Below are 57671 nucleotides of genomic sequence, written 5' to 3'. Positions count from 1 at the left end.
CTTCTTGTCGCCGCGGTCGATCGCGGCAAAGGCATCGTCGACCCGCCCGCGACCCCGACCGCGCGGCGGCTCCCGCCCCGGCAGCAGCGAGGCAGCGGCATTGGTGCCCGGGGCGCTGTCTGCGGCCGGAGGCCGCTCGTCCTGATCGCGCGGATCGGCCGAGAAGTTGAAGCGCATGCGCGTGCCACCCGGTGTCAGGAATGCCCCACCGCTGTCGCTGAAACCGTCGGCAATGGCATCATCGATGGCGCCCGAGATCGCCTGTCCCGAATTCTGCGCCACCATCTTGCTGACGGTCTGCTGCAGCGAGCGCAGCCGCACGCTGTCGACCGGCACGTTGACGGTCTGGGCAAGACCCGGCGAGGTGCTTGCGGTGAACAGCGCGCTGCCGCCATAGGTCGCGGTAATGGTGTGGCTGCCGACCGCGAGCGTGGACGTGGCGAGAGTCGCCACGCCGCCGGCCAGCGTTGCCGTGCCGATCGGCGAGCCATTGTCGTTGAAGGTCACCGTGCCGGCCGGCGTGCCGCCGCCGCCTTGCGGCGCCACGGTCGCGGTGAAGGTCACCGCCTGGCCGAACTGACTCGGGTTCTGTGACGAGGTCAGCGTCACCGTGGTGGCGAGCTGTCCGACAGAAAGGCTGAATGTGGCGGTGGCGGTCGCGCTGACGCTGTCGGTCACCGTCACCGTATAGGTCGCCGCGGCCGTCGTGGCGGTCGGTGTGCCGCTGATCTGGCCGTTCGACGTATTGAAGCTGAGGCCAGTCGGCAGGGCGGGAGCCACCGCGTAGGTCAGCGCGCCGGTGCCGCCGGAGCCGGTGACCGGCGCGAACGGCGTCACCGCCTGGTTGATCGGGAGCGCGGTGGAGGGCACGGCCGTCGTCGCCACGACCGGACCATTGACGGTCAGGCTGAAGGTAGAGCTCGCGGTCGCGCTATTGGTGTCGGTCACGGTGACCGTGAAGGTCGTCGCCGCGGTCGGCGCGGTCGGCGTGCCGGTGACCTGGCCGCTCGACGTATTGAAGCTGAGACCGGTCGGCAAAGTGGGAGACACCGCATAGGTCAGTGTCCCCGTGCCGCCCGAGCCGGTGACCGGCGTGAACGGCGTGACCGGTTGATTGTACGGCAGAGTGGTGGACGGCACGGCCGTGGTCGCTGCAACCGCGCCGCTGACCGTCAGGCTGAAGGTGTTGGTGGCGGTCCCGTTGGCGGCATCGGTCACGGTGACCGTGTAGGTGGCGGCGCCGCTCGCAGTCGTCGGCGTGCCGCTGATGCTGCCATTCGCGGCGTTGATCGTCAGACCCGTCGGCAGCGAAGGCGATACGCTGTAGGTGTACGGCGTCGTGCCGCCACCGCCGGTGACCGGCGTGAAGGCGGTGACGGCCTGATTGGCCGTCACGACCTTCGACGCGATGGACTGCGTGGCCGTCACCGCACCGTTCACGGTCAGGCTGAAGGTGTTGCTCGCGGTCGCGCTGTTGGCGTCGGTGATCGTCACCGTGTAGGTGGTCGCGCCGCTTGTCACCGTCGGCGTGCCCGTGATCGCGCCGGAGCTCGTATTGAGCGTGAGGCCGGTCGGCAGCGACGGTGAGACGCTGTAGGTGTAGGACGGCGTGCCGCCCGCTGCGGTGACGGGAGTAAACGATGTGACGGCCGCATTCTGTGTGACCGCCTTGGAGGCGATCGCCTGCGTGGCGCTCAGCGGGCCGTTGACCGTAAGCTGAAAGGTGTTGCTTGCCGTGCCGTTGTTGGCATCCGTCACCGTCACCGTATAGGTCGTCGTGCTGCTGACGGCGGTCGGCGTGCCGCTGACCTGGCCGGTGCTGGTGTTGAAGCTGAGGCCAGCAGGCAGGGTCGGCGCGATCGCAAAGGAGCGCGGCGTTGTGCCGCCACCGCCTGCGATCGGGGTGAACGGGGTGATGGCCGTGTTCACGGTGACGGTGGCCGCGCTCACCGACTGGGTCGCCGTGACCGCGGTGTTCACCGTGAGGCTGAAGGTATTGCTGGCAGTGGCCGTGTTGAAATCGGTCACCGTGACAGTGTAGGTGGTCGCGCCGATGCTCGCTGTCGGCGTTCCCGTGATTGCGCCGGTGCCGGTGTTGAGCGTCAGGCCGGCTGGCAGCGAAGGCGCGATGCTGTAACTCAGCAACGGCGTCCCGCCGCTGCCGGTGACCGGGGTAAACGACGTCGCGGCCGCGTTCTGCGTCAGGACCTTCGATGCGACCGACTGTGTCGCGGTCACGGCCGAATTGACGGTCAGGCTGAACGTGTTCGAGGCGGTCGCGCTGTTCGCATCGGTCACGGTGACGGTGTACGTCGCGGCGCCGCTCGCAGCCGTCGGCGTGCCGGTGATCGCGCCGGTCGAAGTATTGAGAGTGAGGCCCGAGGGCAGGGACGGCGAGACGCTGTAGGTATAGGACGGCGTGCCGCCGCCACCGGTGACCGGCGTGAAGTTGGTCGATGGCTGATTCTGCGTCAGCGTCTTCGAAGCGACGATCTGGGTGGCCGTGACCGCGCCGTTGACCGTCAGGCTGAAGGTGTTGCTGGCGGTGGCGCTGTTGGCGTCGGTCACCGTGACCGTGTAAGTGGTCGCGCCGCTGGTCACGGTGGGCGTGCCGGTGATGGCGCCGGTTCCCGTGTTGAAGCTGAGGCCTGCGGGCAGCGTCGGCGAAATGCCATAGCTGAGCGGCGCGGTGCCGCCGGATCCGGTGACCGGCGTGAACGAGGTCGTCGCGGTGTTGACGGTCAACCCCTTCGACGCAATGGCCTGCGTCGCGGTCGGGCCGGGCAGGTTGACGGTGATGACCCATGGCGTGGTGGCCGGCGCCGGGGTGGACGAGCATGACACATTTGCGTCGCTACAGTTGGACGCATAGTAGAGCGTGATCGTATCCTGACCACTGCCCGTCAGACTGTTCAGCGTAATGGCGATCTGCGCGTTGCCGGTATTTGCGTTCTGGGTCCCGTTCGAGCTGCTCGGAACCAGCGTGTAGCCGGCCTTGGAGGTCGTCGGACTATAGTTGCTGAAGGCGATCGTGCTGCTGCCGCCGATCGGGAAGAGGGTCGACGCATCCGTGCCGGCCACGCCGTACAGACCGTAGATGACCGCATCGTTTCCCGTGTTGGATCCGGGGACGTTCAGACAGAGGGTATAGGTTTGGGCCGTCGACGTGAAAGTGATCGTGGCACCGCCGGTCGAGCTGGTGGTTTGATCGCAGGCCGCCTGCGCCGATGAGATCGACGCGCCCATGGCCGCGAGAACGACAAAGGTCGTCACCGCCAACGTTCTCGCGTTGCTAACGGCCGACGACCAGCGAATCAGAAACTGCTGGAACGACGTCTTCCACGCGCCAATCATGATCGAGAAAAGCTGCACCTTGCCCCTGCGCTTCCCCGAGATCGCGGCCGACATCGGACCACGACCCCAAATGTCTTGCGACTGCAATAAAGATTACCGAATACTTACCGTTGATTAAGCTTTGTCTCTCCTGGGCCGCAAGCTGACGATGCGTGGAACCGCTCCGTCGCGCGTCCTTTCTCCAGGTCAGTTGCATGGCCGCAACACCGCGACCATTTCGCGCGTTGGGCAAAGCCTTGAAAGATGTCGCTACATCCTGTGCGGGTTCACGCTTGACTGTTCCCGTAGGATGCATGACACTTTCGAATTGCGCATGACGAATATCGAGCGGCTTGGTTGTTCGCGTTCGTCGCGACGTGTTTTGTTGTCTCTGCGAAGTTATCCGCGCTGAAATTGCAAAAAATCATTTGGAGGAATGCATGCCGCTTACGCCTGTGCTCGGGCAAATCATGCCATTTGCTGGAAGCCAGCCGCCGAGAGGGTGGGCGTTCTGTAACGGTGCTCTGTTGGCGATCCAGACGAACCAGGCATTGTTTTCCCTGCTCGGCACCTATTACGGCGGCAATGGTGTCACGACATTCGCACTTCCGGATCTCCGCGGGCGGGCTATCCTCGGCTCAACCGGCAGCAGTGGTCAGTTTCCCGTTGGTATGATCAGCGGCGAGACCGCGGTCACGCTCACGACGGCGCAGATGCCGACCCATAATCATTCAATCCAGGCGTCCAGCAATGACGGCGCGGGCCGTGGTGCGTCGGCGACCAACAACGTGTTCGCGACCAACAAGATCCCGCCGGACAATCCCACGCTGATCTTCACGACCGCCGGGACGAATCAGGTGCCGCTGTCGCTCAGCACCAACATCGTCGACACCGGCGGCGGGCAGCCCCACAACAACATGCAGCCTTATCTCGTGATCAATTATCTGATCGCGATGAACGGGGTTTACCCCTCGCGCAACTGAGATTGCTGCTCGACGCTCTCGTTTTCTCACTATCGTTGGACTCCTCCGCATTGCGCCCGCTTCGCGGAGCCCACCGCACCTGAAAGGATGTCGGGATGTCAGACCCGTTTCTCGGCGAGATCAGGCTGTTTGGCTTTCCGCGCGTGCCGGATGGCTGGCTGGCCTGCGACGGCAGTTCGTTGTCCATCGCCAATTACGATGCGCTTTACGCAGTGATCGGGACCACCTTTGGCGGCGACGGTGTCCAGACCTTCAATCTGCCGGATCTGCGCGGCCGCGTTCCGATCGGGCAGGGCACGCCGCCCGGCGGCGCGTCCTATGTGCTGGGGGAGCTGGCTGGTGAGGACGAGCACACCTTGATCACGACCGAGATGCCCACGCACAGCCACGCTTTGCTGGCGTCGACCACGGTCGCGGACACGGCAACGCCGGGGACCAATACCCTGCTGGGGACCGCGACAACGGGCAATCTCTACGCGCCCAGTGCTGACGCCGGGACTTACGAAGTGATGGCGGCCTGCGTCGGGCCGGCGGGGCAGAGCGTAGCTCACAACAACATCATGCCGACCGTCGTCGGCAATTACTGCATCTGCATCAACGGCGTCTTTCCTTCGCCGGGCTGACGCCTTCGCGTTCGATCGGCTCCATTGCGCATTCTTCAGGAGAGACCTCGTGTCAGATCCCTTCGTTGGCGAAATCCAGGCTTTTCCGTTCACCTTCGCAGCCGACGGCTTCAACAACGCCTGGCTGCCGTGCTTCGGTCAATTGCTTCCGATCCAGCGATATTCGCCGTTGTTCGCGCTGATCGGCACCTATTACGGCGGCAACGGCACCACCAATTTCGCCCTGCCGAATCTGAGCGGCGCAATCACGAACGGGCAGGGCGACGGACCAGGTCTGCAGCCGCGCGTCATCGGTGAGACGATCGGGACCAGCACCGCCTTTCTGACCACGGCCGAGATGCCCGCGCATGCCCACACGCTGCAGCTCGGCAGCAAAACGGCCGCGAATGCCACGCCGGGGCCGGGCACGGGCGTGGGCATTGTGGCGATCGATCCCAGCTTCAACGGCTTCCTGCCGCCGCCGGGCAATACGACGCTGGCGGTGAACGAGGTCACGCCCAACGGGCAGAGCATTCCGCACGACAACATGCAGCCGACCCAGGCCCTGATCTGGTGCATTTGCTACGCAGGCGTTTTCCCGTCGTTCAACAACTCCTGAGCCGAGCAGGCTTGGGAGTGACGATCGACGCCGAGATCGTCTCGCGGGACGTTCGTTTGCGGCTGCGGCTCGCCGACACGGCCGACGAACCATTTCTGTGCGACCTGTTTGGCTCCGTCAAAGGCGCGCAACTCGCCGCGAGCGGCTTTCCGTCGGCGGTGCTCGACCTCGTCGTGGCGCAGCAGTATCGCGCGCAAGTCGCGGGCTATGCGGCGCAGTGCCCGGCGGCGCAGTCGCTGATCATCCTGCGCGACGGTTCGCCGGTCGGACGATTGCTGCTCGATCGCGCTATCACGCGATGGCACGTCATCGATCTCGCGCTGCTGCCAGGCGCGCGCAACGGGGGCGTCGGGCGCGAGATCATGCAGGCGGTCGCCGCCGCGGCACGGGAGCAGGGCGCCGAGGTCCTCTCGCTCGCGGTCGCGACGAGCAATGAGGACGCGATGCGGTTCTATGCCCGGCTCGGCTTCTGCGACATCGCGGATGCGGCCACGGCCTCGCATCGCTGGATGGAGCTTGTGCTCGCGCCCTAGCCCGTCGGCGCGACCTCGCGCAGAAACGCGATCAGCGCCGCATTCACGTCATCAGCGCATTCCTGCTGGATCCAGTGACCGGCGCCGTCGATGATCAGCTTGCGCCGGAGGTCGGGCAGCACGCGCTCCATGTCCTTCACACGCTTGGCGCCGATGATCCCCTTGATCACGGCATCGCCGCTGCCGGCAATGAACAGCGACGGCTGCCGGATCTGCGCATCCTGCCACGGCGCGGTAAGCTCCCAGTTGCGATCGATGTTGCGGTACCAGTTGAGGCCGCCGCGGAAGCCGGAGGCGCGGTAGGCCGCGACGAACTCGGCGAGGTCGGCCTCGCTCAGCCATGCCGGCAGCGGCAGGTCGGCATTCACCGCGCCGAGGAAGCCGTTGTCTGGCGTGACGAACAGCGACTGCGGATCGGAGAAGCCGCGGGCGAGCATCGTGCGCATCGTCAGCGCGACATCCCGCTCGAGCTCGGCTTCGGCGACGCCCGGCGTCTGAAAGTATTGCCAGTAGAAGTTCGCGATGCCGCCGGCGCGGAGGGTCTCGAGCGGCCTGCCGCGGCCGCGCAACGGCGGCGGCACGCTCAGGCCGGCCACGGCGGTGAACAGGTCGGGGCGAAACATCGCGGCGTGCCATGCCACCGGCGCGCCCCAGTCGTGGCCGATGATGACGGCATTGCCCGCGCCGAGCGCCGTGACCAGCGCCACCATGTCGCCGACGTTGTCGAAGATCGAGTAGGCGGCGATGTCGGCAGGCGCCTGCGAGCGGCCGAAGCCGCGCATGTCCGGCGCGACGACGCGATAGCCTGCCGCGGCGAGGGCCGGGATCTGGTGCCGCCACGAATAGGACAGCTCGGGCCAGCCGTGACACAGCAGCACGAGTGGCCCCTCGCCCTGTTCGCGCACGAATAGCTCAATTCCATTGGCCTTGACGATCCGCGTCGCTGACACCGCTTCCACCCTCGACTTCTTGATTTTGTCTGGCAGCCGCCATCGTATCGCACCGGGCGCTGAGCGGTGCAAATCGCGGGAAAGTCGCCGCATCCGCGGGATTGCCGAGTTGTTTGGGCACCGCCCAGATGCTAGTTTCCGAGCGCGCTCCAGAGCTTAGCCGATGAATCTCATGCTTTTTCCGTTCCGCTCCCCCGGCTTGACGTCCGGGCGGGTGACACGTGCGCTGATCGTCGCGGCGGCTGTCGTCGCCGTCGGCTGGAGCGGTGTGCTGTATGCCGCCAACCAGAGCGTCCAGGGCGCGAAGAAGGACGATGGCGGCTTCGACGGTGATGCGCCGACCGCGATCCTCGTCGAGGCCAACAGCGGCAGCGTGCTGTTCGAAAAGAACGCCGACGAGCTGCGCGCCCCCTCCAGCATGATGAAGCTGATGACCGCCGAGGTGGTCTTCAACGCCGTCAAGGACGGCACGATCAAGCTCAACGACGAATACCGGATCAGCGAGAACGCCTGGCGCAAGGGCGGGGCGCCGTCGGGCACCTCGACAATGTTCGCCGCGCTCAACAGCAAGGTTTCGGTCAGCGACCTCCTGCACGGCGCGATCATCCAGAGCGGCAACGATGCCTGCATCGCGCTCGCCGAGGGCATGGCCGGCAACGAGAAGATCTTTGCCGCTGACTACATGACCAAGCGGGCCCGCGAGATCGGCCTCACCAAATCGACCTTTGCAAACTCCAACGGGCTGCCCGACCCCGGCAACAAGATGACGGTGCGGGAGCTGTCGATGCTCGCCCGCCACATCATCCTGGACTTCCCCGAGTTCTATAAGCTGTTCGGCGAGAAGGAATTCACCTGGAACAAGATCCGCCAGCAGAACCGCAATCCGCTGCTGAACGCGATGGAAGGCGCCGACGGGCTGAAGACCGGCTACACCAAGGAGGGCGGCTACGGCATGGTCGGCTCGGCCGTGCAGAATGGCACGCGGCTGATCGTCGTGGTCAATGGCCTCGAGGATCCCGAGGATCGCGCCACCGAGGCCAAGAAGATGCTGGAATGGGGGTTCCGCAATTTCGAGACCCGCACCCTGTTCGCCGCCGACCAGACGCTCGGCTATGCCAAGGTGTTCGGCGGCGAGAGCCGCTCGGTGAAGCTGTCGAGCCCGGTGCCGGTCAAGGTGATGGTGCAGAAGAACGGCGGCGAGAAGCTGCTCGCGCGGATCATCTATAGCGGCCCGGTGAAGGCGCCGGTCGAGTCAGGGCAGAAGGTCGGGGTTGTCAGGGTGTGGCGCGGCCCCAATATCGCCATGGAGGCCCCCGTCTATGCTGCGGAGGCGGTGGGCAGGGGGTCCACGATGCGGCGCGCGATCGATGGGGCAAGCGAGCTCGTGATCGGAATGTTCCGCGCCGGGGCCGAGAAGCTCTAGAAACATGGCGGATGCAGCTTTGAAACGTGGTCCTGGCCGCGGCCGGTTCGTCACCTTCGAGGGCGGCGAGGGCGCCGGAAAATCCACGCAGATCAAGATGTTGGCGGACCGTCTGGAGAAAGAGGGTGTGCGCGTGGTGCTGACCCGCGAGCCCGGCGGCTCGCCGGGCGCCGAGATCATGCGCCACCTCGTGCTGTCCGGCATGGGCAAGCTGCTCGGCGCGGAGGCGGAGACGCTGCTGTTCGCCGCCGCGCGCGACGACCATGTGCGCAACGTGATTCTCCCGGCGCTCAACCAGGGCAGCTGGGTGCTGTGCGACCGCTTCTTCGATTCGACCCGGGCCTATCAGGGCAGCCAGGGCAAGGTCGCGCTCGACGTGCTCAATGCGATGCAGCGGGTGACGATCGGCGACCTCAAGCCGGACCTGACGCTCATCCTCGACGTGCCTGTCGAGGTCGGCCTGCAGCGCGCGTCGGCGCGACGCGGCAGCGGCACGCCGGACCGGTTCGAAGGCGAGGACGTCAAGTTCCACAAGGGGCTGCGCGACGCCTTTCACAAGATCGCCGCGGACGATCCAAGGCGCTGCGTGCTGATCGATGCCACCGCGAATGCCGAGACGGTATCGCATATCGTCTGGGACGCCGTGCGCGAGCGCCTGTTCACGGCGGTGGCGGCGGCGTCATGAGCGCGCGCAAGGTCGAGCCCGAGATCACGGTCCGCCATCCACGCGAGACCACGGCGCTGTTCGGCCACCGCGAGGCGGAGGCCGCTTTGCTGGCCGCCTATCGCAGCGGACGGATGGCGCATGCCTGGTTGATCGGCGGCCCGCAGGGCATCGGCAAGGCGACGCTGGCCTATCGCATGGCGCGGTTCGTGCTGACGCATCGCGATCCCCTGGCGCCCGAGGTCCGCGCAGCCGAGTCGCTCCACGTCGCTGACGACGACCATGTCGCGCGGCTGATCGCCTCGGAAGCGCATGGCGGGCTGCTGACCTTGGAGCGCTCCGCCAATGATAAGGGCGTGCTGCGCACCGTCATCACGGTTGACGAGACCCGCGAGACGATCTCGTTCTTCGGCTCGACCGCAGCTGTCGACGGCTGGCGCGTCTGCATCGTCGACACCGTCGACGAGCTCAATCCGAACGCGGCGAACGCGCTGCTTAAGATCCTCGAGGAGCCACCGCAGCAATCGCTGTTCCTGCTCGTCAGCCACGCCCCGGCCCGGGTGCTCGCGACGATCAAATCGCGCTGCCGACGGCTGGCGCTGCGGGCGCTGTCGACCGACGACGTCATCAGCGCGGCTGCGGAAGCCACCGGCATGGACGGCGGCGAACCGGCGCTGCGCGAGGCGGCCAAGGCCTCCGAGGGCAGCGTCTCCAGGACCCTGATGCTGATGGGCGGCGACGGGCTGCAGCTGCAGACCCGAACCGCCGCGCTGCTCGCGAGCCTGCCGCGAATCGACGCCGGCGAACTGCATGCGCTGGGCGACGCGCTCGGCACCAGCGACCGCGTCGCTCTGGCGAGCTTCCTCGACAGCATCGAGCGCTGGGTGGCGGAGCGGCTGCGGGCGCAAGATCCCAACGCGGAACTGCCGCGCCTTGCACGGCTGGCGGAGGTATGGGAAAAGATCGTCCGCGCCGCGCGCGACACCGAATCCTATAATCTGGAGCGAAAACCGCTGGTTTTCTCGGTGTTCGGGATGCTCGCCGAAGCCACGCGGTAACGCGCCGACCCTCATCCCGGGATCATCAGGATCAATCCGTCGACCGACGACGTCAAAGAGGAATTTGCCGTGGCCAAGGCCAGCAAGACAACCGTGAAGAAGGGCAAGCCGGCGACCAAGGGCGCCGCGACGAAGGCTGCCGCCAAGAAGACTGCGAAGTCGCCCGCGAAGGCCAAGGCCGGCGCGGAAGCGAAGGCAGCCAAGGACGACGCCACGAAGAAGGCAAGGGCGAGCAAGGCGAAGGCTGCCGAGGCCTCTGCTGCGAAGGCCGCGAAGGCCAAGAGCAAGGCACCTAAGTCCAAGGCGTCCAAGAACGCTCAGAACAAGAGTGCTCAGAACAAGAGCGCTCCGAAGAAAGCCGCGAAGGCGCCGGCCAAGAAGGTGGCAGCAAAGCCCGCGGCGCCGCCGGCCAAGAAAGTGTCTGGCAAGCCCGCCGTGGCGAAGAAACCCGCAGCCGCGAAGCCGCCGGCTGCGCCGAAAAAGTCCACCGCGCCTGCTGTTGTGGAATCGGCGAAGCCGCCGCGTGCCGCGAGGCCCAGGGCGGTTCGCAAGCCGAAGGTCGAGGCGGCCGCAATTCCCGAGGCCGAGATTGTCGAGATCGAGGTCGCCGAGGTCGAAGTGACAGAAGTCGGGGTGTCAGAAGCCGACGTGATCGACATCGAGGAGGCAGCAGCGCCCGTCGCCGCCGCGCCTGCCGACGGCAACACCTTTTACGTCACGACCGCGATCGCCTATCCCAACGGCAACCCGCATATCGGCCACGCCTACGAGGCGATCGCGACCGACGCCATCGCGCGCTTCGCGCGGCTCGACGGCAAGGACGTGTTCTTCCTCACCGGCACCGACGAGCACGGCCTGAAGATGGTGCAGACCGCGCAGAACGAGGGGCTGACGCCGTCGGAACTCGCGACCCGCAATGCGGCCCGTTTCCGCGAGATGGACGAACGGCTGAACATCTCGTTCGATCGCTTCATTCGCACCACCGAGCCGGCGCACCACGCCTCGGTGCAGGCGGTATGGACGCGCATGCTCGCTAATGACGACATCTACGCCGACACCTATGCCGGCTGGTACTCGGTACGCGACGAGGCCTATTACGCCGAGGACGAGACGGTCGTCGGCGAGGACAATATCCGGCGCGGGCCGCAGGGCACGCCGGTCGACTGGGTGGAGGAGAAGAGCTACTTCTTCCGCCTGTCGGCCTATCAGGACAAGCTGCTGGCGCTGTATGAGAGCCAGCCGGACTTCATCGGGCCGGATGCTCGGCGCAACGAGATCATCAGCTTCGTCAAGGGCGGGCTGAAGGATCTGTCGATCTCGCGCACCACCTTCGACTGGGGCATTCGCGTGCCGCATGACGAGGAGCATGTGATGTATGTCTGGGTCGACGCCCTGACCAACTACATCACCGGTGTCGGCTTCCCCGACGAGCGCGATCCGAACTGGAAGTACTGGCCGGCGGACGTCCACGTCATCGGTAAGGACATCATCCGCTTTCACGCGGTGTACTGGCCGGCGTTCCTGATGTCGGCCGGCGTGCCCGTGCCGAAGCGGGTCTATGCGCACGGCTTCCTGTTCAACAGAGGCGAGAAGATGTCGAAGTCGGTCGGCAACGTCGTCGATCCGTTCAACCTCGCCGACCAGTATGGCGTCGACCAGCTGCGCTACTTCTTCCTGCGCGAGGTGCCGTTCGGCCAGGACGGCAACTACAATCACGAGGCGATCGTCGCGCGCATCAACGCCGACCTCGCCAACGACCTCGGCAATCTCGCGCAGCGCTCGCTGTCGATGATCGCAAAGCAGCTCGGCGGCGTGCTGCCGGAGCCGGGCGAGTTCTCGGCCAACGATAAAGCGATCCTGGCCGAAGCCGATGCGATGATCGGCGCGGCACGGAAAGCCATGGCGACGCAGCAGATCCACCAATGGCTCAACGCCGTCTGGTCGGTCGTGGCCGAGGCCAACCGTTATTTCGCGGGCGAAGCGCCGTGGGCGCTGGCCAAGACCGATCCGAAGCGCCAGCACACCGTGCTCTACGTCACCGCCGAGGTGATCCGGCAGGTCGCGATCCTGACCCAGCCGGTCATGCCGGCGGCCTCCGCGAAGCTGCTCGACAGCTTGGGGATCCCCGAGGACGAGCGCAGCTTCGCGCGGCTCGGCGGCGAGATACGCATCGCGGCCGGCACGCAGCTTCCGGCGCCGCAGGCGGTGTTCCCGCGCTACATCGAGCCGACGGCGGCATGATGCTGGTCGACAGTCATTGCCATCTGGATTTTCCGGATTTTGCTGAAGATCTGGATGGCATCGTCACGCGCGCCGCCGCCGCCGGCGTCGGCCGCCTGGTGACGATCTCGACGCGGGTGCGCAGGCTGCCCGAGCTGCTCGCGATCGCCGAGCGGTTCGACAACGTGTTCTGCTCGGTCGGCACGCATCCGCACAATGCGGATGAGGAGGATGGCATCGCGGCCGAGGAGCTGATCGCGCTCACCCGCCACCCGAAGGTGGTCGCGCTCGGCGAGGCCGGGCTCGACAATTTCTACGACCACGGCTCCAAGGACGCCCAGGAGCGCGGGTTCCGGGCGCACATCGCGGCCGCCCGCGAAACCGGCCTGCCGCTGGTGATCCACACCCGCGAAGCCGACGAGCAGTGCAGCCGCATCCTCGACGAGGAGATAGCGCGCGGACCTTTCAAGGCCGTGCTGCATTGCTACACCGGCGGACGGGAGCTGGCGATGAAGGCGATCGATCTCGGACTGCACATCTCGTTCACGGGCATCGTGACGTTCAAGAAGTCGGAGAGCCTGCGCGCGCTCGCCGCCGAGGTGCCGGCCGACCGCATCATGGTCGAGACCGACGCGCCTTATCTGGCGCCGGGCAAGTTCCGCGGCAAGCGCAACGAGCCGGCCTATGTGGTGGAGACCGCGAAGGTGCTCGCCGAGACCCGCGGTGTCTCGTTCGAGGAGTTCTCGCGGCAGACGACAGAGACCTTCTTCAAGCTGTTCTCCAAGGTGCCGCGGCCCGAGGTGCCGGCATGACCCTGACGCTCACCATTCTCGGCTGCGGCTCCTCGGCCGGCGTGCCGCGCCCGGCGCTGGGGTGGGGCGCCTGCGACCCCAACAACCCGAAGAACCGCCGCCGCCGCTGCTCGCTGCTGGCCGAACGCCGCGGCGCGCATGGCGTGACGCGCGTGGTGATCGACACCTCGCCGGACCTGCGCGAGCAGCTGATCGACACGCACGTCGATCACATCGACGCGGTGTTCCTGACGCATGAGCATGCCGACCAGACCCACGGCATCGACGATCTGCGCTCGGTGGTGCTGCACCAGCGCCGCCGCATCCCGGTCTATCTGAACCAGTCCACCGCCAAGGACATCATGCACCGGTTCTCGTATTGCTTCATCTCGCCACCGGGCAGCGACTATCCGCCGATCCTGACGCAGCACTCGATCGAGGCCGGCGAGACCCAGGCGGTGGAGGGGAAGGGCGGTGAGCTGAGGCTGACGGCCTTCATGGTCCAGCATGGCAACATTCCCGCGCTCGGCTACCGCATCGGTGACGCGGCCTACACGCCCGACCTCAACGACATTCCCGAGGAGAGCTGGGGCGCGCTGGAGGATCTCGACCTTTGGATCGTCGACGGCCTGCGCCCCGCCTCTCATCCGAGCCATTTCTCCGTCAACGACGCGCTCGCCTGGATCGAACGCTTCAAGCCGAAGCGCGCCGTCATCACCAACATGACAGCCGATCTGGACTACGAAGTGCTGCGCCAGAGCCTGCCGGCCGGCGTGGTGCCCGCGTATGACGGCATGCGGCTGGAGCTGACGGCGTAGGCCTCCTCGGCCTCCCAGCCGTCATTGCGAGGAGCCGAAGGCGACGAAGCATCCAGAGCCGTTGCGGGACTCTGGATTGCTTCGCTTCGCTCGCAATGACGGTTTTGGCAAGCCCCGAGGTTTCAAGCTCGGCCAATACCAGGAACATGGAGGCGCTACATGCTGTCGCTGTTCTTCGAAGTCGAGATCAAGCCCGGCCATCTCGACCAGTACCTGCAGCTCGCAGCCTCCCTGCGGCCCGAGCTCGACGCGCTCGGCGGCTGCCTGTTCCTCGATCGCTTCAAGAGCCTGTCGCGCGATAATCTGATCCTGTCCTATCAGATCTGGCAGGACGAGGGCGCCATCACCGCCTGGCGCGTCCACGCCCATCACCACGACATCCAGACGCTCGGCCGCGACAAGGTGTTCTCAGACTATCGCCTGCGCGTCGCCGAGCTAATCCACGAGGTGAGGCCGGGGCAGCCGGCCTGGCAGCCGGAGCGGCGCGGGACGTACAACGATCCGAAGCGGCGCGCTCCGACTTACGTGTTGGTGCTGGAGACCGCCGAGCCGCAGCTGAAGGCCGTGACGGGTCGCACCGTTGAGAGCTTTTCCAGCGTCTATCGCGAAGGCCGCTTCGCGCATCTGATCGAGCTGCCGGACGAAGCCACCGGCATCGCGCTGAGCACGCAGCTGCTTGCCGAACCCGGCGCCGACAACATTCGCATCGTTGAAGTCAGCAGAGACTACGGCATGTACGACCGCCGCGAAGCGCCGCAATACTATCCGGAGAAGAGCAGAGAGAGTTAGTTGCCGTCATTGCGAGCGCAGCGAAGCAATCCAGGAGCTCAGCAAGGACTCTGGATTGCTTCGCTGCGCTCGCAATGACGACTGGGCTGGTATCCAGGCTCCGACGCGAAGTGCGTAGGGCGGATTAGCGGAGCGTAATCCGCCATGGCGCAGACAACGAAGGCGGCGGGTTACGCCTGCGGCTAACCCGCCCTACTCATGTGGCTACGCCGAAATCGCCTTGGCCGAATTCACCTCGTTCCGCAGCAGGAACTTCTGGATCTTCCCCGTAGACGTCTTCGGGATCGGCCCGAACACCACGACCTTGGGTGTCTTGAAGCCGGACATATGGCTGCGGCAATAGGCGATGATCTCGGCTTCCGTCGCCTGGGCGCCGTCCTTCAGCTCGACGAAGGCGCAGGGGACCTCGCCCCATTTCGGGTCGGGCTTGGCGACGACGGCGGCGAACAGCACGGCGGGGTGCTTGTAGAGGATGTCCTCGACCTCGACGGAGGAGATGTTCTCGCCGCCGGAGATGATGATGTCCTTGGAGCGGTCCTTGATGATGACGTAGCCGTGCTCGTCGAGCACGCCGAGATCGCCGGTGTGAAACCAGCCGCCGGCGAAGGCTTCCTGCGTGGCTTTCTCGTTCTTGAGGTAGCCCTTCATGACGATGTTGCCGCGGAACATGACCTCGCCGATGGTCTCGCCGTCGCGCGGCACCTCCTGCATCGTCTCCGGATCGAGCACGGTGACGGCTTCCTGGAGAGGATAGGGCACGCCCTGGCGGCGCTTCAGCCGCGCCCGCTCCGGCGCCGGCAAATCGTCCCAGCCGGGCTGTTCGGCGCAGACGGAGGCGGGGCCATAGACCTCGGTGAGACCGTAGACATGCGTCAGCTTGATGCCGATGCTCTCGGCGCCTTCGAGCACCGCCACCGGCGGCGCGGCGCCGGCAATCAGGCCCACGACAGGCTTCTCGCGCTTACCCTTGGGCGCATCCGGCGCGTTGATCAGCACGTTGTAGACGATCGGCGCGCCGCACATATGGGTGACGCCGTGGGCCTTGATCAGCTCGAAGATCCTGGTCGGCTCGACCTTGCGCAGGCAGACATTGACGCCGGCCGCCGCCGCCATGGTCCAGGGGAAGCACCAGCCGTTGCAGTGGAACATCGGCAGGGTCCAGAGATAGACCGGATGCTGGCCGAGCCCGCCGGCGAGGATGTTGCTGACAGCGTTGAGATACGCGCCGCGGTGATGCGTGACCACACCCTTCGGGTTGCCGGTCGTGCCCGACGTGTAGCTCATCGCGATCGCATCCCACTCATCCGTGGGACGGCGCGGTTCGAACGACGGATCACCGGCCGCGACGGCGGCCTCGTATTCGATCTCGCCGATACGGCTGCCGCCCGTGTAGGACGCATCGTCGACGTCGATCACGAACGGCTTCGCGCCGCTCATCAGCTTCAACGCCTCGCTGATCACGCCGGAAAATTCCGGATCGACCAGGATGATCTTGGCCTGTCCGTGGTCGAGCTGAAAGGCAATCGACGGCGCATCGAGCCGGATGTTGAGCGTGTTGAGCACGGCGCCGGTCATCGGCACGGCGAAATGCGCCTCGTTCATCGCCGGGATGTTCGGCAGCATCGCCGCCACGGTGTCGCCCGTGCCGATGCCCCGGCCGACCAGATACGACGCGAAGCGCCGGCAGCGCTCATAGGTCTGGCGCCAGGTGAAGCTGCGGCCCTCATAGACCGTGCTGACATGGTCCGGGTAGACGGCCGCGCTGCGCGCCAGGAAGCTGAGCGGGGTCAGGGGCACATAGTTCGCCGGCGTCTTGTCCAGGCCGATCAGATATTGGTTCGTGCTCATCGCCACCCTCCCTGGTTGTCTGAAGAGTTTACAGGAACCCGATCGAAATCCACGGAAAAATCGCAACGATGATCAGGCCGATGAGAAGCGCCAGCAGGTAGCCCCAGATCGGACGGATGCCCTCGGCGGGATCGACCCGGCCGATGGCGCAGGCGGCGTAATATCCGACCCCGAATGGCGGCGCGAACAGGCCGATTCCCATCGCCAGGATGATCACCATGGCATAATGCACCTCGTGCACCCCGACGGCGCGCGCGATCGGAAACAGCAGCGGCCCGAACAGCACGATTGCGGGAATGCCCTCGAGCACGCTGCCGAGGATCGTGAAGGCCACGATCGAGACCGCGATGAAGGTCGCAGGGCCGCCCGGCAGCCCGGTCATGGCGGCCGCCAGCGAGCGCGAGAAGCCGGACTGGGTCAGGCCCCAGGCCATGCCGGTGGCGGTGCCGATGATCAGCAGGATCGCGCCGGACAGTGCCGCGGTCTCGATCAGCATCGGCATCAGCCGGCGCCAGTCGAAGCGGCGATAGACCAGCAGGCCCGCGAGCACGCCATAGACGATGCCGATGGTCGAGACTTCCGTCGCCGTCGCGATGCCCTCGACCACGGCGGCGCGGATCACGAAGGGCAGGGCCAGGGCAGGGACCGACACCACGAACGCCTTGCCGATCTCGGCAGCCGTCGCGCGGCGCACGCCGCTCATGTCCTCGTTGCGGTAGCGCCACCACACCAGCGTGCACAGCGTGGCCGCGAGCACGACGCCCGGCAGCAGGCCGCCGGTGAACAGCGCGGCGATCGAGACGCCGGTGACCGAGCCGATCGTGATCAGCACCAGGCTCGGCGGAATCGTTTCAGTCTGCGCGCCGGTGGCGGCGAGCAGGGCGACGAGATCGCCAGGCTTGGCGCCGCGTGCCTTCATCTCCGGAAACAGCACCGGCGCGACCGCGGCCATGTCGGCGGCCTTGGCGCCGGAGATGCCGGAGACGAGATACATCGCGCCGACCAGCACGTAATGCAGGCCGCCGCGGACATGGCCGAGCAGGCTTGCGAGGAAGGCGACCATCGCGCGCGCCATGCCGGTCATCTCGATCAGCAGGCCGAGGAAGACGAACAGCGGTACCGAGAGCAGGATGAGGTGGCTCATGCCCTCGTCCATGCGCCCGACCAGCACCATCAGCGGCGTGCGCGTGGTCAGCGCCAGATAGCCGAAGATCGCGAGCCCGAAGGCGAAGGCGATCGGCACGCCCGCGAAAACGCAGAAGCCGACCACGCCGACGAAGAAGATCACGAGGTTGAGGTTGCCGAGCGGCTTCAGCACCGGCTGCGCCAGCCAGAACAGCGCCAGGATCACCGCGACGGTGACGACGGCCAGCAGCATGGTCCTGACGTTGGCGGCGCGCGCCAGGCGGATCAGCGCGAACAACGCCATCAGTCCGATGCCGACCGGCAGCGCCGCGGCACGGCAGATGTTGGAGATCTGCAGTGCCGGCGTCGTGATGTAGCTTTCCTCGTAGGCGTATTCCCAGGACGGCCAGGCGATCATCACCAGGAACGCCAACGCCGCAGCGGTCGCAATGACATCGAGATAAGCGCGCAAGCCGGGGCTCGCGCGCGCCACCATCGCCGTCATGCGCATGTGCTCGCCGCGGCGGAACGCCACCGCGGCGCCGAGCATCGCGAGCCACAGGAACAGGATCGAGGCCAGCTCGTCCGACCAGATCAGCGGCCGGTGCAGGCCATAGCGCGCGACCACGCCCGCGAACAGGATGACGATCTCGGCCACGACGAGCAGCGCGGCCGGGATCTCGACCAGGAGGCCGAGCAGGGCCTCCAGGCGGTCCAGCCAGGACCAGCGGCGAGGGGTCTCGATGACCACCTCGCTGATGGCGATTTCCGTGAACTCGGCATGCGCCATGACGTCACCCGAACGCGCCTACGACGCCCCTGCACTTACGACAGCTTGCCGACGGCCTTTTCGAGCAGCCCCCAGGCCTCGTCGCCGTACTTGCCCTTCCACTCGGCGTAGAAGCCGGCGGTGCGCAGCTTGTCGCGGAACGGCGCGACGTTCGGCTGATTGAACGTCAGGCCCTTGGTCGCGAGATCGGCCTGCAGGCCGGCATTGAGCTTGGCGACGTCCTCGCGCTCCTTCACGGCGGCGGCGTTGATGTGCTTGGCGACGATGGCGCGCATGTCGGCCGGCACGGCTTCCCAGGCGCGGCGGTTGGCCAGGAACCAGAAGCCGTCCCACATGTGGTTCGTCAGCGAGCAGTATTTCTGCACCTCGTACAGCTTGGCGGTCGAGATGATCGCCAACGGGTTTTCCTGGCCCTCGACGACCTTGGTCTGCAGCGCCGAATAGACCTCGCTGAAATTGATCGAGGCGGGCGCCGCCTCGAACGCCTTGAACATCGAGGTCCACAGCGGCGACACCGGCACGCGGATCTTGAAACCCTTGAGATCGTCAGGACCGTTGATCGGCTTGGTCGACGACGTCGTCTGGCGGAAGCCATTGTCCCAGATCTTGTCCATCACCATCAGGCCGGACTTGGTGATCTGGCCGCGCACATACGCGCCGAGATCGCCGTCCATGGCCTTCCAGACCGTGTCGTAGTCCGGGAACGCGAAGCCGATGCCGTTGATCGATGCCGCCGGCACCAGTGTCGCCAGGATCAGGCCCGAGAGCGTGAAGAACTCGACGCCGCCCGAGCGGATCTGACTCAGCATGTCCGTGTCGGAGCCGAGCTGGTTGTTCGGGAAGATCTGCAGGTCGAACTTGCCGTTGGTCTCGGCCTTGATCGCAGCCGCCATCTCCTTGGCGCGGACGTTCAGCGGATGCGTGTCCGGCAGGTTGTTGGCGTATTTGTAGGTGAACTCGGCGCTCTGCGCGCGCGCGACATGCGGGGCTGCGATCCCACCCAGGACGGCTGAAGCCGCTGTGGCCTTCAACAGCGCGCGTCGTGACAGGCTCATTCTCGTTTCTCCCTGAGAAGCTTCTTCTTGTTGCATCCGCTCGCTTGATGTTGCGGACCGAATCCCGCTGCTGTCACCAAGCGTCACCAGCGCTTATTGCAGCGATGGGCCGCAGCAGCAACATCGGCGTTCGTCGCGGCGGCCATGGAGCGACTTCCAGCCGCGTTGGCGACACCTTCGAACGAGGCCCGAAGGAGCGATCTGGAGGATCCGCGCTGGCAAAAGATCTGAGGTTTCCGAGCCAACCCACTGATCTTCCTCAGCATATAAATATTCCATAATATACCTTATGCGAATTGGCTCTGCGAAGCTCCGAACACCTGCCTGTAGGCGGATCGACCCGATATCCCTTGTGCTGCTGATGATTGGTCGCCCTTCTCGGCCGCGCTTCCGTTCACGCCACGGCGGCGGCGCGTGCGCATCCAGGGCCAGACTACAGGCGCGCATCAGAGCGTCAGGTTGAACTTCAGCATGGTCAGGCGCGGATGGCTATCTTTCATGCCAAGCGCGACAGCCTTGTGGAGGATCTCGCGGGCTGTGTTCTTGTCGACGACGAGGCCGAGGGCGCGCAGCGGATCGTACGTCTCATTGATGGGCAGTTCCCCAGTCTTGAGTTCGGCGATCACAGATTTGGTCCAGTGCTTGTAAGGCGCCCAATCGCCCATCTGGGGCGCGGTCAGGGTCCCCCTCTCCGGTCCGAGATACTCTCCGACGATATGCCAATAGTTCGACTTGAACGTCGCCCGCAGTCCTCGCTTCCAAAGCGGACGCGGCAGGCCCGCGAACAGTGCGATCGGATCAGGAGGCTGTCCCAGGTCCAACAGGCGCGAAGCGATGATCGATCGTATCTCGACGTCTCCCGTCTCGACCACGAGCCAGAGGAAGTCGCGGCCCAACTCCGTTAGATCGCTCTGTTCAGCCAGGTCTCGCGAGCTGACACCACGTTCCCTTGCCAGAAGATCGAACGTTACAGGTCCTCCTGACTCCAAACCGCCCAACGCTTTTGCTGCGGCCTCGGCTGCAGCGCGCACCTTCGCTGAGGGATCGGTCAGGAAATGCTTCAGCAGGCTCTGCTGTGTCGGGATGCTCTTTGGAGGCAATGTAGTCGTCCCCACGCTGGATAGCAGACCCAGGCGCACGGAGGCCGGCGCAGCGGACCCCAGGGCCACGGCCAGGTCATGAGCGGCCTTCACATCTTGCCGCAGCAGCCTCTTGAACGCTGCCAGCCGGGCTTTCGGCTTCCAGCGGTCCCAATTGTCTTTGGTCAGCCGATTTCCTTCGTGAAATTCAGTCACCCCATTGTCCGACAACCAGTCGACCCAGGGCTGATACAGCGGAGAATATTGCCAATCATTAGGGGCGGGAATCCAATCCATCGGATGGGCGCAGAAGCCACGGGCTTCGGCCAGCGCGAGACAGTCACGGAGCGAGCCGTTGCCGAATGGCGTTTCATGGTCGAGGATGGCACGAAAGGCCGTACGCGCTGTCTCGCTCATGCAGGGAAGGCCGAGCTCCGGCAGATGCGACGCCAGTTCGGCGTCGGCGGCGCGAGTAATGGCATGGCGTCGTTTGATCGTCAGCAGCTGGCCAATGGACATCCGTTCATCCTTTGACCGTCCGGCGTTTGTGCGGATCGATGTGTTTGCTATGCGCCCGGCCCTTTGGCCCGCACCCTAGCGGCCAGAGATTGAGGTTCGGCTAAGATCGGCGCCCGTCATCGAGGCTGCACGCGGTGTTGTTTCCGTGTGCGAAATCGCCCCTCACTGGTCACCCCTTAGTCTTGGTTTCGTCAAAGCCCTTGGCCAAATCGCTGGCGGGGATTTGGCACGGGCGTTTCGCGTACAGGACCCGAGAGCATGTCAGTTCAGTCGACGCCGAAGGAAGTTGATCCGGGTGATGTCGCGCTGCCGCCCGACAATGAGATCTGCGAGCAGATCTATCAGCGCGTCCTCACCGAGGTGCGCGCCCGCATCGATCAGCGAATTGCCGCCATCGAGGCCCAGGCCGAGGCGGACGCCGAGGCTGACGTCGATGCTGCTGAACCGGGCGAGGCTGCGGGACCGCCTAACGAGCTCGTGAACACAGCCGCTGCGCCCAGCGCAGCAAGACGCCGGCCCGTGCTGCGGGCCGCGATCACGCTCGCGGCGTCGGCTGGGCTGGTCGGCGCCGTCGTCACCTTGGCGCGCGATCATCAGGAGGCCATCACCTCGGTCACCGACCGGATCGAGGGCGCGCTTCAATCCATCCGGCGAGAGGCCCCGCAGATGGCGATGCCGGCCGGTGGGCGCGATCCGGCAGCTGCCGGACCGAGCACGACCGACACCGCAGAGACGTCGCCTGCCTTGTCGTCGCCGCGCGCTTCGCCGTCGCCGGAGCAATCGGCCATCCGATCCAGCGATCCCTCCTCCGCGATGGCGGAAGCGACGCCCGAACGGGACATGCCGCCGGCGCCGGAGCGAGACATCGCGCCCCTGATCGAGAAGATCGCGCATGATGTCGCCGCGTTGCAGACCGGGCTGCAGGACCTGAAGGCGAGCCAGGAACAGGCCAGTCGCGATCAGGCCAAGGCGATCGAGCAGCTCCAGGCCGGCCAGGAGCAGCTCGCGCGCGCCGTCCGGGCGTCGAAAGCCGAGCCGACCACCGTGGGCGCCGCCGCACGCGTCACGCCGCGGCCACCGCAAGCACCGGCCCGCCCTCCCCGATTTCCGAACTTCTGAGCTGACGAGATCCGGCCAGGAGAGGGAGGAGCAAGCCCCTGCTCTCTACGGCTTAAGTCGTGCGGGGATCGCCAGTCGAAAGAGGTCAGCGCTTACGCAATGCGCGGTTAGTTGTCGTGGCGAATTCGCCAGGCCCAGTGCGCGTCGCCACGGTCGCGCCGCTCGACGATGTCGATCCGCAGGAAGCGGTCGTGCGCGAGCGCAGCGCCGACCCACAGCTCGTTCCAGGCGTCGAACACCGCCTTCGGAAGATTGTCCCGCTCCGACATCAGGCGCCAGGTTGTCTGGCGCACGAGGATTGCGTCGCCATCCGGCGACAGCTCTGCGTCGTCGCCTTGGCCGCGGGCCAGGCGCACGAAGGCCTTGGCGAATCCCGCGGCGCCAGGCTCGACGGCGCCAAGGAGGGCCGCAACATCATCGAAGATCTGCATGCCTATCAGTCTCGCCGCAGCGCCAGCCAGATGGCCGCCCTCCTCTGGGCCGAGCACGATCACCGTCTCCGGCACGATCGAGGTGATATACTCCATCGCATAATTGCGGAGCACTTTGAGAAGCCGTTCTTCCGGCCAGGCACTCTCCGGGAGCTTGGGGGCACGGGCTGGATCGAACGGCGGGCAGCGCTCGCCCGGCGAGAACAGAAGACGTTCGTCCGGCGCGAGATCGTGGTCCCATTCCTTGTAGTAGCCTTCGAGGCCCGGCTGGCCGTCGACGGTCTGCCCGGTACAGACGAATCCGAGCCTCGGATTGCCGAGCACGACGCCGTTGTTGGCGTGCCATCCGCGCAGCATCGCGCGCGACACTTCGGAGGGAATGCCGCAGATTGCGGTACCTGACCAGATCCAGCGAGGCGGCGGATAGCGTATCCAGGCCTTGCGGTCGTTTTCATGGATGAATTCGACCTTCACGCCGCCGACCTGGTTGGACAAGTAATGATACTGCGCGCAGGCCACGGCGTGGGGCAGACCGTGCAGACCAAGCTTTTTCAGGCCAGGCAGGAAGCGGGCCAGCTGCTGCCGGCGAAACGTGCGGAAGACGATCTCCGCCGCGCGATGCGAGCCCGCTCGCGAGGACAGCATCAGGATGAGGCCGGTCAGGTAGGCGTGATAGATCAGCTCGACGGCGCGATAGGCCGCAACGTCAGCAACTGGTGCGTGGCCCTTCCCCTCCAATTGGCTCCCCTTCTCCAGACCTTCCGCTCACCCTCTCACAGATAGTTCTCTGCAGCTTCCGCCTCGAACCGGTCCGGCGGGCCTTCCCAGACGATCTTCGCATGATCTAGCACGTAGACCCGGTCGGCGTGCGGGAGCGCGAAGGTGACGTTCTGCTCGCCAAGCAGAACCGTGATCTTAGTGGTCTCGCGCAAGCGATCCAACGCCTTAGACAGCGTCTCCAGGATCACCGGCGCGAGCCCGAGCGTCGGCTCGTCGAGGATCAGGAGCTTCGGCTTCATCATCAGCGCGCGCGCGATCGCCAGCATCTGCTGCTCGCCGCCGGACAGCGTTCGCGCCAGCTGCGGCTGCCGCGATTTCAGGATCGGAAACAGCCCGAACAGCCATTCCAGCCGCTCGCCGCGTTCCGCATCGGACAGCGCATTGCCGCCGAGCTCGAGGTTCTCGCGCACGGTCATGTCGCCGAACAATTCGCGCGTCTCCGGGCACTGCACGATGCCGTCGCGCGCGATCTGAGCGGCGGTGCCGCCGGCGAGATTGCGCCCGGCCCATTTCACCGCGCCGGAATACGGCACCAGGCCGGAGATCGCGTTGAACAGCGTCGTCTTGCCGGCGCCGTTGAGGCCGACGACCGAGACGAACTCGCCCTCGTGAACGTGCAACGAGACGTCCTGCAGCGCCTGCGCCTTGCCGTAGAGCACGCCGACATTGTCGACCTGCAGCGCCGGCGTCACGTCCTTGAAGCTCGCCTCGGGCCGCGCGGTCGAGACCAGCGCGCCGCCGAGATAGACGCGGCGCACGGTTTCGTCCTGCATCACCTCGGTCGCCCTGCCCTCGGCGATCTTCTCGCCGAGATACATCGCGAGCACGCGGTCGACCAGCGCCGACACGCTCTTGACGTTGTGATCGACCAGCAGCACGGCGCGGCCGTCGTCGCGGAATTCGCGGATCAGATTGGAGAAGTCGGCGACCTCGGAGGCCGTGAGGCCGGCGAAGGGCTCGTCGACCAGCACCAGCTTCGGACTACGCGCCACGGCCTTCGCGAGCTCCAGCCGGCGGAGATCTGCGAAGGCCAGCGTCGGTGGCCGGCGGTCGATGACGCCGCCGAGACCGACGCGCTCGGCGATGGCGCGCGCACGTGCGTCGACGTCCTTGTCGGCGAACAGCCGCGTCAGCTTATCCGGCAAGAGCGCGACCTTGATGTTCTCCAGCACGGTCTGGCGCGCCAAGGGCCGCGAGTGCTGAAACACCAGACCGACGCCCATGCGCGCGATGCGATGCGACGGCAGGCCGGCGAGCTCGACGCCGTCGAGCTTGACCGAGCCGGCCGTCGGCCGCTCGACGCCCATGACGCTCTTCATCGCCGTCGACTTGCCGGAGCCGTTCGGTCCGATCAGGCCGAGGATCTCGCCGGCATGAATCGAGAAGCTCAGATTCTTGACGGCGACGAGGCCGCCGAAGCGCTTGGTGAGGCCGTTGACCTCCAACATCGGCGCTGCGCTCATGCTTTGGCCCCTCCCCTGATGATGCCGAGGAAGCCGTCGGGGAAGAACAGGATGACGACGAGCGCGATCACGGAGACGATGAGGGTCGCAAGCTCGCCGAGCGGCCGCAGCAGCTCGCCCATGCCGATCAGGAAGATCGCGCCGATCGCGGCGCCAATGACGGTGCGGCGGCCGCCGAGCACGGCCGCAATGATGATCTGCACGCCGACGCCGACATCGACGAAAGTCGAGACCGACGCCGTACCCATGTAGAACACCATCAGCGCGCCAGCGAGCCCGGAGAAGAACGCGCTGACCACGAAGGCCGCGAGCTTGTGCTTGGTGACGTTGAAGCCGAGCGCGCCGGCCTGGATCTTGTCCTGGCCGCTCGCCTGCAGGATCAGCCCGATGGCGCTGCGCGACAGGCCGAACAGGATCGCGCCTGACACCAGCATGAAGCCGAGCGCGATCCAGTAATTGGTCTTGGCGTCGATCGAGATCACGTCGGGAACGGCGAGGCCGATCTCGCCGCCCGTCAGCCCGGCCGCGACGACGATGAAGTTCTGCAGCATCAGCACGGCCACCAGCGTTGTCAGGCCGAAATACGGTCCGCTGACGCGTAGCGCGGGCAGCGCCAGCACGACGCCGCCGACCACTGCCGCCAGCGCGCCGGCGGCGATGCACAACCAGATCGAGAGTCCCGGCGAGTAGTGCGCGTCGAGAATGCCGGCGGTGTAGGCGCCGACACCGATCAGGAAGGTCGGCCCGAAATTGACCTCGCCGGCGAAGCCGAACAGCAGGTCCCAGGACATCGCGAAGACGGCCGTGTAGTACGCGACCGTCAGCAGTCCCAGCACATAGCCGGACACATAGGTCGGCAGCACCAGGGCGACGATGACGGTGAGAACGGCGATCCAGAACAGACGCGAGGTGACGAAGCTCGGCATGCTCACCTCCGTCCGAACAGCCCTTGCGGGCGCAGATACATGACGACGACGAGCAGCAGCAGCGCCGGGATGGTGCGGTAGGCCGGCGAGATCAGATAGGCCGTGCCCGTCTCGAGATAGCCCACGACATAGGCCGCGATCAGCGAGCCAGAGACACTGCCGAGGCCGCCGAGCACGACGATCGAGAACGCGCTCGCCGTCAGCGGACCGACGCTGTAGGAGCTGACGCCCAGGAACATGCCGAGCAGGATGCCGGCGACGCCCGCCAGCAGCCCATAGATCGCCCACACCGTGAGATAGATCGACGACAGCTCGATGCCGAGCAGCGTGACGCCGCGCGGGTTCATCGACGCGGCCATCACGGCCTTGCCGCGCCGTGTGCGATTGACCAGGAACCAGAGCAGCCCGATGGCGACCCAGCAGATCACGGCGGTGAAGTACTCGTTGCGCGGGGTCCTCACGCCGAACACGGTCGTGACGCCCTCGACGATCGGCAGCACGGTCTTCGCATTGTTGGTGAAGAGATAAGCGATCGCCTCCTGGATGATGATCCCCCACAGCAGCGTCGCCGTCAGGATGAAGATCTCCTTCTCCGACTCCGCGATCGCCTTGGAGAGCTGGATCGGCCTGACGGCGATGAAGTAGGTGGCGAAGGCCAGGACGAGGCCGGCGAGGACACCGATGAGCGCTCCCGTGTAAGGTCCGACGCCGAGCTCGCCGGCCGCGGCCCAGGCGGCGACCGCCGCACCGACCATGATGGCGCCGTGAGAGAGGTTGAGCACGCCGGAGACGCCGAAGATGAGCGTGAAACCGGTCGCGCCGAGCGCATAGAGAGCGCTGATGGCGAAGCCATCAATCAAGATCTGCCAGAAAAGCATTGAAGATAGACCCGAGCGTCGGACTGAGGCACCAGAAAAATGGGCCGCTCCTCACGAAGCGGCCCCGTGATGCGTCAGTTGCTGGCTGCCTTGAGCTTGATGAAGGACGGCCACGTCGCGGTGCCTGCGGCGAGCTCCTTTGGCCAGACGTTGACCTGCTTGCCGGCCTGCCATTGCAGCATGAGCCCGGTGATGTAGCCCTTGCCGGTGCGCAGCGCGTGCGGGTTCGGGTCACCCTTCGGCTTGAAGGACACGCGGCCGATGGTGCCGACATAATCAGTCGCTTCCATCGCTTCGACCATTTTGTCGGGATCGGTGCCGCCGGCCCGATGGATCGCGTCCGCGATCATGTAGACGTCGTCATAGGAGGTGTAGCCGGCGTAGGACGGGATATTGCCGAACTTCTTCTGATAGGCATCGACGAACGGCAGCGTCTTCGGCGTGACGGCCACGCCGGGACCCGACACGGCGTTGAACATGACGCCTTCGACGGCGCCATTGGTATCCTTCCAGAACGTGGAATTGGTCGCCTGCGAAGAGATGCCGAACATCGGGATCGGCACCTGCTGGCTCTTCCATTGCACCGTCGGCTGGGTGCCGACATGCGAGATGCCGGTGATCATCACGTCCGGCTTCAGGCCTTCGATCTTGTTGAAGATCGGCGTGAAGTCGGTGGTGTCAGGCGACATCCGGATGTGGTCGACGACCTTCAGCCCGATCTCCGGCAGGCACTTCTCGTAGCCGGCGTCGAGCGGTGTCGTCCACGCCGCGTCCTCGCTCATGATGACGGCGGTCTTCATTTTGTACGGCTCGACCAGCAGGTCCTTGGCTGCGTCGCAGACGAGGCCGGCGAGCGAGGTCGAGGTCAGGTAGCCGTGGAAGGTGTATTTGAGCTGGTCATAATTCTTGGCGATGTTCTGGGTGATGACGTCGGAGGCCGCGCCGGGCGTGATCATCAGCGTCTTCAGCCGCCCTGCCCACGGTTCCAGCGCCAGCACGACCTCGGAGATGTAGCTGGCAATGACGGCGTTGACCTTGTCCTCACTCACCGCGCGTTGAAATGCTCGCACCGATTCAGCCGATGAGGAATGGTTGTCGTAGACCACGATCTCGATCTTGCGTCCGTCGACGCCGCCCTTGGCATTGATCTCCTCGGCGGCCAGTTGCGCAGCAGGTGCGATCGATGAGCCGGCAACGGCTTGAGCTTCGGCGATGACGCCGATCTTGATCGGGTCCGCTGCCCATACGGCCGAGGACATCAGCGCAGTGGCGCAGCTCGCAAGCAAGAATGACTTGAACGAAATCATGAGACCTCCCGATTCCTTATGCCTCTGACGGGCAGCCGGACTTTGGTCTCCCACATGCCACCGAGCAAGTGCACAGGCAAACTCCTGCTCTGCGTTCAGCGCATTGTGATGAGGCGCCCTGCTCATGACTGACGATAGTTTCGCAACGCAGCGGTCCCGTGCTGAATGGACGATCGCCGCATCGCAGCGGGCTCTCGGACACCAGCGGAACTAATTTCCGCAGCGCGGGCAGAGTGACGGAACTACATGCCGGTGATGCACAGGCGCACTGGAATAGCTTTGGCGAGAGGCCCGACGTGACTCAGCGTCTCGTGCACGTCGCATGCGGGAGCGCCGACGCTCAGCCCGCGCTGGCGTGCGGCGACGTCGTGTCCCTTCGTCATGGGCGAACAGCAGCGCGATGAGCACCGCGCGGACGCACAGGTGGCCGAGAAGCTCGTCCGCGTTCTCAGCTCTTGGCGCCATCGCTTTGATAAAGCCGTCCTTGATGTGCTCGATGACGACGATCCGATCGTCGTTCTGGCGTCGACCGACGACCAGCCCGCGAAGATCGCGTCGTTGACGACGTTGCCGAGCGCACGCAGCACCCGCAACCTTTCGCTCTTCGGACGTAGAAGTAGTCCGCCGGCAGCTTCAGAGCACTTGATCGATCAGCGCGATGTCGCACGGTGCATCGCTGCCTGCCAGGCCGCCATCAACTCTGCCTTGCGCGTCGCCTCATCGGCCGGTGCGGCTTTTGCCTGGGCCGACAGTCCCGGAATTGTTGCGCACAGCACGGCGCGTAATGACAATCATCTCTGCACCGGCTCTGCCCCCGAACCTCAAGATGATCGGTGAGATCGTACCGCGAAGGCGCGCGGCCGCGAAACGAACCTGTCTCGCAGCACGAGGATCTGAGTATGCCGGGTAAGATTGTCCGAAAAGGCCCCCTCCTCGTCACGACGCTGTCTTGCTTTCGGCCAAAGCGGCCGCTCCAGTCACGCTTGAAAATTCAAAGAGAAAAGCGGCGTCGGCGGCGGGCGTTCAGGGTTTGGGGATCACCATGCAGTCCACACAGAATGTGCAACAGATCGATCCGAGCGAGATCGGACTCGCCCCGGAGAAGCCGGAGAAGGCTGGCTATGATCAGCTCTATCGTCGCGTGCTGCGCGAGGTGCTGACCCGGATCGACACGCGCCTGGCAGCGATCGAGAAGCCGGGCGTGGCGGCGGACGCGGCTGCGGCGGCCAGCACAGGCGATGCTGCCAGCAACGAAGCTGGCCGCTGGGCGCGCATCAAAGCGCCGCTCGGCAAGCTCCGTGGCCGCAATGCCGTCGGTCTGGCGCTGCTGGTCGTGCTGGTCGGCGGATCGGTGGCGTGGTCGCAGCGCGAAGCCGGCTCATCGCTGATGGATCGCTGGATGCCGGGCTCCTCCGAAACATCGGACGAAGCGTCGGCCCAGTCGGGCAACGAGGACGCCATGATGTCGAACGCCTCGCTGCGAGGCACGGAGGACGGCGCCGCCAACGGCACGCCGGCCACCCTGATGCAGCGCATGGCCCGCGACATCGCCGAGTTGCAGCAGGGCATCGAGCAGATCAAGTCGACGCAGGATCAGGCCAGCCGCGACCACACCCGCGCGATCGAGCAGTTGCAGGCCGGCCAGGATCAGCTGATGCGTCTGGTCTCGCGGATGTCGAACCAGGCAGCGCAGGCGCGCGGCGCAGCCGTCCCGCCCGGTCCGCCGCAGCAGATCATCGTGACGCCGCAGCAGCGGACCACGACCGGGCTGGCACGGAACCAGCCGCAGCAGCAGGGCTCGACCATCGGAACGTTCCTGACCCGCAACACCTCGGGCATTCAATCGCCGCTGCCGCGCTGAGCGAAGGCGACCAGCAGCGGCCGCAGCGTGCCGCTCGCACGGCGACTACGAGCAGGTGTGAGCCTTCCCGTCATAGCCGCGATAGGTGCCTTTCGCAGCATCATAGGTGCGGAAGGTCTTGCAGCTGACGCCGTTGCGCTTGATCTCGCTCTTCTTGGCCGCGTGGCGTTTGCGCTTGGTCGGCTTAGCGGCATCGCTCTTGGCGTGATGATGCGCATGCGGCCGCTCAGGCTTCGCTGACACCGTTGCAGCCGGCGTCTCAGGCTTCTTGGCCTCGGCCGGAGCCGCTGCGGGCTTTGCTTCAGCAGCGGCGGCAGGCTTCTCGGCGGGTGCCGCGACCGGCGGCTTGCTCTCGGCGGCCTTCTCTTCCGCCTTGTCCTGAGCCTTCTCCTGAGCGCTGGCCGGTACCGGAGCATCCGTCGCGGCGACGGGCGCCTGGACCGCGGGCTCTGGGGGCTTCATCTCGGTGACAGCGGGCTTCGAGGCGGCATCCGTCTCCGTCTTGGGATCGGGCTTGGCCTCCACCTTGGCGTCGATCTTGACGTCAGCCGGCTTGCTATCGGCCGCGACCGGCTTGACCTCGGTCTCAGCGGGTTTGGTCGCCTCGGCAGCCGGTGCCGGCTCGGCCGGTTTCTCTGCCGTCGCCTTTTCCGGCTCCGCGGCGCCTGCGGGCTTGTCCGCGATCTGCTCGGCGGGCTTGCTGTCGCTGACAGCGGCCTTCGTCTCCGGCTCGGCCACCTTGTCGGCTGGCGTTGCTGGAGAACTGTCGGCGGCGGGCTTGGCCGTGTCGCTGGCCGAGCTCTGAGCCCATGCTCCGGAGCTCGCGACCGCTCCCAGAACCGAGAACATCACACCAGCGCGCAGGATGAGGGCGATCGGACGAACCATGGAACTTTGCATGCAGGACTTCTCTACTGAAGGAGCGGCAAACAGCGGTTTACGTCAATTTCGTTGTCCTTTGCGCTTGAAATGCGTGCACGCGCAAAAGAGTCGCACGCGGTGTGCTTTCCGCATCATGCATTTGCAATCGGCGCGTGAGGATTCGCGAGCGATCAATCAAGCGCGTGTGACGGCCGGCCGTTCACGGCTGGCTGCGCCCCCGCATTGATAGACAGCGGAGCCTCGCGCAACCGCGGAGTGACGTTGGCGGTGTTGCAGAAGTCACTCAGGCGCTGACGGCGTTGCGCGTGATGACGTGGCGATAATAGGATGCGCTGAGCTTGGGCGTGCGCACCTGGGTGTCGAAATCCACGTGATAGACGCCGAAGCGCTGCTTGTAGCCGAACACCCACTCGAAATTGTCGAGCAGGCTCCAGAGGAAATAGCCCTTCACGGGCACGCCCTCGGACGTCGCGCGCTGCAGCTGGGCGAGATAGTTACGCAGATACATCACGCGATCGAGGTCGTGGACCTTGCCGTCCGCCGTGATCCTGTCGTCCGACGAGGTGCCGTTCTCGGTGATGTAGATCGTCTTGAGATTCCAGATCTTGGCGGCGAGCTTCGGCACCCAATAGGCGGTCTCGGGTCCCACCAGCAGCCACGGCGAGCTCATATGCGGGAACGACGCCGGCATCGGCAGCACCTCGAATCCGGGCGCGCGATCCGACGCCACGATATAGGCCTGCGGAGCGTAAATGTTGAGCCCGACGAAATCGACCGGTGCCGAGATCGTCTTCAGTTCGTCCGCCGTGAACACCGGCGCATCCTTGCCTGACCAGGCGAGGAAGCCATCGGTATAGCGCCCCTCCAAGATGACGTTGAGGAAGCCTGCGTTCATCTCGCGCGTTGCGATCTCGGCGGCGCGGATGTTCTCTGTCGTGTCGATCGCCGGCAGGCAGGCGGTGATGTTCTCGGCCATGCCGACACGCGTGCCCGCTCGCCCCTTGGCGCGGATCGCCTGCACGGCGAGGCCATGCGCCAGCGCCACGTGATGGCGCGCCTGGTTGACCTCCTGCGGCGGCAGCTTGAGGCCGGGCGCATCGATGCCGAGCCCATAGCCGAAGGGGATGAACCGGCCGCATTCGTTGATCGTGAAGATGGTCTTGACGCGATCGCTCAGATGCTGGGCGACGTAGCCCGCATAATGCGCGAACGCCTTCGCCGCCTCGGCCGAGCGCCAGCCGCCGACGCGATCCTGCAACGCCTGCGGCAAGTCCCAATGATACAGCGTCGCATAGGGCTCGATGCCGTTGGCGAGCAACTCGTCGACCAGGCGGTTGTAGAAGTCGATTCCTCTGGGATTGGGCGTCAGCCCGCCGTCGGGAAACAGGCGCGGCCAGGCGATCGAGAAGCGGTAGGCACGGCAGCCGAGCTGCTTGATGAGCCGCACGTCCTCCTTGTAGCGGTTGTAGTGGTCGCAGGCGACATCGCCGGTCGAGGCGTCTTCGATGTTGCCCTGAATGCGCGTGAACACGTCCCAGATCGACGGACCGCGGCCGTCGGCGGGGGCGCCGCCCTCGACCTGATAGGACGACGTGGCCGTGCCCCAGACGAAGTCTGCGGGGAAACGACGGCTGGCATCTTCCCTCACGGCGGCCTCCTCCGCTTGCGCCGGCGCATTGGCCGCCCCGAGGGCAGCCAGTCCGGCCAGCTTCGCAAGATCACGGCGGGAGACGTCGTTCGGCATTGATGAACCTCAAGGTCTGGTCGTTTCGCCCCGGGCTCCGCGGGCGAACCCGACTAGGAACCACATCTGGGCGCCAATTTGAACAGTCCGAGACGGCCGCCAAAACAACGCCGGAAGCCGGGCTGCGTTCGAATCGTCCCCCGGCCGTGCCCGACGGCTGCGGCGCGATCGAGGGCCTCGAAAACGACCTGCCGCTACGGCGGCAGGGAGGCGGCGTAGGCGGCGAGCGCGGTCATGTCCGACAGCGTCATCCTGCTGGCATTGTCCTTCATCGGCTCGGCCATGGCGCCATTGCGCAGCCCATGTTTGAACTCGTAGAGCTGGCGGACAATCATGCTGGGCGAGCGGCCGGCAAGCGGCGGGATGTCGGCCTGTCCGCGCAGATCGTCGCCATGGCACCCGCCGCAGGCCGGGATGCGATCGGCCTCCTTGCCCATCGCGAGCTCCCTCCCGCGTGCGACGCTTCCTTGCGGGACATAGGCGGTGAAGGTGACCCGGGAATCCCGGTTCACGAAGGCCTCTTCGTCGTCGGGCATTTCGATGATGCGCGACCCGAGCGGCTCGCTCGGCCCGTCCTTCTTGGGCGTATAATACCAGTTGGGGACGTAGTTCGCGGGCACGGCGTCGGATTCCACCACCTTGATCCGCGCCGGCAGCTTCATCGCCGCATAATAGGCGACCGACGCCTTGATTTCCTCGTCCGTCAATTCCTTCAGCGCGGCAATCATCCGAAACACATGCGCCCGCGCCGGCACGCCTGTGGTGCGCTTGCCGGTGCGATAATCCTCGATCTGGCGCAGCATGTAGTCGGCCGGCAGCCCGGCAAGGCTGGCATTCTCCGGGCCGCCAACGCCTTCGGGGCGATGGCAGACGCCGCATGGGCGCAGGTTCGGGCGGCGGCCGCGCGCCACGATCGACGGCATTGGCGCATGCGCGTCGGGAAACCAGTCGAGCGCGAAGAACAGATCCCTGATTTCCGTCAGGGTGAAGCCTGCGCTGCTGCCCGGTACGCGACGCACGGATCCATCATCGGATGGTGGCACGTAGTCCTTCGGGGCGATGGGGTATGCCCATACGGGCGGCGGATCGTCTTCTGCTCTCAACGAGTCGGCGCGGGCAAACAACAGAATCAAAATGACGAGGCTTAAAGCGCGGCAGCGCATCCTATCCATGTTCGAATATTCCAATTCCCATCAAACAACATTGGACTGTCCCACAGCCGCGAGCGCGTCGCAACACAGCTGCGTGCGGGCGGGGCATTTGCGGCGCGCTCGGCTCGACAGCGGTGCCCGATTACGCCTATGCTGAACGCATGACCGACCACGATCACCATCATCACCATGATCACTCGGACTTGTCCGAGACCGAGCTGCGCGTCCGCGCGCTCGAGACCATCCTCACCGAGAAGGGCTACATCGACCCAGCCGCGCTCGACGTGCTCATCGAGACCTATGAGAGCAAGGTCGGACCGCGCAACGGTGCCCAGGTCGTGGCGCGGGCCTGGACCGACCCGGCGTTTCGCGCCCGCCTGCTGTCCGATGCCACGCCGGCGATCGGCGAGCTCGGCTATGCAGGGCGTCAGGGCGAGCACATCGTCGCTGTCGAGAACACGCCGGAGCTGCACAACATGGTCGTGTGCACCCTGTGCTCCTGCTATCCCTGGCCGGTGCTCGGCTTGCCGCCGGTCTGGTACAAGTCGGCGCCCTATCGCGCCAAGGCGGTGAAGGATCCGCGCGGTGTGCTCCGTGATTTCGGCTTCGAGCTGCCGCCGACAACGAAGATCAGGGTCTGGGATTCGACCGCCGAGGTCCGCTACTTCGTCGTGCCGATGCGGCCCGACGGCACCGACGGCTGGAGCGAGGATCGGCTCGCCGATCTCGTCACGCGCGACAGCATGATCGGCACTGGCCTGCCGAAGCGGCCTGACGAGGTGACCCGCTGATGGATGGCGCACATGACATGGGCGGCGTCGCCGGCTTCGGCCCGGTCCGTCCCGAGCCGGACGAGCCGGTGTTTCATGCCGATTGGGAGCGCCGCGCGTTCGCCCTCACCTTGGCAATGGCCACGCCGGGCGGCTGGAACATCGACATGTCGCGGTTCGCCCGCGAGAACCGCCCGCCCGCCGACTATCTTGCCAAGAGCTACTACCAGATCTGGCTGGCCGGCATCGAGCGGCTGACGGAGGAGCGCCATCTCGTCGAGGCCGATGAGATCGCCGCCGGCAAGGTGCTGCATCCGGCGCAGCCGGTCGCGAAGATCCTGAAAGCCGATGACGTCACCGCGGTGCTGCGCCGGGGCGGTCCAACCGAGCGCGCGGCGACGACGCCGGCGCTGTTTGCCGTCGGCGACCGCGTGCGCGCCAAGGACATGCATCCGCCGACGCACACGCGGCTGCCGCGCTACGTTCGCGGCCATATCGGCCGCATCGAGGCCGTCAGAGGCATGCATGTCTTTCCCGACAGCAATGCGCATGGCGAAGGCGAGAACCCGCAATGGCTCTACACGGTGTCGTTCAGCGGCGCCGAGCTTTGGGCCGACGCGCCCGATCCGCTGCTGGAGGTGACCGTCGACGCCTTCGAGCCCTATCTGGAGCGCGCATGACCGCGCCCGATCACCACGCGGCGCTGGCCGCGACACGCGCCCTGCCCGGCATTCCCGTCGATGCCGACGGGCCGGTGTTTCGCGAGCCGTGGGAGGCGCACGCGTTCGCGATGGCGGTGACGCTGCATGCGCGCGGTCTGTTCACATGGCCCGAATGGGCGGCCGCGCTCGCCGAGGAGATCTCGCGGGCGCAGGCCGAGGGTGACGCCGATTGCGGCGACACCTACTACCGGCACTGGCTCGCCACGCTGGAGCGGCTGGTGGCCGAGAAGGGCGTCACCACCTCCGCCAACCTCGCCCGCTACCGCGACGCCTGGGACCACGCCGCTGACCGCACGCCGCACGGCAAGCCGATCGAGCTCTCGCCGGACGACTTCGGCAGCTGAGCAGCGCGGTATCGTTAAGATGGGGTGACCAGGTTGCGCGGCATTTGACGATACCCCCTTAAGGACCGGGTATGCATGATGCGACAAGCCGTATTTGCTCGAAATTGAACGTTCACGAGTGTGTTCGTAGCGTCCCGCGCATCTTGTTTGTTGAAGTTGAGGGGGACGCCAACATGCCCGCGCCAGAGTCGTTCGCTGCCATCGTCGATACGCTTGCCAGCGTGCGCCGCGACTATCACGAAAAGCTGAAATCGATCCCGCAATACGAGGCCTTCCTGCTGATCGAGGACTCGACCAACAAGGCTGCCGGCGCCCTGCACGGCACCGAGGGTTCGTCGATTGCGACCGACGTGATCGACTCACTGCAATATGCGCGAACCCGGTTCGAGCAGCACATGACCTCGATCCCGCAATACCGCGTGCTCGTGGCGATCGACAAGGTGATCAAGGAGATCTCGCAGCATCTCGGACTCGCCGCGCATGATGATGCCACGGCCCCGCCGAGCGCAGCCGCAGATCATGCCGGGGCGGAGACCGCGGCTGTGAGCGCAGACGTCGCCTGCGAGACCGCATCGCCGGAGCCGATCGCCGCCGAGGTCGAGCAGGACGCTGCCGAGGATGAGCCGGCCGAGGCCGAAATTGCCGAAGAGCCGGCCAGCGAACCCGCAGAAGCAGAGGCCGAAGTCGAGGCCGAAGCCGAGGCCCCCGCGCTGCGCGTCGTCGAAGCCAAGGCGCCGTCGATCGTGCCCGCCGATGCCGATGCCAGCCATGACGACGATATCGTCGTGCTCAATGCCCCGGCTTGGGAGAAGAGCGGCAAGGACGCGAAAGACGACATCACCGCGCGTCTGGCCGCCAAGGCTGCGTCCGCTGCCCTCACCCAGGCCGACGACAGCCATGAGGAGACCGACGATCTGGTCGTCGTCAGCACCCGCGAGCCGTCCGATCACGAAGCGGCCTGACGTCCCTCAAGCCGATCTCATTGCCGATATGACGCGGGGCCTGCGGGCCCCGCTTCCGTGTCACGCCCCGCCGCCGACATAAGCGTGCCAGCCATGGGCGCGCAGCTCGCACGCGGGACATTGGCCGCAGCCATAACCCCAATCGTGCCGCGCGCCGCGCTCACCGAGATAGCAGGTGTGCGACTGGTCGCGGATGAGATCAACCAGGCCCCTGTCCCCGAGATCATGCGCGAGCTGCCAGGTCGCCGCCTTGGTCAGCCACATCAGCGGTGTGTGCAGCTCGATCGGGCGCGCCATGCCCAGGCTCAGCGCGTTCTGCAGCGCCTTGATGGTCTCGTCGCGGCAGTCCGGATAGCCGGAATAGTCGGTCTCGCACATGCCGCCGACGATGTGGCGGATGCCGCGCCGATAGGCCAGCGCCGCCGCGAAGGTCAGGAACACCAGGTTGCGACCGGGCACGAAGGTGTTGGGCAGGCCGTCGTCGCCCATCGCAATGGCGACGTCGCGCGTCAGCGCGGTCTCCGAGATCGCGGCCAGCGTCGGGATGTCCAGCGTGTGCTCATCGCCGAGCTTGTCGGCCCAATCCGCGCGCACCTTCACGATGCCCTCGCGCAAGCGGGCCCGACAATCGAGCTCGATGGCGTGACGCTGACCGTAGGAAAAACCGATGGTCTCGACCCGGGCGAAGCGGTCGAGCGCCCAGGCCAGGCACGTGGTTGAATCCTGCCCGCCCGAGAACAGCACCAGGGCCGTTGCATCCCGTTCACTCATGGCCTCTCGCTTAGCATCATCATCCGGTCGGGCCAACCCGCCGTCAGCGCTGCGGCTATTTTCGCTGGGAGGGGCGCGCCGCTTGAGGCATACAGGGCCCAAACAACGTGGCCGTCAGGATCCGCAATGACCCCATCCCGCGACATCTCACGCCTGATCGAGATCATGGCGGCGCTGCGCACGCCCGTCACCGGCTGTCCCTGGGACGTCGAGCAGACGTTCGAAACGATCGCGCCCTATACGATCGAGGAGGCCTATGAGGTCGCGGATGCCATCACGCGGACGGATCTCGACGATCTGCGCGAGGAACTCGGCGATCTGCTGCTGCAGGTCGTCTATCACGCCCGCATCGCCGAGGAGCAAGGCGCGTTCGCGTTCGGCGACGTCGTCGAGGGCATCACCAGGAAGATGATCCGCCGCCATCCGCATGTCTTTCCCGACAAGGACGGCAACGTCACCAAGCCCAGCAAAGGCACCTGGGACCGCATCAAGGCCGAGGAGAAGGCCGAGCGCGCTGCACGACGGCCGCCGGAGGAGCAGACCAGCAGGTCCTCGCTGCTGTCCGGCGTGAAGGCCGGCCAGCCGGCCCTGGTGCGGGCGATGGAGCTGCAGAAGAAGGCCGCCACCGTCGGCTTCGACTGGAACGACCCGCGCGCGGTGCTGCAGAAGATCCGCGAGGAGGCCGACGAGATCGAGGCCGCCCTCGACAAGAAGGACGCGACCGAGCTGAGCGAAGAAACCGGCGATCTGCTGTTCGCGCTGGTGAACCTCGCGCGTCACGCGGAGGTCGATCCCGAAACGGCGCTGCGCGGCACCAACGCCAAGTTCGAGCGCCGCTTCGCCCATATCGAGCACGCTCTCGTCGCCAAGGGACGTACGCTCGAGCAAGCCTCGCTCGACGAGATGGACGAGCTGTGGAACGAGGCGAAGCGGCTGGAGAAGTAACCCACCGCGCTCGCGTTCAGCCGTCTTTGGTCAGGACCACGCGCTTGGCGATGGCAACGAACTGCTGCGCCGCCGGCGACAAGCCGAAATCGGCGCGGCTGAGCAGCGACACATGCCGGTGGATCGTCGGCTGCGACAGCGGGACCGCCGCGAGCGTGGGAAATTGCGACCTCGGCAGCATGTGTCCGGGCAGGATGCTGATCCCCGCTCCTTCGGCCGTCAGCGCCAGCGCGGTCGTGATCAGCGAGACCTCCAGGACAGGCTTCAGCGTTCGACCGGTCCGCGCCAGGGCGTCGTCGATCTGACCGCGAATGCGCGTGCCACGGCGCATCGTGATCAGGTCGGAGCTCATGACGCTGTCCCAGGTCAGGCGGCGGCTGTTCTCGAACCTGCCATCCCTGATGCCGATCGCCGATAACGGGCTTCGGACCAGAGGTTCTATTCTCACCTCCGGCACGCCCTCGTCCTCGACGCTGCCAAGCCCGAATTCCGCCTCCCCGGCCATCACGATGGCAAACAATTCGTCCGGCGCGACGTCGAGCAGGTCGATGCTCACCTCGGGATGGCGGGCCCGAAACGCCGCGAAGACGCGCGGCAGCAGCGCCGAAGCGACCCCGGCCGAGACCGCGATGGCGATCCGCCCCGCCTTGATCTCCGCCAGATCACGCATCCGGCGCGACAGCCCCTGCGCGCCGGCCAGGATGCGCTCGGCAGCCGGGATCGCCTCGCGGCAGGCCGCCGTCGGATGCAGCGCGCGCGTCGTCCGGTCGAACAGCCGAAGCTGAAAATTCTCCTCCACCTGCCGGATCAGCAGGCTGATCGCCGACTGCGTGACGCGCAGCTCCGCGGCCGCCTTGGTGATGCTGCCGAGACGATAAACGAGGACCAGCGCTTCCAACTGCCGCAGGGTCGGCGTCATTAGCTTTCCTCATGAATGAATGAGAATTTTGTGGCTAATCGAAAGAGTTTGAACATGCAACATATTTGCAAACAGCCGGCGCCACCGAGGGCGCGAGGTCACAACAAGGTCATTGGGGAGGGACAATTGTCGCAAGCGATCAATCTCACACGCTACGTCGACGAACGGCCGCTATCTCGATTCCAGATCCGGGTGATCTGTCTGTGCGCGCTGGTCGTCGGGCTCGACGGCTTCGATGCCCAGGCGCTCGGCTTCGTGGCGCCCGCCCTCAGCAAGGACCTGCATCTGGCACCAGGAGCGTTAGGCCCCGTGTTCGGAGCGTCGCTGTTCGGCGTGATGATCGGCTCTCTGCTGTTCGGCGCCCTCGCCGACTATCTCGGACGCAAATGGCTGGTCGTTGCCGGCGTCCTCGTGTTTGCGCTGGGATCGCTGGCGACGAGCCAGGCCACCAGCGTCTCCGACCTGGTCATGCTGCGCTTCGTCACCGGCATCGGGCTCGGCGGCGTCCTGCCGAACACCATCGCCTTGACCGGCGAATACGCGCCGCAGCGCCGTAGGACGCTGCTGATCATGCTGATGTTCATGACGGTGTCGCTGGGCTCGGCGATCGGCGGCGCGGTCGCGGCCAAGCTCATCACCGCCTATGGCTGGCAGTTCATCTTCATCATCGGTGGCGTGCTGCCGCTGATCCTTTGCCCGATCCTTATTCTGTGGCTGCCGGAGTCGCTGTCCTTGCTGGCGCTCGATGGCCGCAAGAGCGACCGCGTGCGCGCGCTGCTGCTGCGTATCGATCCGTCGGCGCGGCTCCCGGCCGATGCGCAGTTCACGATCGTCGAGGAGAAGGGCAAGGGCTTCCTGCTGCCGCAGCTGTTCACGAACCGGCGCCTGGTGCCGACCTTGCTGCTGTGGGTCATGTTCTTCATGAACATGATGGACATCTATTTCCTCAACAGCTGGCTGCCGACGCTCACGCATGGTGTCGGGCTCGACGTTCAAGCGGCGATTGCCGTCGGCGTGGCGTTCCAGCTCGGCGGCATGCTCGGCACGATCGGCCTCGGCCTGCTGATCGAACGCTTCGGCTTCGACCGCGTCCTGTTCGTGACCTATGTCGCCGGCTTTCTGTCGATCATCACCATCGGCGTCGCCGGCGCCTCGTTGCCGATCCTCGTGCCTGCCGTCTTCATCGCCGGCGTAGCCGTCATCGGCGGGCAGATCGGCTGCAACGCCTATGCGGCGCGCATCTACCCGACCTACATCCGTGGCACCGGCATCGGCTGGGCGCTGGGCATCGGCCGCTTCGGCTCGATCCTCGGCGTCACGCTCGGAGGCTTGATGCTCGCCGCAAAGTGGGACGTCGCCTCGCTGTTTCGGGCCAGCGCCGTGCCGCAGCTGTGCTCTGCCCTGGTGATCCTCGGATTGGCCGTCCTCGGCATGCGCGGCAGTCTTCCAACCTCCGACGACACGCAACGCGGCGAGCTCTCCGCCGCCGAGCGTGCCTAGCTCCCGAGCCCAAGAGAACTGACATGAAGATGATGCAAACCCAGGTCCTCATCGTGGGCGCCGGTCCGGTCGGGCTGACCGCAGCCATGGATCTTGCCTCGCGCGGCATCGAGGTCGTCGTCGCGGAGATCCGGCGTGCCGGCGAGCCGCCGAACGTGAAATGCAATCACGTCTCCGCGCGGTCCATGGAGGTGTTTCGTCGCCTCGGCATCGTCCGCGCGGTGCGTGACGGCGGTCTGCCCTCCGACTTCCCCAACGACTGCGCCTATCGCACGGCGGTCGTCGGCCGCGAGCTCACGCGCATCCCGATTCCGTCCCGTCAGGACCGCTATACGGCGACGGGAGGGCCGGACACCGACTGGCCGACGCCCGAGCCGCCGCATCGCATCAACCAGATCTATCTCGAGCCGATCCTGTTTGCCTGCGCCGAGGCGCAGCGCGGCATCAGAATTCTCAACCGCGTCCAGCTCGAAACCTTCGAGCAGGGCGACAGTGGCGTGATCGCACGGGCGCGCGATTTGCAAACCGAGCAGGACATCACCATCACGGCCGACTATCTGATCGGCTGCGATGGCGGACGCTCCATTGTGCGCAAGCTCATCGGCTCCCGTCTCAGCGGCACCGACGTCGTGCAGCGGGTGCAATCCACCTACATCCACGCTCCCGCGCTCAAGGACCTGATCACCCAGAAGCCGGCGTGGATGACGATGTCGCTCAACCCGCGCCGCTGCGGCACCACCGTAGCCATCGACGGGCGCGACAATTGGCTGATCCACAACCACCTCGCCGCCGACGAGGTCGAGTTCGACAGCGTCGATCGCGACTGGGCGCTGCGCACCATCCTGGGCGTCGACGAGCGCTTCCACTACGAGATCATCAGCAAGGAGGATTGGATCGGCCGTCGGCTCGTGGCCGACCGTTTCCGGGATCGCCGCGCCTTCATCTGCGGCGATGCCGCGCATCTCTGGATTCCCTACGCCGGCTACGGCATGAACGCCGGGATCGCCGATGCGGTGGACCTGTGCTGGATGCTGGCCGGCGTGATCCAGGGCTGGGCCGCCCCTGCCCTGCTCGACGCCTACGAAGCCGAGCGGCAGCCGATCACCGAGCAGGTGTCGCATTTCGCGATGAACCACGCCCTCGCCGTCATGAGCCAGCGGCGCGGCGTGCCTGCAGAGGTGGAGTTTGATGGCCCCGCAGGCGACGCGGCGCGAGCCAGGATCGGCCAGGCCGCCTACGATCTCAACGTGCAGCAATATTGCTGCGCCGGCCTGAACTTCGGCTACTACTACGACGGCTCGCCAGCCATTGCCTATGATGGCGAAACGCCGCCGGCCTATGGCATGGGCCATTTTACCGCGTCGACCGTGCCGGGCGCACGCGCACCCCATGTCTGGCTGGCGGATGGACGTTCGCTGCTCGACGCGCTCGGCCCGGCCTACACGCTGGTGCGGTTTGATCCGACCATCGATGCCGCGCCGCTGCGCGAGGCCGCGGCCCGACAGGGCGTGCCCCTGGCGCTCGTCGATGTCGACCGGGCCAAGTCCGGCTATGGCTTCGCGGAGAACCTGTTGGTGCTGCGGCCCGACTCGCACATCGCCTGGCGCGGCATGGCCTCACCGGGCAATCCCGGCCAGCTTCTCGATCGTCTGCGCGGTCTGACCAAACAACCCGAGGCCGCGCGCCGTGACACCGTCGTCGCCTGATCATCGTCCCGGCCCAGTGACGAGCCATAGCACCGCGCACCACTTTCTCGCGGCGCTGGTCGATCTCGGCATCGACTACATCTTTGCCAATCTCGGCACTGACCACGTCTCGCTGATCGAGGAGATCGCGCGCTGGGACAGCGAAGGCCGGCGTCGTCCCGAGGTGATCCTGTGTCCGCACGAGGTGGTCGCGGTGCACATGGCGATGGGATATGCGATGCTGACCGGCCGCGGCCAGGCCGTGTTCGTTCACGTCGATGCCGGCACCGCGAATGCCTGCATGGCCATTCAGAATGCGTTCCGCTATCGGCTGCCCGTCCTCCTCGTTGCGGGCCGGGCACCGTTCACGATCCATGGCGAGTTGCCGGCGGGACGCGACACCTATGTGCACTTCGTGCAGGATAGTTTCGATCAGGCCAGCATCATCAGGCCCTATGTGAAGTGGGAGTACACGCTCCCGTCGGGCGCCGTCGTCAAGGAAGCGCTGGCCCGCGCGGCTGCGTTCATGCACAGCGATCCGCCCGGCCCGGTCTACATGATGCTGCCGCGCGAGACGCTCGCCGAGACCTGGGACGATACGGCGATGCCGTCCTATGGGACCGCCCGCTACGGCGGCGTGAGAGCCGGCGGTGTCGAGCCCGCGCGCGCGGAGGCCATCGCGGACGCCCTGATGGCGGCGGAATGTCCGATCGCGCTGACGGCCTATCTCGGGCGTCATCCGGACGCCGTGTCGGTGCTCGAGCGACTGGCGCTGGTCTGCGGCATCCGCGTTGCCGAGTTCAATCCGGTCACGATGAACATCTGCCAGGACTCGCCCTGCTTCGCGGGCTCCGATCCGGCCGGCCTCATCGCGGGTGCCGATCTCGGGCTGCTCATCGACACCGACGTCCCGTTCGTTCCGCAGATGGTGAAGGCGGCGGACCGGCTACGCTGGATCCAGATCGACATCGACGCCCTCAAGGCGGACATTCCGATGTGGGGGTTCGCCACCGATCTTCGCATCCAAGGCGATTCAGCCGTCATTCTGCGTCAGGTGCTGGAGATCGTCATCGCCCGCAGCGACGAGTCCTATCTGAAGAAGGTCCGCGACCGGATCGCAAGCTGGAGGCCCGCCCGCGAGGCCGTGGAGGCGAGGCGGATGGCTGCTGCCGCACAGAAAGGCGCGCGCGGTGCCATCAACCCGGCCCATCTGTTCGCCCGGTTGCAGGCGCTGCTGTCGGAAGACGACATCGTCGTCAATGAGGCGGTCCGCAACGCACCAATCCTGCAGCAGCAGCTGCGCCGCACCAGGCCGATGACCTATGTCGGCCTCGCGGGCGGCGGCCTCGGCTTCAGCGGCGGCATGGCGCTCGGACTGAAGCTCGCCAATCCCACGCGTCGCATCGTGCAGATCGTCGGCGATGGTGCTTACCATTTTTCCGCGCCGGATTCCGTCTATGCCGTTTCGCAGCAATATCGCCTGCCGATCCTGACGGTGATTTTGGACAACAAAGGCTGGCAGGCGGTGAAGGCATCGGTTCAGCGCGTCTATCCGGACGGCGCGGCGCAGCGGGCGGACGCGTTCCTGTCCTGTCTGTGCACCGGCCGCGAAGATGAGGAGCGGAGGCTCGTCGACATCGCCCGTGCATTCGGCGCCCATGGCGAACGGGTCGGCGACCCCGACGCGCTCGACTTGGCCATCGACGATTGCCTCGCAGCCGTCGACGCAGGACGCTCGGCCGTGCTGCACGTCGCCGTAACCCCGTTATAGGCTTGCCGACGGAAGCCAGGAGCGGACGATCGATCCGAGCCTTTGTCTTGATCCGCACGCCGACGCTACTTACCCGGTCCGCCCATTTTCGCGAGCCAACAAAATCTCGCGCTTATCTTTGGAGAAGATTGTCAAGCACCCCAGAGGTGTGCAACACTTACTTCGATTGGACTATTGAGATTTGGTCTGTTGTTATTGTTGCGTCGCCCCTGGGGGCCAGCATGCGGCGATTTGTTTCGTGTTTTGCATTCCTTCTCCTGCTCGGCTGCGCGACCGCCGCTTTGCAGGAGTTCGAGGTCTACAAGAACGCATTTGACAAGACCAACGACGCCTCTACCGCGATACTCGATCAGCTGGCTATTCAAGAGCGCGCCCTTTTCTTGAGGCATTATAAGTACGCGAAAAGCACAACGCGCTTCGACCCCGGGCTGGCTCGGTTTTTTACGGACTCGGTAGATCCTCCGGGCACCGCAGCCTTCAGAGGCGCCCTCCAGGTCATCAAGGCCTACAATGATCTTCTCTACGGATTAGAGAGTGGTCAGACCGCGCAAACATTGGCCGCAAAGCTCTCAGCGATGGAATCTGCAACGACCAACTCCATCGTTGCGATCGGGGGGGCCGCCTCCGTCGGCTCGAACGCTGCCTCGTTTACAGCTTCCATGGCGACGCTCGACAAAGTGTTCCAGACATTGCTTCCCTTCATTCAGAGCGCACTCAAGTACCGCGCACAAGAAGAGTTCCGGATTTTCCTGGTCCAGAACTATCAGCCCGTCCGCGACCTGCTATTGCACTTGCGCAACGGCACATCCGCCATTTTCCCAGTTTTGACCGCCGCCTCCGTCCGGGACTTCAATGAAGGTGGAACGTTGACCGCCGAAGACAGCAAGCGCATCGCGACATACCGAAAATTACTGGCCGACTGGGTCATCCTGCTCGAAGCAACGATCAAAGCGCTAGACCGCGCCAAGGCGGCTGCCGAGGCTGGACCAACATTGGTCGACAATGTCACTGGACTAACAGCGCTCGCCGTGGAGATGGAGGCCGCAGCGAAATCCGCGAAAACGCATATCGCAGAGCTTGCCACAAAATAACTCTCCTGGAGGCGGTTCATGAGCGACACGCTGGACACGATAGAAATCATTCGCGGCCGTCTGCGAGATTCATTTGCTCAAGCAAGCACAGACGAGCAGAAGCAGAAGATCAAAGCTGAGCTGAAACGTCTATCCGACCTGCAAGAAGAAGTTGTCTTGCAGGAATTTGAAAGCGTCGCAGACGAAATACGCGCCCTCACATCGACGCTCCAGCAGATCATTGATAATCTCACCGGGGTCATCGGAAATTTCTTTCTTCAGGATTTCGACAAGATCGGTACACAAGCTGGCTTGGCGATCCGGACGGCGCCGCCGCCAACTCAGCCAAATAGCGGAAGACCCGCAAAGAGGGATCGCTCGCGCCAACCAGCTCAGGGATCCGACACAACCTCTTCTGCAAGTCTCGACGGCTGGGCGGGCCTCATATCCACCTACCGTAGTTACGACAAGGTGAGCGCGGAGCTCAAGATTGCCAGCCTCGCGCAATGGATCCAGGAATCTGGTCGCGGAACGAGCCCTCTGGCTCGCAAGTACAATAATTTCGGCGGAATCAAATATCGGGCGCGAATGCAGGGGTATTGCACGCCCGTCGATTACACCGGCTCCGATGGGGACAGCACGACCTACTGCAATTTTTCGTCGCTCACGGCCTTCATAGAGGGATACTGGCACTTCATCGCCAGCGGCGACTCCTATTCCGGTTGGGAGAGATACAGCCATAATGGGGCTGCCTACATCCGCTTTATTGCGCCACATTATTCCGCCGATCCGAACTATATCACAGGCGTCCTCAGATTATTTGAGGAATCAGGTTCGTTGTTGAAACAAGGAAGCAACGGGTCGGGATCAAGCGAAGATGGGGCTCCGGCTGCGCCCCTTTCGAACGTCGCGACGCCTGAGGGATCGACAGCACGGGTCGCGATCGTAATTGGTCATAACGCTCGGTCACCTGGATCGAGTGCTGTGTCACCGCTTTCGCGGACCGAGTTCGTCTTCAATGGTGAAGTAGCGGCATACATGCTGAGGAATGCAGCTCAGTACAATCTCGAGCTCAAGGTCTTCACACGCCAATCAAACCCAAGCGTCGAACGTGAAATTCTGGCCGCCTACGCGGAAGCTGCCGCCTTCAATCCGGTTTGCGCGGTCGAACTCCACTTCAATTCCTCGGATAATTCAGCGGCGACGGGCACCGAGGTTCTTCTGGCGGGAGGAAAACCTGCGGCGGCTGCGCTTGCGTCCAGCATTACGTCCGCTCTTCGTAGTTCCTTAGGCTTGCCCCTGAGGGGCAATCGGGGCCTCTCGGTCGTATCCCGCGGCGATCGCGGCTGGATTTCTGTTTCCGCGCTGCCTAACGTTCCGAGCGTGCTCTGCGAGCCGTTCTTCGGCTCGAACACAAGCGATTGCGTGACAGTAGCCGGTTTGGGAGAGGAGAAGCTTGCATTGGCTTACTTACGCGGACTGCGAGAATTCGTATTGAGCAGAAATCTCGTCGCTTGAGGTGGGGCGCTATGAAGGTATTCTTAGCTCTGGCGCTTGGCGCGCTCCTTCTCCTAGTCAATTCGCAATTCAGCGGCAGCTCTTACGCCGAGACCGGGCCATCCAATGCTGCGCCGTCCGCCAGCCAGTCCGAACCGCAGGTCTCCAATCCGGCACCTCCTGCAGAGGCTCGAACGAGTGCAGAGCAACGCGCTCCTACGGCATATCTCACATTCAAAACGCCCTACGAATTCTGGCTGACAGCGCTTACGATCATCGTGCTGATCGTTATGGGCGCGATGCTGTGCCTGATGGCCTATACCGGGACGCTGACTCCAGAATTCTACAAGGCATTCCTTATTCTTATAGTCGTTTTTGCGTCCTTGTTTCTGATCGTTGCCGGCTATACCGATCAACAAACTGCACCCGTCTTCAGCCTTTTGGGCACGATCGCTGGATACATTTTCGGTCGCATGTCGAATAGCCCGGATGGACGGCCGAATGCCGACGTCGTACCAGGCCCCCCCCGAGCGACATTCCAAGGAAACGGACAGACGGAAGCTGTTGCGGCGGACCAATCCCAGGCGAATACGCGACGGGTCACGATGGGATCGCCAGCCGCGGACGAGTTTCCTCGTTGAAGGAGAGGGACAATGTGGAAAACGGCCGAGTTCAAAATCCTGCTTGCCCTCAACTTCATGATCTTCTTCGGTTCAGAGCCGTGCCTATCTCAGGTGAACGTCGAAAACTACGGCCTGCGAATTCCGCAGTCTACCACGACCGGCGGGAGGAACACCCTCAACGTCCCGGGCAGCAACCTAAATATCCCTGGCCTCGCTCCAACCCCGGGGCCCGTAGCACCGACCATTGTACAGGGGCCAAGAGGAGTGACAGGCGGAACCTTTGTCTACCCTGTGCCAACACAACGTCGCGTCTTGGAGGATCCCGTTGTCTCCAGCAGCAGTATTGGATTCTACAACGCTGCCGAACAGACGCTCAAGTTTGTCTTGTTTGTCGGCGGCACTTCACGCGTCGTGACTATGCAGCCCCATCAAATCGCGACCTTCGACGTGGAGACCCAGGCCGACCTCAGGGGCGTGTTGAACACAGACGGAAATACCTCCTCCGGCACTCCGCTCAACGCTGGCGAGCTTTATGTGCTTCGAGCGGAGGCGGGACGATGGGTGTTCGCGAAGCTCTGACATGATTACGGCCAGGCGGGCGCGCGACTGTCCCGACAGTTCATGCCACCCTGGGCACGCCGTGATAGCGCTCGACCACGATGTCGCGCTTGGTGGCATCGACGCGCACGGTCATGTCGTAATGGCCTTCGTGCAGCTCCTTGCTGAGCACCTCGGCATTGCGATGCAGCCAGCTGATGCCGGCGCCATCGGCCGCATCGATCGTGAGGTCGAGCGTGGTCCGCGCCGCTGCAAGCCTGTCCTCGATCGCCTGCAGCAGGGCGTCGACGCCCTCTCCGGTCTCGGCCGAAACCATGAAGCAGGGACGCTCAGGCGGACGGCGGGCGGCGATGTTGGCGAGGTTCTCGCGCGCTGACTCGTCGAGCCGATCGATCTTGTTCCAGACCTCGATGATGCTGTCGGTGGCCTCGGGGTCGATGCCGAGTTGACTCAGCACAAGCTCGACGTCGTGCTGCTGCGCCTCGGCATCCTCATGCGACATGTCGCGGACGTGCAGGATGACGTCGGCCTCCAGCACTTCTTCCAGCGTGGCGCGGAACGCCGCGACCAGCTGCGTCGGCAGGTTGGAGATGAAGCCGACCGTGTCGGAGAGCATCGCCTTGCCGCCATGCGGCAGGCTGATCGCGCGCAGGGTCGGATCGAGCGTCGCGAACAGCATGTCCGCGGCCTGCACGTCGGCGCGCGTCAGGCGATTGAACAGCGTCGACTTGCCGGCATTGGTGTAGCCGACCAGCGCGACGGCGCGATACGGCACCCGCTGGCGTCCGGCGCGATGCAGCCGGCGCGTCGCCTGCACCTTCTTCAGTTCGTTCTCGAGCCGCGTGATACGGTCGCCGATCAGCCGGCGGTCGGCCTCGATCTGGGTTTCGCCCGGACCGCCCATGAAGCCGAAGCCGCCGCGCTGGCGCTCGAGATGGGTCCAGGATCGCACTAGGCGGCTGCGCTGATAGTTGAGATGCGCGAGCTCGACCTGCAGCGCGCCTTCCTTGGTCTTGGCGCGGCGGCCGAAGATCTCCAGGATCAGGCCGGTGCGGTCGAGCACCTTGGTGTTCCACGCCTTCTCCAGGTTGCGCTGCTGGATCGGCGACAGCGCGCAATCCATGACGACGAGCTCGGCGCCCTGGCTTGCGATCACGCCGGCGATCTCGTCGACTTTCCCCTTGCCGAGATAGGTCGCGGGACGGATCTGCCCGATCAGCGCGAGAATGGACTCCACCACGGTCAGATTGATGGCGCGCGCAAGCCCCGCGGCCTCGTCGATCCGCGCCTCGACGTCACGCATCTCCGAATGAGTGGCCGACGCGCCGTCGTCGCCACGGCGTGTCCGCAAGTACGGGCCGACCACGATGACCCGGCCCGTTGTCTTGACGTCATCCGGCCTCGCAAGGCCGATGGTCCCTTCGCGATCGCGGGGTTCCAATCAGGTCACTCTCACGCAGAGGCGTCCTCGCCGCCCTCGAACAGCTGGATCGGAGCACCCGGCATGATGGTGGAGATCGCATGCTTGTAGACGAGCTGCGAATGACCGTCGCGCCGGAGCAACAGGCAGAAATTGTCGAACCATGTGACAATCCCCTGCAGTTTCACGCCGTTGACCAGGAAGATCGTGAGCGGTGTCTTGGTCTTGCGGACGTGGTTGAGAAACGTGTCTTGTAGGTTTTGTGCGCGGTCTGCCGCCATTGTTGTTATCTCGCAGTCTTGTGCTTTTTCTTATTGGACCTGCGGCGACCCGATTGCCGGCCTCGGTGCCGTCGCGGTGACCCATGATCCATTGAGATCCCCCTCGAGGGATCATGGGACGCGCGATTAGAGGACAGGCGAGCATATTAGGCAAGCCGCTTGCGTCGACCGAGGTTCCAAAACCCCCGGATTCGCCCGTAAAAGTCCGGAACCCGCCGAATTTTCCAATGTAAATTCGTCCAGGTCGGCAAACTTTGCCGGGTGACCACGCTAGCCGACCCCGAGCGCCTTCAGCTTGCGGTGCAGGGCCGAGCGCTCCATGCCGACGAACTCGGCGGTGCGCGAGATGTTGCCGGAGAAACGGCTGATCTGCGCGATCAGGTAGTCGCGCTCGAACACCTCGCGCGCCTCGCGCAGCGGCAGGCCCATGATGTGCTCGCCATTGTTGCTGGTCGGCATCGCCGGCACCATCGATCCCACGTCCGGCGGCAGCATGTCGGCGGTGATGATCACCTCCGGGCCGCCAGCGGCGAGAATCATCACGCGCTCGACGTTGTTGCGAAGCTGGCGGACGTTGCCGGGCCAGACATGCGACTGCAGCACGGCCATCGCATCCTGGCCGATCTGCCGCTTCGGCAGGCCGGTCGTGATCGAGATCTGATCCATGAAATAATCGATCAGCTCGGGAATGTCCTCGCGGCGCTCCGACAGCGGCGGGACGCGAATCGGCACCACCGAGAGGCGGTGATAGAGATCCTCGCGGAAGCGGCCGCTGGCGATCTCCTCCTCCAGGTTCCGTGCCGTCGAGGAGATGATGCGCACGTCAACGTGCACCTTGGTGGTGCCGCCGGCGCGCTGGAAGGTCTGGTCGACCAGGACGCGCAAAATCTTGTTCTGCGTCTCTCGCGGCATGTCGGCGATCTCGTCGACGAACAGCGTGCCGCCATGCGCCTCCTCGAGCGCGCCGGTCTTGCGCGACTGCTCGCCGTTGGACTGCTCGATACCGAACAGCTCTTCCTCCATCCGCTCCGGCGTGATCGCAGCCGCGTTGATCACCACGAACGGGCCTTCGGCGCGCGGTGATTGCGCATGCAGCGTGCGGGCCGCGAGCTCCTTGCCGGAGCCCGGAGGTCCGACGATCAGGATGCGACTGTTGGCCTTGGCGGCGCGCTCGATGGTCTGGCGCAGCTGGTTCATCGACGGCGAACGGCCGGTCATGTTGCTCGCGGTCGGCGCCAGCTGCTTGAGCTCTCGCACCTCGCGCTTCAGCCGCGAATTCTCCAGCGCGCGCGTCGCCACCAGGATCAGGCGGTCCGACTTGAACGGCTTCTCGATGAAGTCATAGGCGCCGCGCTTGATCGCGGCGACCGCGGTCTCGATGTTGCCGTGGCCGGAGATCATCACGACCGGCAGATCGGGATGGTCCTTCTTGATCTGCTCGAGCAGCTGCAGGCCGTCGAGCTTGGAGCCCTGCAGCCAGATATCGAGAAACACCAGGTTCGGCCGGCGGCCGGCGATCTCGGCGAGCGCCGAATCGCTGTCGCGAGCCGTTCGAGTCGTGAAGCCTTCATCGTCCAGGATGCCGGCAACCAGCTCCCGGATATCGGCTTCATCGTCGACAATCAGAATATCACTCGCCATGGGTCACGCCTGTCTCGTCAGCTGCCGGTTGCGGCTTGGATTTTTGGTTGATCGTTGGTCGCTTGAGCCGGGCCAGCGGTTTCCCCGCCGTCTCCGGTCTTTTGCGCATCGTTGGGAGCGGGCGTCTGCTCCTTCGCGCCAGGTTGTGCGGCCTGGCCGGACACGGCAAAGCGCAGCCGCATCCAGGCGCCACGCTGGCCGGGACGGAAATCGGAGGCGTCCTTCAGCTCCAGCTTGCCGCCATGATCCTCGAGCACGCGTCCGACGATCGCGAGCCCAAGGCCGGTGCCCTTGGCGCGCGTCGTGACATAGGGCTCGAGCAGCCGCTGTCGTGCGACCTTCGGCAGGCCGATGCCATTGTCGATCACGTCGATCAGCACGTCGTCGCCCTCGCGCGAGGCCACGACGTCGATGCGGCCCTTGCCGAGCTCCTCTTCCGGCACCACCTCGATCGCCTCGGTGGCGTTCTTGATGATGTTGGTCAGCGCCTGCGAGATCAGCCTTCGGTCGAACTGCGCGCGCAGCGGGTCCTGCTTGATGTCGGTCTCGATGTCGATCTCGGGATGCGCGACCTTCATCAGGAACACGGCCTGGCGGACCGCGTCGGCGACGTCCTCGCCTTCCATCACCGGCTTCGGCATCCGCGCAAACCGAGAGAACTCGTCGACCATTCGCCTGATGTCGTCGACCTGCCGCACGATCGTCTCGGTACATTGCTCAAATACGGCCTTGTCCTCGGTGATGACCTTGCCGAATTTGCGGCGAATTCGTTCTGCGGACAGTTGAATCGGCGTCAACGGATTCTTGATCTCGTGCGCGATGCGGCGGGCGACGTCGCCCCACGCCGAGGTGCGCTGCGCCGAGACCAATTCGGTGATGTCGTCGAGCGTGATGATATAGCTGTCGCGCGCCTGGTTGGTCTGCTCCGCGGTGACGCGCACCGACAGATTGCGCTCATGGCCGTCGCGCTGGATCGTGATCTGCCCCTGCACCAGGCGCTGCTTGCCCTCGCGCGCGGTCTTCATCATGTCGTCGAGCTCGGGCAGCACGTCCGACAGCGGATGATCGAGCACCTCCTGCTCGGCATGTCCGATCAGCTTCTCGGCCGAGCGGTTGAGGATGCCGACGCTGCCTGAGGCATCAACGCCGATGATGCCGGCGGACGCCGACGAGAGCACCGCCTCGATGAAGCGGCGACGGCTGTCGATCAGGTCGCTGGCGCTGACCAGCTCGTCGCGCTGGGTGCGCAGCTCCTGCGTCATCTTGTTGAAGGTCAGGCCGAGCTGGGCGAGATCGCCCTCGGAGCGCTGCACCGGAACCTGGACGTTGAGGTCGCCGGTCGCCACCGTATGCGCGGCGTTCATCAGTTGCCGGATCGGCGACACCAGCCAGTTGGCGAAGTTCAGGCCGATCAGCACCGACGCCATCAGGATGGTCAGCGCGATCACCGCGAACATCAGCGCGAAGGCGACCTGGATGCCGAGGCGGCGCGACTCCACCTGGGCGTATTCGGCCACGGAAGTCTCGGTTTGCTTGAGCTGCGCGATCACGCGGGGGTCGAGCAGCCGGGCGACATAGAGGAAGGTGTCGTTGAAGGCGCGCAGACGGATGACGGCAGCGACGTAGTTGGCGTCGGGGAACACCGCGATCTGCGGCTCGGTCTCGTTGACGTTCGAGAGGAAGTCGGCCGGCGGCGTCTGGAAGCTCTGCTGGATGCCGGTCTCGGCGGTCTCCAGGACGTTGCGGTCCTTGTCGATCAGCATCGCGCCCGGCAGATTGCGCGAGGCGGCGCTGGCGGTGAGCAGCTCGCGGAAGGTGCCGCGGTCCTGGTCGAACAGCGGCCGCGCGTGCGCAATGTCGTTGGCCATGCCGAGGATGTCGCCGCGGATCAGCTGGGCGTGCTCATAGGTGTAGGCGCGCGCGACCGTCAGTGAGTTCTGGATCGCCTCCTTGGCGGGTCCGGAGAACAGCCGGTCGAGGCCGCGGTCGATGGTCACGTTGGCGACCAGCGACACCAGCACCGCCGGCAGCACCGCGATCACCGAGAACAGGCTGACGATCTGGACGTGCAGCCGCGCCGCGGCCCGGCCCCGCCGCCGCGCCTGGACCATCTGCCAGACCTCGCGGATGATGATCCCGACCAGGATCAGGATCGTTCCGGCATCGATCAGCAGGAAGGTGCTGACGACCTCAGGCGTCGGCTCGATCGGGCTGAGGCCGACCAGAACGATGAAGGTCAGGAAGGCCGACAGCAGCGCGAGCCCGACCGCCACCGGCGCCAGCCAGGTGCGCCAGGTCCAGCGCCGGCCGTCGGCGGACGATGGGTCGAAGGGGGTGGCCGTGGCTTCTGCGCTGGTCATTCCGGCAATGGGGTGAGGTGAACGCCGCATGTCCTGAAGAATCGGACTGATGCATTCCTACCACGCTGTTGCCAAATTGCGACAAATCCACGGCGCGGAAGCACGTCGCGGATTTGTCTGCATTAATTCTCATCTGGGGCTGCTTTCAGGCCCCGAAACGGTGTCAAAAAACCGTTACTAGCCCCCGCTGCGGTAGACCTGGATGTCCAGATCGCGAATCTTCTTCCGCAGCGTGTTGCGGTTGAGGCCGAGCAGATCGGCCGCGCGGATCTGATTTCCCCGCGTTGCCGCCAGCGCTGCCGTGAGCAGCGGGATCTCGATCTCCTTGAGGATGCGGTGATACAGGCCCGGCGGCGGCACGCCGTTCGGAAATCCCTGGAAATGCGAAGACAGGTACGCCTCTACCGCACCACCGAGATTGTCGATCGAGGTCGGCGCGTTCGACCCGGTGGTCACCGCCGGCGGCGCCAGCTCGCCGTCGATCACCGAAGCGGTGATCACGTCCTGCGGATACAGCGCCGCCAAGCGGCGGGCGAGGTTCTCCAGCTCGCGGACGTTGCCCGGCCAGCGGTGCTGCTTGAGCCTCTCCAGCGCCGCGGCGTCGAGCTTCTTCGGCGGCAGCCCGTCCTTCTCGGCCAGCGCGAAGAAGTGACGGACGAGATCCGGCAGGTCCTCGATGCGCTCGCGCAACGGCGGCAGCCGCAGCGGCACGACGTTGAGGCGGAAGAACAGGTCCTCGCGGAACAGCCCCTGCTGGATCAGGATCCGTAGGTCCTTGTTGGAGGCTGCGACGATGCGCACGTCGGTCTTGATCGGGGTGCGGCCGCCGACGGTGGTGTACTCGCCCTGCTGCAGCACGCGCAAAAGCCGCGTCTGCGCCTCCATCGGCATGTCGCCGATCTCGTCCAGGAACAGGGTGCCGCCCTCGGCCTGCTCGAAACGGCCGGAGGCGCGGGTGTTGGCGCCGGTGAAGGCGCCGCGCTCATGGCCGAACAATTCCGATTCGATCAGGTCGCGCGGGATCGCCGCCATGTTGACCGCGACGAACGGGCCGTTGCGGCGCTTGCCGTAGTCGTGCAGCGCGCGGGCGACCAGCTCCTTGCCGGTGCCGCTCTCGCCGGAGATCATCACCGTGAGGTCGGTCTGCATCAGCCGCGCCAGCACGCGATAGATGTCCTGCATCGCCGGCGAGCGGCCGACCAGCGGGATCGATTCGAACTCGCTGTCATCCGGCTGGCTCGCCGCCCGCTCCTTCGGCTCCGCCAGCGCGCGGCCGACGATCGCGATCAGCTCCTTCAGGTCGAACGGCTTCGGCAGATACTCATAGGCGCCGCGCTCGGAGGCCTTGATCGCGGTCATGAAGGTGTTCTGCGCGCTCATCACGATGACCGGCAGGTTCGGCCGCATCTTCTTGATCCGCGGCAACAGGTCGAACGCGTTCTCGTCCGGCATCACCACGTCGGTGATGACGAGATCGCCCTCGCCCTGGCTCACCCAGCGCCACAGGGTGGCGGCGTTGCCGGTCAGCCGCACCTCGTAACCGGCGCGTGACAGCGCCTGGTTCAGGACCGTGCGGATGGCCGTATCGTCGTCGGCAACGAGAATGCTACCTGCAGGCATAGGTGGTCCTCAATTTGATCCCTGAGAGGCATGCAACGGCGTCCCCGAAACGTCATCGCGATTGCTTTGGTCTGGTTGTTTGCTGGCGCTGTACATCGGCATCAGCACCCGGAAGGTCGTCTTGCGCGGCTGCGACTCGCACTCGATGATCCCGCCATGGTCGCCGATGATCTTCGCGACCAATGCAAGACCGAGGCCGCTTCCGGTCGGCTTGGTGGTCACGAACGGATCGAACAGGTTCGGCATCAGGTCTTCCGGCACGCCGGGGCCGTTGTCCTTGACGCAGAACTCCAGCGGCAGCGACACCCGCGACTTCTTGCCGGGCACCGACAGCCGCACGCCCGGGCGGAAGGCGGTGGTGAGCTGAATCTCGGCATCGGTACCGAGGTCGACGACCGCCTCGGCGGCGTTCTTGACCAAGTTCAGGAACACCTGGATCAGCTGATCCTGATTGGCGAGCACCGGCGGCAGCGACGGATCGTAGTCCTCGATGAAGCGGATGTTGCGCGCGAAGCCCGACTGCGCCAGCCGCTTCACGTGATCGAGCACGGAGTGAATGTTGACCGGCCCGCGTGCCACTGGGCGGTCGTCGCCGAACACCTCCATGCGGTCGACCAAAGTGACGATGCGGTCGGCCTCGTCGCAGATCAGCCGCGTCAGCATTCGGTCTTCCGAGGAGGCCTGCTGCTCCAGCAGCTGCGCGGCGCCGCGGATGCCCGACAGCGGGTTCTTGATCTCATGTGCCAGCATCGCGGCCAGCGCGATCACCGAGCGCGCGGCGCTGCGGTGGGTGAGCTGGCGGTCCATCTTGTCGGCGATGGTGCGCTCCTGCAGCATCACGACGATATGGCCCGGCCGCTCCGGCAATGGGGCGACGTGCAGGTCGACGAGCCGGTCGGCGCCGGTGCGCGGCGTGCCCAGGTCGACCTTGTACTCGTTGACCGGCGCGCTGGTGGTGCGCACCTGATCGATCAGTGCCAACAGCGGCGAGCCGAACGGCACCAGCTTCTTGAGCGATTGCCGCTGCAGGAATTGGGTGGAGGAATCGAAGAACGATTCCGCCGCCATGTTGGCATCCATGATCATGCCATCAGGGCCGATGACCAGCACCGGATTCGGCAGGGCATTGAGGATGGCATCGCCATCCGATGGAAGTCGCTTGCGCTGTTCTGCGGCTGAGCTCATGCGGCTGCACTCCAGGCAAAATCGTCGAAAGCTTCACGCAGCGCCCGATGGACCAGGGACGGCTGCTCGGATGTCAGGATACGCTCACGCCACGCCTTCAGTTTTTCGGCCGGGGCGTTGGCGTGCTGGGCGGCCACGTCGAGCCCCCAGCTGAGATGCTTGCGGGCATGGCGCAGGCCGACCCGCTCGCCGTAGTGACGGCAGATCTCGTCATACAGCGCGGTGAGAAGCACGAGCTGTTGCGTCAGCTCCGGCGCACCCTCTTCCGCGCCGCCGTCGAGACGGCGGCCGACCTGACCGGGCAGCCAGGGCTGCCCCTGCGCGCCGCGGCCGATCATGACCGCGTCGGCGCCGGAGGCATCGAGCGCCTCGCGGGCATCCTCGTAGCTCGTAATGTCGCCATTGACGACGACCGGCAGGTCGACGGCGTCCTTCACGGCGCGCACCGCGCTCCAGTCCGCCTCGCCCTTGTAGAACTGCTGCCGCGTCCGGCCATGCACGGTGATCAGCCGCACGCCGGCGGCCTCCGCGCGGCGCGCCAGCTCCGGCGCATTCAGGCTGCGCTCGTCCCAGCCGAGCCGCATCTTCAAGGTCACGGGCACGTCGACGGCTTCCACCGTCGCCTCGATCAGGGTCAGCGCATGATCGAGATCGCGCATCAGGGCCGAGCCGGACTGCCCGCCAGTGACGTGACGCGCCGGGCATCCCATGTTGATGTCGATGATGTCGGCACCGCCATCGGCCGCGACCTTGGCGCCCTCGGCCATCCAATGCGCCTCGCAGCCGGCGAGCTGCACCACATGCGGTCCGATGCCGCTCGCCTCGCAACGCAGCCGGGATATCCACCGCCCGCGCACGAGATCATCGCTCGCGGTCATCTCGGACACGACCAGGCCCGCCCCCAGCTCGGCCGCGAGTCGGCGGAACGGCGCGTCGGTGATCCCCGACATCGGCGCGAGCACCGCACGGTTTCCGAGCGAAACGTCACCTATCTTCAAGGCTTTGGCGGGTGTATTGGCCAGACCGGTCACGAACGACTCTTCGAGCTCATCGAGCGCATCATTGCGTCTGCCCCGCACTCTCAAGCACAATTCTTGGGCAGTCAAGCGTCATGCCTACACTTTAGCCAAGACCATCCACATTTCAAGTGCAGTGCAGCAAAATATGCTTGTTCGGCAGTCATAGTAAACTCGGGAGCCGCCGGGTTTTTGCATGGCTCCGTGCACATCTGCTCTCGGCTGGCCGCGGAATCCGCGGGCGATGGGTCATCCTGCACCGCTGCCACA

General features: G+C 65.3%; 50 protein-coding genes (1 of these 50 running past the window's edge). 26 read left to right on the top strand and 24 right to left on the bottom strand.

All coding sequences use genetic code 11. The annotated features are described in order from the left end of the window. Positions 1–3273: the 5' portion of a putative Ig domain-containing protein gene (locus BRAO375_RS25850; protein ID WP_244423296.1), read on the bottom strand. 849 nt of this gene lie to the left of the window's left edge; 3273 of the gene's 4122 nt are visible here — the first part of the coding sequence; it begins with the start codon at positions 3271–3273; its stop codon lies beyond the left edge, outside the window. A gap of 19 nt (positions 3274–3292) precedes the next feature. Beyond that, positions 3293–3550: a hypothetical protein gene (locus tag BRAO375_RS37640; protein WP_139031468.1), complete on the bottom strand. Its 258-nt coding sequence runs from the start codon at positions 3548–3550 to the stop codon at positions 3293–3295. Positions 3551–3773: 223 nt separating this feature from the next. Here BRAO375_RS37640 and BRAO375_RS25845 point away from each other — a divergent pair, with 223 nt between their 5' ends. From BRAO375_RS25845 to BRAO375_RS25830, 4 genes are all read left to right on the top strand, one after another. Then, positions 3774–4316: a phage tail protein gene (locus tag BRAO375_RS25845; protein WP_009030394.1), complete on the top strand. Its 543-nt coding sequence runs from the start codon at positions 3774–3776 to the stop codon at positions 4314–4316. A gap of 95 nt (positions 4317–4411) precedes the next feature. Next, positions 4412–4939 carry a phage tail protein gene (locus tag BRAO375_RS25840; protein WP_009030393.1) on the top strand — a complete coding sequence of 176 codons (528 nt, stop codon included), beginning with the start codon at positions 4412–4414 and terminating at the stop codon, positions 4937–4939. 49 nt (positions 4940–4988) lie between these two features. Then, the gene (locus BRAO375_RS25835) at positions 4989–5537 is read left to right on the top strand and encodes a phage tail protein (protein ID WP_009030392.1); all 549 of its coding nucleotides are present in this window, start codon (positions 4989–4991) and stop codon (positions 5535–5537) included. Between the two features lie 17 nt (positions 5538–5554). After that, positions 5555–6070: a GNAT family N-acetyltransferase gene (locus BRAO375_RS25830; RefSeq protein WP_009030391.1), complete on the top strand. Its 516-nt coding sequence runs from the start codon at positions 5555–5557 to the stop codon at positions 6068–6070. On the opposite strand, the gene BRAO375_RS25825 is transcribed toward BRAO375_RS25830, so the two are convergent. Then, positions 6067–7020 (bottom strand): alpha/beta fold hydrolase, encoded by a 954-nt coding sequence (locus BRAO375_RS25825; RefSeq protein ID WP_035642208.1) that lies wholly within the window; start codon positions 7018–7020, stop codon positions 6067–6069. The genes BRAO375_RS25830 and BRAO375_RS25825 overlap by 4 nt on opposite strands. Before the next feature lie 163 nt (positions 7021–7183). On the opposite strand from BRAO375_RS25825, the gene BRAO375_RS25820 reads away from it, so the two are divergent. The 7 genes from BRAO375_RS25820 (at position 7184) to BRAO375_RS25790 (ending at position 14783) form a co-directional block, all read left to right on the top strand. Next, entirely contained in the window at positions 7184–8443 is a 1260-nt protein-coding gene (locus BRAO375_RS25820; protein ID WP_035642197.1) for a D-alanyl-D-alanine carboxypeptidase family protein, read from the top strand. A 4-nt stretch (positions 8444–8447) separates the two neighbouring features. Continuing rightward, positions 8448–9128, top strand: coding sequence for a dTMP kinase (tmk, locus tag BRAO375_RS25815; RefSeq protein WP_009030388.1), 681 nt, complete (start codon positions 8448–8450; stop codon positions 9126–9128). Further along, positions 9125–10165, top strand: coding sequence for a DNA polymerase III subunit delta' (locus BRAO375_RS25810; protein ID WP_009030387.1), 1041 nt, complete (start codon positions 9125–9127; stop codon positions 10163–10165). Before tmk ends, BRAO375_RS25810 begins: the two co-directional genes overlap by 4 nt. A gap of 69 nt (positions 10166–10234) precedes the next feature. Further along, positions 10235–12406 carry a methionine--tRNA ligase gene (gene metG, locus BRAO375_RS25805; RefSeq protein ID WP_009030386.1) on the top strand — a complete coding sequence of 724 codons (2172 nt, stop codon included), beginning with the start codon at positions 10235–10237 and terminating at the stop codon, positions 12404–12406. Further along, positions 12406–13197 carry a TatD family hydrolase gene (locus BRAO375_RS25800; RefSeq protein ID WP_009030385.1) on the top strand — a complete coding sequence of 264 codons (792 nt, stop codon included), beginning with the start codon at positions 12406–12408 and terminating at the stop codon, positions 13195–13197. Before metG ends, BRAO375_RS25800 begins: the two co-directional genes overlap by 1 nt. Continuing rightward, positions 13194–13994 (top strand): MBL fold metallo-hydrolase, encoded by an 801-nt coding sequence (locus BRAO375_RS25795; RefSeq protein ID WP_009030384.1) that lies wholly within the window; start codon positions 13194–13196, stop codon positions 13992–13994. Before BRAO375_RS25800 ends, BRAO375_RS25795 begins: the two co-directional genes overlap by 4 nt. Positions 13995–14153: 159 nt before the next feature. Beyond that, the gene (locus tag BRAO375_RS25790) at positions 14154–14783 is read left to right on the top strand and encodes an antibiotic biosynthesis monooxygenase family protein (protein ID WP_009030383.1); all 630 of its coding nucleotides are present in this window, start codon (positions 14154–14156) and stop codon (positions 14781–14783) included. Between the two features lie 204 nt (positions 14784–14987). Here BRAO375_RS25790 and BRAO375_RS25785 read toward each other — a convergent pair whose 3' ends face one another. The 4 genes from BRAO375_RS25785 to BRAO375_RS25770 form a co-directional block, all read right to left on the bottom strand. After that, entirely contained in the window at positions 14988–16631 is a 1644-nt protein-coding gene (locus BRAO375_RS25785) for an acyl-CoA synthetase (RefSeq protein ID WP_009030382.1), read from the bottom strand. Between the two features lie 28 nt (positions 16632–16659). Then, positions 16660–18546 carry a TRAP transporter large permease gene (locus BRAO375_RS25780; RefSeq protein WP_009030381.1) on the bottom strand — a complete coding sequence of 629 codons (1887 nt, stop codon included), beginning with the start codon at positions 18544–18546 and terminating at the stop codon, positions 16660–16662. Positions 18547–18581: 35 nt separating this feature from the next. Further along, a complete protein-coding gene (locus BRAO375_RS25775; protein ID WP_035642196.1) occupies positions 18582–19601 on the bottom strand; it encodes a TRAP transporter substrate-binding protein in 1020 nt (339 codons plus the stop codon). Positions 19602–20047: 446 nt separating this feature from the next. Further along, positions 20048–21199: a hypothetical protein gene (locus BRAO375_RS25770; RefSeq protein WP_009030379.1), complete on the bottom strand. Its 1152-nt coding sequence runs from the start codon at positions 21197–21199 to the stop codon at positions 20048–20050. A 258-nt stretch (positions 21200–21457) separates the two neighbouring features. Between BRAO375_RS25770 and BRAO375_RS25765 the strand changes: the two genes are divergently transcribed. Beyond that, positions 21458–22318, top strand: a complete 861-nt coding sequence (locus tag BRAO375_RS25765; RefSeq protein WP_009030378.1) for a hypothetical protein — start codon at positions 21458–21460, stop codon at positions 22316–22318. A 107-nt stretch (positions 22319–22425) separates the two neighbouring features. Here the strand turns inward: BRAO375_RS25765 and BRAO375_RS25760 are convergent, their stop codons facing one another. From BRAO375_RS25760 to BRAO375_RS25740, 5 genes are all read right to left on the bottom strand, one after another. Beyond that, entirely contained in the window at positions 22426–23487 is a 1062-nt protein-coding gene (locus BRAO375_RS25760) for a hypothetical protein (protein WP_009030377.1), read from the bottom strand. A 35-nt stretch (positions 23488–23522) separates the two neighbouring features. After that, positions 23523–24992 carry an ATP-binding cassette domain-containing protein gene (locus tag BRAO375_RS25755; RefSeq protein ID WP_009030376.1) on the bottom strand — a complete coding sequence of 490 codons (1470 nt, stop codon included), beginning with the start codon at positions 24990–24992 and terminating at the stop codon, positions 23523–23525. Continuing rightward, complete coding sequence (locus BRAO375_RS25750; protein WP_009030375.1) at positions 24989–25918, bottom strand: branched-chain amino acid ABC transporter permease; 930 nt, start codon at positions 25916–25918, stop codon at positions 24989–24991. Before BRAO375_RS25750 ends, BRAO375_RS25755 begins: the two co-directional genes overlap by 4 nt. 2 nt (positions 25919–25920) lie before the next feature. Continuing rightward, entirely contained in the window at positions 25921–26796 is an 876-nt protein-coding gene (locus tag BRAO375_RS25745; protein WP_009030374.1) for a branched-chain amino acid ABC transporter permease, read from the bottom strand. 74 nt (positions 26797–26870) lie between these two features. Continuing rightward, positions 26871–28157 carry an ABC transporter substrate-binding protein gene (locus BRAO375_RS25740; RefSeq protein ID WP_009030373.1) on the bottom strand — a complete coding sequence of 429 codons (1287 nt, stop codon included), beginning with the start codon at positions 28155–28157 and terminating at the stop codon, positions 26871–26873. Positions 28158–28484: 327 nt separating this feature from the next. Here BRAO375_RS25740 and BRAO375_RS25735 point away from each other — a divergent pair, with 327 nt between their 5' ends. Further along, positions 28485–28940, top strand: a complete 456-nt coding sequence (locus BRAO375_RS25735; protein WP_035642195.1) for a hypothetical protein — start codon at positions 28485–28487, stop codon at positions 28938–28940. A 205-nt stretch (positions 28941–29145) separates the two neighbouring features. After that, a complete protein-coding gene (locus tag BRAO375_RS25730; RefSeq protein ID WP_009030371.1) occupies positions 29146–29964 on the top strand; it encodes a hypothetical protein in 819 nt (272 codons plus the stop codon). Between the two features lie 45 nt (positions 29965–30009). Here BRAO375_RS25730 and BRAO375_RS25725 read toward each other — a convergent pair whose 3' ends face one another. From BRAO375_RS25725 to BRAO375_RS25715, 3 genes are all read right to left on the bottom strand, one after another. Then, positions 30010–30852: a BA14K family protein gene (locus BRAO375_RS25725; protein WP_052536139.1), complete on the bottom strand. Its 843-nt coding sequence runs from the start codon at positions 30850–30852 to the stop codon at positions 30010–30012. A gap of 277 nt (positions 30853–31129) precedes the next feature. After that, positions 31130–32590 (bottom strand): GH1 family beta-glucosidase, encoded by a 1461-nt coding sequence (locus BRAO375_RS25720; RefSeq protein ID WP_009030369.1) that lies wholly within the window; start codon positions 32588–32590, stop codon positions 31130–31132. Positions 32591–32784: 194 nt separating this feature from the next. Continuing rightward, a complete protein-coding gene (locus tag BRAO375_RS25715) occupies positions 32785–33777 on the bottom strand; it encodes a c-type cytochrome (RefSeq protein ID WP_244423294.1) in 993 nt (330 codons plus the stop codon). A gap of 125 nt (positions 33778–33902) precedes the next feature. Between BRAO375_RS25715 and nthA the strand changes: the two genes are divergently transcribed. The 4 genes from nthA to BRAO375_RS25695 all read left to right on the top strand — a co-directional run bounded on the left by nthA (position 33903) and on the right by BRAO375_RS25695 (position 36539). Continuing rightward, a complete protein-coding gene (nthA, locus tag BRAO375_RS25710) occupies positions 33903–34532 on the top strand; it encodes a nitrile hydratase subunit alpha (protein WP_009030367.1) in 630 nt (209 codons plus the stop codon). Continuing rightward, complete coding sequence (nthB, locus tag BRAO375_RS25705) at positions 34532–35191, top strand: nitrile hydratase subunit beta (protein ID WP_035642194.1); 660 nt, start codon at positions 34532–34534, stop codon at positions 35189–35191. The genes nthA and nthB overlap by 1 nt, the downstream gene beginning before the upstream one ends. Next, entirely contained in the window at positions 35188–35577 is a 390-nt protein-coding gene (locus BRAO375_RS25700) for a nitrile hydratase accessory protein (protein WP_009030365.1), read from the top strand. Before nthB ends, BRAO375_RS25700 begins: the two co-directional genes overlap by 4 nt. A gap of 173 nt (positions 35578–35750) precedes the next feature. After that, positions 35751–36539: a hypothetical protein gene (locus BRAO375_RS25695; protein WP_009030364.1), complete on the top strand. Its 789-nt coding sequence runs from the start codon at positions 35751–35753 to the stop codon at positions 36537–36539. A gap of 60 nt (positions 36540–36599) precedes the next feature. On the opposite strand, the gene queC is transcribed toward BRAO375_RS25695, so the two are convergent. Beyond that, the gene (queC, locus tag BRAO375_RS25690; RefSeq protein WP_035642191.1) at positions 36600–37310 is read right to left on the bottom strand and encodes a 7-cyano-7-deazaguanine synthase QueC; all 711 of its coding nucleotides are present in this window, start codon (positions 37308–37310) and stop codon (positions 36600–36602) included. 126 nt (positions 37311–37436) lie between these two features. Between queC and mazG the strand changes: the two genes are divergently transcribed. Then, positions 37437–38255: a nucleoside triphosphate pyrophosphohydrolase gene (mazG, locus tag BRAO375_RS25685; RefSeq protein ID WP_009030362.1), complete on the top strand. Its 819-nt coding sequence runs from the start codon at positions 37437–37439 to the stop codon at positions 38253–38255. A gap of 16 nt (positions 38256–38271) precedes the next feature. On the opposite strand, the gene BRAO375_RS25680 is transcribed toward mazG, so the two are convergent. Next, positions 38272–39174: a LysR family transcriptional regulator gene (locus BRAO375_RS25680; RefSeq protein WP_009030361.1), complete on the bottom strand. Its 903-nt coding sequence runs from the start codon at positions 39172–39174 to the stop codon at positions 38272–38274. 126 nt (positions 39175–39300) lie between these two features. Here BRAO375_RS25680 and BRAO375_RS25675 point away from each other — a divergent pair, with 126 nt between their 5' ends. The 7 genes from BRAO375_RS25675 to BRAO375_RS25645 are packed head-to-tail and all read left to right on the top strand — an operon-like array spanning position 39301 to position 47899. Further along, positions 39301–40674 carry an MFS transporter gene (locus BRAO375_RS25675; protein WP_009030360.1) on the top strand — a complete coding sequence of 458 codons (1374 nt, stop codon included), beginning with the start codon at positions 39301–39303 and terminating at the stop codon, positions 40672–40674. Between the two features lie 23 nt (positions 40675–40697). Continuing rightward, on the top strand, positions 40698–42380 hold the full coding sequence (locus BRAO375_RS25670) for an FAD-dependent oxidoreductase (protein ID WP_009030359.1): 1683 nt from the start codon (positions 40698–40700) through the stop codon (positions 42378–42380). A gap of 16 nt (positions 42381–42396) precedes the next feature. Then, positions 42397–44130 (top strand): thiamine pyrophosphate-requiring protein, encoded by a 1734-nt coding sequence (locus BRAO375_RS25665; RefSeq protein ID WP_009030358.1) that lies wholly within the window; start codon positions 42397–42399, stop codon positions 44128–44130. Positions 44131–44177: 47 nt separating this feature from the next. Continuing rightward, entirely contained in the window at positions 44178–45221 is a 1044-nt protein-coding gene (locus BRAO375_RS25660; RefSeq protein ID WP_175345366.1) for a hypothetical protein, read from the top strand. An 18-nt stretch (positions 45222–45239) separates the two neighbouring features. Then, positions 45240–46718 (top strand): N-acetylmuramoyl-L-alanine amidase, encoded by a 1479-nt coding sequence (locus BRAO375_RS25655; RefSeq protein ID WP_009030356.1) that lies wholly within the window; start codon positions 45240–45242, stop codon positions 46716–46718. 11 nt (positions 46719–46729) lie between these two features. Next, positions 46730–47338: a hypothetical protein gene (locus BRAO375_RS25650; RefSeq protein ID WP_052536138.1), complete on the top strand. Its 609-nt coding sequence runs from the start codon at positions 46730–46732 to the stop codon at positions 47336–47338. Positions 47339–47350: 12 nt separating this feature from the next. Then, positions 47351–47899: a hypothetical protein gene (locus tag BRAO375_RS25645; protein WP_035642184.1), complete on the top strand. Its 549-nt coding sequence runs from the start codon at positions 47351–47353 to the stop codon at positions 47897–47899. A gap of 40 nt (positions 47900–47939) precedes the next feature. On the opposite strand, the gene hflX is transcribed toward BRAO375_RS25645, so the two are convergent. From hflX to dusB, 7 genes are all read right to left on the bottom strand, one after another. Then, positions 47940–49319, bottom strand: a complete 1380-nt coding sequence (gene hflX / locus BRAO375_RS25640) for a GTPase HflX (protein ID WP_009030353.1) — start codon at positions 49317–49319, stop codon at positions 47940–47942. Positions 49320–49330: 11 nt separating this feature from the next. After that, positions 49331–49579, bottom strand: a complete 249-nt coding sequence (gene hfq / locus BRAO375_RS25635) for an RNA chaperone Hfq (protein ID WP_006613906.1) — start codon at positions 49577–49579, stop codon at positions 49331–49333. Positions 49580–49849: 270 nt separating this feature from the next. Next, the gene (gene ntrX / locus BRAO375_RS25630; RefSeq protein ID WP_009030352.1) at positions 49850–51220 is read right to left on the bottom strand and encodes a nitrogen assimilation response regulator NtrX; all 1371 of its coding nucleotides are present in this window, start codon (positions 51218–51220) and stop codon (positions 49850–49852) included. 17 nt (positions 51221–51237) lie between these two features. After that, positions 51238–53580, bottom strand: coding sequence for a sensor histidine kinase NtrY-like (locus BRAO375_RS25625; protein WP_009030351.1), 2343 nt, complete (start codon positions 53578–53580; stop codon positions 51238–51240). 177 nt (positions 53581–53757) lie between these two features. Then, the gene (gene ntrC, locus BRAO375_RS25620) at positions 53758–55200 is read right to left on the bottom strand and encodes a nitrogen regulation protein NR(I) (protein ID WP_006613895.1); all 1443 of its coding nucleotides are present in this window, start codon (positions 55198–55200) and stop codon (positions 53758–53760) included. 9 nt (positions 55201–55209) lie between these two features. Further along, positions 55210–56385 (bottom strand): two-component system sensor histidine kinase NtrB, encoded by a 1176-nt coding sequence (locus BRAO375_RS25615; RefSeq protein ID WP_009030350.1) that lies wholly within the window; start codon positions 56383–56385, stop codon positions 55210–55212. Next, positions 56382–57335, bottom strand: a complete 954-nt coding sequence (dusB, locus tag BRAO375_RS25610; protein ID WP_009030349.1) for a tRNA dihydrouridine synthase DusB — start codon at positions 57333–57335, stop codon at positions 56382–56384. Before dusB ends, BRAO375_RS25615 begins: the two co-directional genes overlap by 4 nt. Positions 57336–57671 lie beyond the last annotated feature (336 nt).

Source organism: Bradyrhizobium sp. ORS 375 (assembly GCF_000239775.1).
Lineage (GTDB): Bacteria > Pseudomonadota > Alphaproteobacteria > Rhizobiales > Xanthobacteraceae > Bradyrhizobium.
Note: the sequence above shows the minus strand (reverse complement) of the source record. Positions and strands in the feature narration are given on the sequence as shown.

Excerpts from the sequence above, each read along its gene's own strand:
- BRAO375_RS25735 (WP_035642195.1), top strand. The coding sequence starts at position 28,485 with ATGGGCGAACAGCAGCGCGATGAGCACCGCGCGGACGCACAGGTGGCC.
- BRAO375_RS25615 (WP_009030350.1), bottom strand. The coding sequence starts at position 56,385 with ATGAGCTCAGCCGCAGAACAGCGCAAGCGACTTCCATCGGATGGCGAT.
- BRAO375_RS25770 (WP_009030379.1), bottom strand. The coding sequence starts at position 21,199 with ATGTCCATTGGCCAGCTGCTGACGATCAAACGACGCCATGCCATTACT.
- dusB (WP_009030349.1), bottom strand. The coding sequence starts at position 57,335 with ATGTCGGGGATCACCGACGCGCCGTTCCGCCGACTCGCGGCCGAGCTG.
- ntrX (WP_009030352.1), bottom strand. The coding sequence starts at position 51,220 with ATGGCGAGTGATATTCTGATTGTCGACGATGAAGCCGATATCCGGGAG.
- ntrC (WP_006613895.1), bottom strand. The coding sequence starts at position 55,200 with ATGCCTGCAGGTAGCATTCTCGTTGCCGACGACGATACGGCCATCCGC.
- nthB (WP_035642194.1), top strand. The coding sequence starts at position 34,532 with ATGGATGGCGCACATGACATGGGCGGCGTCGCCGGCTTCGGCCCGGTC.
- BRAO375_RS25755 (WP_009030376.1), bottom strand. The coding sequence starts at position 24,992 with ATGAGCGCAGCGCCGATGTTGGAGGTCAACGGCCTCACCAAGCGCTTC.
- BRAO375_RS25725 (WP_052536139.1), bottom strand. The coding sequence starts at position 30,852 with ATGGTTCGTCCGATCGCCCTCATCCTGCGCGCTGGTGTGATGTTCTCG.
- BRAO375_RS25820 (WP_035642197.1), top strand. The coding sequence starts at position 7,184 with ATGAATCTCATGCTTTTTCCGTTCCGCTCCCCCGGCTTGACGTCCGGG.
- BRAO375_RS25785 (WP_009030382.1), bottom strand. The coding sequence starts at position 16,631 with ATGAGCACGAACCAATATCTGATCGGCCTGGACAAGACGCCGGCGAAC.
- BRAO375_RS25845 (WP_009030394.1), top strand. The coding sequence starts at position 3,774 with ATGCCGCTTACGCCTGTGCTCGGGCAAATCATGCCATTTGCTGGAAGC.
- BRAO375_RS25695 (WP_009030364.1), top strand. The coding sequence starts at position 35,751 with ATGCCCGCGCCAGAGTCGTTCGCTGCCATCGTCGATACGCTTGCCAGC.
- BRAO375_RS37640 (WP_139031468.1), bottom strand. The coding sequence starts at position 3,550 with ATGCAACTGACCTGGAGAAAGGACGCGCGACGGAGCGGTTCCACGCAT.
- BRAO375_RS25730 (WP_009030371.1), top strand. The coding sequence starts at position 29,146 with ATGCAGTCCACACAGAATGTGCAACAGATCGATCCGAGCGAGATCGGA.
- BRAO375_RS25840 (WP_009030393.1), top strand. The coding sequence starts at position 4,412 with ATGTCAGACCCGTTTCTCGGCGAGATCAGGCTGTTTGGCTTTCCGCGC.
- mazG (WP_009030362.1), top strand. The coding sequence starts at position 37,437 with ATGACCCCATCCCGCGACATCTCACGCCTGATCGAGATCATGGCGGCG.
- BRAO375_RS25625 (WP_009030351.1), bottom strand. The coding sequence starts at position 53,580 with ATGACCAGCGCAGAAGCCACGGCCACCCCCTTCGACCCATCGTCCGCC.
- BRAO375_RS25790 (WP_009030383.1), top strand. The coding sequence starts at position 14,154 with ATGCTGTCGCTGTTCTTCGAAGTCGAGATCAAGCCCGGCCATCTCGAC.
- BRAO375_RS25800 (WP_009030385.1), top strand. The coding sequence starts at position 12,406 with ATGCTGGTCGACAGTCATTGCCATCTGGATTTTCCGGATTTTGCTGAA.
- BRAO375_RS25655 (WP_009030356.1), top strand. The coding sequence starts at position 45,240 with ATGAGCGACACGCTGGACACGATAGAAATCATTCGCGGCCGTCTGCGA.
- BRAO375_RS25650 (WP_052536138.1), top strand. The coding sequence starts at position 46,730 with ATGAAGGTATTCTTAGCTCTGGCGCTTGGCGCGCTCCTTCTCCTAGTC.
- BRAO375_RS25795 (WP_009030384.1), top strand. The coding sequence starts at position 13,194 with ATGACCCTGACGCTCACCATTCTCGGCTGCGGCTCCTCGGCCGGCGTG.
- BRAO375_RS25745 (WP_009030374.1), bottom strand. The coding sequence starts at position 26,796 with ATGCTTTTCTGGCAGATCTTGATTGATGGCTTCGCCATCAGCGCTCTC.
- tmk (WP_009030388.1), top strand. The coding sequence starts at position 8,448 with ATGGCGGATGCAGCTTTGAAACGTGGTCCTGGCCGCGGCCGGTTCGTC.
- BRAO375_RS25670 (WP_009030359.1), top strand. The coding sequence starts at position 40,698 with ATGAAGATGATGCAAACCCAGGTCCTCATCGTGGGCGCCGGTCCGGTC.
- BRAO375_RS25775 (WP_035642196.1), bottom strand. The coding sequence starts at position 19,601 with ATGAGCCTGTCACGACGCGCGCTGTTGAAGGCCACAGCGGCTTCAGCC.
- hfq (WP_006613906.1), bottom strand. The coding sequence starts at position 49,579 with ATGGCGGCAGACCGCGCACAAAACCTACAAGACACGTTTCTCAACCAC.
- BRAO375_RS25780 (WP_009030381.1), bottom strand. The coding sequence starts at position 18,546 with ATGGCGCATGCCGAGTTCACGGAAATCGCCATCAGCGAGGTGGTCATC.
- BRAO375_RS25750 (WP_009030375.1), bottom strand. The coding sequence starts at position 25,918 with ATGCCGAGCTTCGTCACCTCGCGTCTGTTCTGGATCGCCGTTCTCACC.
- BRAO375_RS25700 (WP_009030365.1), top strand. The coding sequence starts at position 35,188 with ATGACCGCGCCCGATCACCACGCGGCGCTGGCCGCGACACGCGCCCTG.
- BRAO375_RS25765 (WP_009030378.1), top strand. The coding sequence starts at position 21,458 with ATGTCAGTTCAGTCGACGCCGAAGGAAGTTGATCCGGGTGATGTCGCG.
- BRAO375_RS25810 (WP_009030387.1), top strand. The coding sequence starts at position 9,125 with ATGAGCGCGCGCAAGGTCGAGCCCGAGATCACGGTCCGCCATCCACGC.
- BRAO375_RS25720 (WP_009030369.1), bottom strand. The coding sequence starts at position 32,590 with ATGCCGAACGACGTCTCCCGCCGTGATCTTGCGAAGCTGGCCGGACTG.
- queC (WP_035642191.1), bottom strand. The coding sequence starts at position 37,310 with ATGAGTGAACGGGATGCAACGGCCCTGGTGCTGTTCTCGGGCGGGCAG.
- BRAO375_RS25680 (WP_009030361.1), bottom strand. The coding sequence starts at position 39,174 with ATGACGCCGACCCTGCGGCAGTTGGAAGCGCTGGTCCTCGTTTATCGT.
- BRAO375_RS25645 (WP_035642184.1), top strand. The coding sequence starts at position 47,351 with ATGTGGAAAACGGCCGAGTTCAAAATCCTGCTTGCCCTCAACTTCATG.
- nthA (WP_009030367.1), top strand. The coding sequence starts at position 33,903 with ATGACCGACCACGATCACCATCATCACCATGATCACTCGGACTTGTCC.